37 protein-coding genes (1 of these 37 running past the window's edge) are annotated in these 51,362 nt (G+C 73.8%); 13 read left to right on the top strand and 24 right to left on the bottom strand.

Going from position 1 to position 51,362, the window contains the following annotated elements; translation table 11 throughout:
* Positions 1-135 precede the first annotated feature (135 nt).
* A complete protein-coding gene (locus tag AB0D67_RS22065) occupies positions 136-723 on the bottom strand; it encodes a snapalysin family zinc-dependent metalloprotease (RefSeq protein WP_362938624.1) in 588 nt (195 codons plus the stop codon).
* A gap of 316 nt (positions 724-1,039) precedes the next feature.
* On the bottom strand, positions 1,040-2,155 hold the full coding sequence (locus tag AB0D67_RS22060) for an alpha-lytic protease prodomain-containing protein (RefSeq protein ID WP_362938621.1): 1,116 nt from the start codon (positions 2,153-2,155) through the stop codon (positions 1,040-1,042).
* Between the two features lie 320 nt (positions 2,156-2,475).
* Between AB0D67_RS22060 and AB0D67_RS22055 the strand changes: the two genes are divergently transcribed.
* Positions 2,476-3,708, top strand: a complete 1,233-nt coding sequence (locus tag AB0D67_RS22055; RefSeq protein ID WP_362938618.1) for a PP2C family protein-serine/threonine phosphatase — start codon at positions 2,476-2,478, stop codon at positions 3,706-3,708.
* 96 nt (positions 3,709-3,804) lie between these two features.
* On the opposite strand, the gene AB0D67_RS22050 is transcribed toward AB0D67_RS22055, so the two are convergent.
* Positions 3,805-4,818: an alcohol dehydrogenase catalytic domain-containing protein gene (locus AB0D67_RS22050; RefSeq protein WP_362938615.1), complete on the bottom strand. Its 1,014-nt coding sequence runs from the start codon at positions 4,816-4,818 to the stop codon at positions 3,805-3,807.
* A 307-nt stretch (positions 4,819-5,125) separates the two neighbouring features.
* Here AB0D67_RS22050 and AB0D67_RS22045 point away from each other — a divergent pair, with 307 nt between their 5' ends.
* Positions 5,126-6,835, top strand: a complete 1,710-nt coding sequence (locus AB0D67_RS22045; RefSeq protein ID WP_362938612.1) for a S8 family serine peptidase — start codon at positions 5,126-5,128, stop codon at positions 6,833-6,835.
* Between the two features lie 69 nt (positions 6,836-6,904).
* Here the strand turns inward: AB0D67_RS22045 and AB0D67_RS22040 are convergent, their stop codons facing one another.
* The 3 genes from AB0D67_RS22040 to AB0D67_RS22030 all read right to left on the bottom strand — a co-directional run bounded on the left by AB0D67_RS22040 (position 6,905) and on the right by AB0D67_RS22030 (position 14,153).
* Positions 6,905-9,523 carry a M4 family metallopeptidase gene (locus AB0D67_RS22040; protein ID WP_362938609.1) on the bottom strand — a complete coding sequence of 873 codons (2,619 nt, stop codon included), beginning with the start codon at positions 9,521-9,523 and terminating at the stop codon, positions 6,905-6,907.
* A gap of 127 nt (positions 9,524-9,650) precedes the next feature.
* Entirely contained in the window at positions 9,651-11,474 is a 1,824-nt protein-coding gene (locus AB0D67_RS22035; RefSeq protein WP_362938606.1) for a M4 family metallopeptidase, read from the bottom strand.
* Between the two features lie 138 nt (positions 11,475-11,612).
* Positions 11,613-14,153 (bottom strand): M4 family metallopeptidase, encoded by a 2,541-nt coding sequence (locus AB0D67_RS22030; protein WP_362938603.1) that lies wholly within the window; start codon positions 14,151-14,153, stop codon positions 11,613-11,615.
* Positions 14,154-14,741: 588 nt separating this feature from the next.
* Here AB0D67_RS22030 and AB0D67_RS22025 point away from each other — a divergent pair.
* From AB0D67_RS22025 to AB0D67_RS22010, 4 genes are all read left to right on the top strand, one after another.
* A complete protein-coding gene (locus AB0D67_RS22025; protein WP_362938600.1) occupies positions 14,742-18,188 on the top strand; it encodes a phosphodiester glycosidase family protein in 3,447 nt (1,148 codons plus the stop codon).
* A 316-nt stretch (positions 18,189-18,504) separates the two neighbouring features.
* Positions 18,505-19,428: an SDR family oxidoreductase gene (locus AB0D67_RS22020; protein WP_362938597.1), complete on the top strand. Its 924-nt coding sequence runs from the start codon at positions 18,505-18,507 to the stop codon at positions 19,426-19,428.
* A gap of 180 nt (positions 19,429-19,608) precedes the next feature.
* Positions 19,609-20,088: a hypothetical protein gene (locus AB0D67_RS22015; RefSeq protein ID WP_362938589.1), complete on the top strand. Its 480-nt coding sequence runs from the start codon at positions 19,609-19,611 to the stop codon at positions 20,086-20,088.
* A complete protein-coding gene (locus AB0D67_RS22010; RefSeq protein WP_362938586.1) occupies positions 20,055-22,679 on the top strand; it encodes a M48 family metalloprotease in 2,625 nt (874 codons plus the stop codon). Before AB0D67_RS22015 ends, AB0D67_RS22010 begins: the two co-directional genes overlap by 34 nt.
* Positions 22,680-22,905: 226 nt before the next feature.
* On the opposite strand, the gene AB0D67_RS22005 is transcribed toward AB0D67_RS22010, so the two are convergent.
* The gene (locus tag AB0D67_RS22005; RefSeq protein ID WP_362938583.1) at positions 22,906-23,910 is read right to left on the bottom strand and encodes a M23 family metallopeptidase; all 1,005 of its coding nucleotides are present in this window, start codon (positions 23,908-23,910) and stop codon (positions 22,906-22,908) included.
* 209 nt (positions 23,911-24,119) lie between these two features.
* On the opposite strand from AB0D67_RS22005, the gene AB0D67_RS22000 reads away from it, so the two are divergent.
* Positions 24,120-27,143 carry a BTAD domain-containing putative transcriptional regulator gene (locus AB0D67_RS22000; RefSeq protein ID WP_362938580.1) on the top strand — a complete coding sequence of 1,008 codons (3,024 nt, stop codon included), beginning with the start codon at positions 24,120-24,122 and terminating at the stop codon, positions 27,141-27,143.
* 101 nt (positions 27,144-27,244) lie between these two features.
* Entirely contained in the window at positions 27,245-28,225 is a 981-nt protein-coding gene (locus AB0D67_RS21995; protein WP_362938577.1) for a helix-turn-helix domain-containing protein, read from the top strand.
* A gap of 62 nt (positions 28,226-28,287) precedes the next feature.
* On the opposite strand, the gene AB0D67_RS21990 is transcribed toward AB0D67_RS21995, so the two are convergent.
* The 6 genes from AB0D67_RS21990 to AB0D67_RS21965 form a co-directional block, all read right to left on the bottom strand.
* Positions 28,288-29,271, bottom strand: coding sequence for a M24 family metallopeptidase (locus AB0D67_RS21990; RefSeq protein ID WP_362938574.1), 984 nt, complete (start codon positions 29,269-29,271; stop codon positions 28,288-28,290).
* Positions 29,268-30,182 (bottom strand): ABC transporter ATP-binding protein, encoded by a 915-nt coding sequence (locus tag AB0D67_RS21985; RefSeq protein WP_362938571.1) that lies wholly within the window; start codon positions 30,180-30,182, stop codon positions 29,268-29,270. Before AB0D67_RS21985 ends, AB0D67_RS21990 begins: the two co-directional genes overlap by 4 nt.
* Complete coding sequence (locus AB0D67_RS21980) at positions 30,179-30,949, bottom strand: ABC transporter ATP-binding protein (RefSeq protein WP_362938568.1); 771 nt, start codon at positions 30,947-30,949, stop codon at positions 30,179-30,181. The genes AB0D67_RS21985 and AB0D67_RS21980 overlap by 4 nt, the downstream gene beginning before the upstream one ends.
* Entirely contained in the window at positions 30,946-31,785 is an 840-nt protein-coding gene (locus AB0D67_RS21975) for an ABC transporter permease (RefSeq protein WP_362938564.1), read from the bottom strand. The genes AB0D67_RS21980 and AB0D67_RS21975 overlap by 4 nt, the downstream gene beginning before the upstream one ends.
* Before the next feature lie 91 nt (positions 31,786-31,876).
* Entirely contained in the window at positions 31,877-32,974 is a 1,098-nt protein-coding gene (locus AB0D67_RS21970) for an ABC transporter permease (protein WP_362938561.1), read from the bottom strand.
* A 9-nt stretch (positions 32,975-32,983) separates the two neighbouring features.
* The gene (locus tag AB0D67_RS21965; protein ID WP_362938558.1) at positions 32,984-34,597 is read right to left on the bottom strand and encodes an ABC transporter substrate-binding protein; all 1,614 of its coding nucleotides are present in this window, start codon (positions 34,595-34,597) and stop codon (positions 32,984-32,986) included.
* A 119-nt stretch (positions 34,598-34,716) separates the two neighbouring features.
* Here AB0D67_RS21965 and AB0D67_RS21960 point away from each other — a divergent pair, with 119 nt between their 5' ends.
* Entirely contained in the window at positions 34,717-35,418 is a 702-nt protein-coding gene (locus AB0D67_RS21960; RefSeq protein ID WP_362938555.1) for an Lrp/AsnC family transcriptional regulator, read from the top strand.
* A 4-nt stretch (positions 35,419-35,422) separates the two neighbouring features.
* Here AB0D67_RS21960 and AB0D67_RS21955 read toward each other — a convergent pair whose 3' ends face one another.
* The 8 genes from AB0D67_RS21955 to AB0D67_RS21920 all read right to left on the bottom strand — a co-directional run bounded on the left by AB0D67_RS21955 (position 35,423) and on the right by AB0D67_RS21920 (position 43,149).
* Positions 35,423-35,776: a hypothetical protein gene (locus tag AB0D67_RS21955; protein WP_362938552.1), complete on the bottom strand. Its 354-nt coding sequence runs from the start codon at positions 35,774-35,776 to the stop codon at positions 35,423-35,425.
* 241 nt (positions 35,777-36,017) lie between these two features.
* The gene (gene egtD, locus AB0D67_RS21950) at positions 36,018-36,998 is read right to left on the bottom strand and encodes an L-histidine N(alpha)-methyltransferase (RefSeq protein WP_362938549.1); all 981 of its coding nucleotides are present in this window, start codon (positions 36,996-36,998) and stop codon (positions 36,018-36,020) included.
* Between the two features lie 153 nt (positions 36,999-37,151).
* A complete protein-coding gene (egtC, locus tag AB0D67_RS21945) occupies positions 37,152-37,928 on the bottom strand; it encodes an ergothioneine biosynthesis protein EgtC (protein ID WP_362938545.1) in 777 nt (258 codons plus the stop codon).
* Positions 37,929-38,096: 168 nt separating this feature from the next.
* The gene (egtB, locus tag AB0D67_RS21940) at positions 38,097-39,437 is read right to left on the bottom strand and encodes an ergothioneine biosynthesis protein EgtB (RefSeq protein ID WP_362938633.1); all 1,341 of its coding nucleotides are present in this window, start codon (positions 39,435-39,437) and stop codon (positions 38,097-38,099) included.
* Positions 39,438-39,547: 110 nt separating this feature from the next.
* Positions 39,548-40,918, bottom strand: coding sequence for a glutamate-cysteine ligase family protein (locus AB0D67_RS21935; RefSeq protein ID WP_362938542.1), 1,371 nt, complete (start codon positions 40,916-40,918; stop codon positions 39,548-39,550).
* Between the two features lie 170 nt (positions 40,919-41,088).
* On the bottom strand, positions 41,089-41,364 hold the full coding sequence (locus tag AB0D67_RS21930) for a zf-HC2 domain-containing protein (RefSeq protein WP_362938539.1): 276 nt from the start codon (positions 41,362-41,364) through the stop codon (positions 41,089-41,091).
* Between the two features lie 41 nt (positions 41,365-41,405).
* On the bottom strand, positions 41,406-42,056 hold the full coding sequence (locus AB0D67_RS21925; RefSeq protein ID WP_362938536.1) for a sigma-70 family RNA polymerase sigma factor: 651 nt from the start codon (positions 42,054-42,056) through the stop codon (positions 41,406-41,408).
* A 271-nt stretch (positions 42,057-42,327) separates the two neighbouring features.
* Positions 42,328-43,149: an SAM-dependent methyltransferase gene (locus AB0D67_RS21920; RefSeq protein WP_362938533.1), complete on the bottom strand. Its 822-nt coding sequence runs from the start codon at positions 43,147-43,149 to the stop codon at positions 42,328-42,330.
* A 243-nt stretch (positions 43,150-43,392) separates the two neighbouring features.
* Here AB0D67_RS21920 and AB0D67_RS21915 point away from each other — a divergent pair, with 243 nt between their 5' ends.
* Positions 43,393-43,806 carry an SRPBCC family protein gene (locus AB0D67_RS21915; RefSeq protein WP_362938530.1) on the top strand — a complete coding sequence of 138 codons (414 nt, stop codon included), beginning with the start codon at positions 43,393-43,395 and terminating at the stop codon, positions 43,804-43,806.
* Between the two features lie 91 nt (positions 43,807-43,897).
* Positions 43,898-46,207, top strand: coding sequence for a xanthine dehydrogenase family protein molybdopterin-binding subunit (locus AB0D67_RS21910; RefSeq protein ID WP_362938527.1), 2,310 nt, complete (start codon positions 43,898-43,900; stop codon positions 46,205-46,207).
* An 87-nt stretch (positions 46,208-46,294) separates the two neighbouring features.
* Here AB0D67_RS21910 and AB0D67_RS21905 read toward each other — a convergent pair whose 3' ends face one another.
* The gene (locus tag AB0D67_RS21905; RefSeq protein ID WP_362938524.1) at positions 46,295-47,356 is read right to left on the bottom strand and encodes a YihY/virulence factor BrkB family protein; all 1,062 of its coding nucleotides are present in this window, start codon (positions 47,354-47,356) and stop codon (positions 46,295-46,297) included.
* A gap of 349 nt (positions 47,357-47,705) precedes the next feature.
* On the opposite strand from AB0D67_RS21905, the gene AB0D67_RS21900 reads away from it, so the two are divergent.
* Both AB0D67_RS21900 and AB0D67_RS21895 read left to right on the top strand, forming a co-directional pair.
* Positions 47,706-48,251, top strand: a complete 546-nt coding sequence (locus AB0D67_RS21900) for a ferritin-like domain-containing protein (RefSeq protein ID WP_362938521.1) — start codon at positions 47,706-47,708, stop codon at positions 48,249-48,251.
* A 308-nt stretch (positions 48,252-48,559) separates the two neighbouring features.
* Positions 48,560-49,372: a hypothetical protein gene (locus AB0D67_RS21895; RefSeq protein WP_362938518.1), complete on the top strand. Its 813-nt coding sequence runs from the start codon at positions 48,560-48,562 to the stop codon at positions 49,370-49,372.
* A gap of 61 nt (positions 49,373-49,433) precedes the next feature.
* On the opposite strand, the gene menC is transcribed toward AB0D67_RS21895, so the two are convergent.
* The gene (gene menC / locus AB0D67_RS21890; protein WP_362938515.1) at positions 49,434-50,534 is read right to left on the bottom strand and encodes an o-succinylbenzoate synthase; all 1,101 of its coding nucleotides are present in this window, start codon (positions 50,532-50,534) and stop codon (positions 49,434-49,436) included.
* 114 nt (positions 50,535-50,648) lie between these two features.
* Positions 50,649-51,362, bottom strand: partial view of a GNAT family N-acetyltransferase gene (locus tag AB0D67_RS21885; RefSeq protein WP_362938512.1) — the 3' portion only. It continues 120 nt past the right edge of the window; the window shows 714 of its 834 coding nt (coding positions 121-834); its start codon lies off the right edge, out of view — the gene reads right to left on this strand; its stop codon occupies positions 50,649-50,651.

Genomic DNA, 51,362 nt, shown 5'->3' with positions numbered 1-51,362 from the left:
GTGGTGGGTGGGGGTGTGGGGGGTGGCGGGGGCGGGGGGGGGGCCCGCCCCCCCCCGCCCCCCGGGCGGCCGCCCCCCCCCCCCCCCCCCGCCGGGAGGGGATGCCGGGTCGCCGCCGAGAAGGGCCGAGAAGGGTTACCTCAGGGCGGCCTCAGGGCTGTCGACGTAGATCTCGCCGAAGCGGATCGCCGGGGCGAAGCCGGCGAAGTTCCGGTTGACCTGGGCCTTCTCGGTCGAGTTCGGGTAGGGGTTGGTGCAGCTCGTGCCCGCGCTCGCGCCGGACATCAGGTCCGTGCACAGACCGGTGCGCCGGTCCGGCAGGCCCAGGATGTGACCGATCTCGTGGGCGGCGATCCGCAGCGGGTTGTGGCCCTCCGCGGTGGCCTGCCTGCCCATCCAGATGGTCCCCCGGCCCAGGCTGATCGGCTGGGTGCGGGGCCATCCGTCGTCGGCCAGGACGACGAAGTCCGCAGGGGTGCCGGCCACCAGGCGCACGTTGGACACGCTGGAGTTCCAGATCTGCGCGGCCTGGTCGACCGCCGAGCGGAACTCCGCGGCCCGGCTCGCGTCGTAGCGCAGCACGCGCACGGCCACCGCCTGCCGGGCGTCCGCCCCGGCCGCCCGCGCGAACGAGGTGGATGACGCGGACGAGGCGGGTGAGATCGCCACCAGGGCGGCGAGCCCTACCAGGAGGGCGGCGAGGGTGCGGATGATCCTGGACATCTGGGAGGCCTCCTCGGCCGTTGGGGGGTGCCCGTCAGGGCGAGGAAACCTCACCCTGACGGGGGACTTACGAGGGGTGCCGTTGTCCGGACCCCCTCGGGGGTGCCGTTGTCGGGACCCGCGAGGGGGCGCCGGTGTCTGGGCCCGCGAGGGGGCGCCGGTGTCTGGACTGAGGAGCGGAGGAGCGAAGCGACGGAGCGACGAGGGAAGGCACCGGGTCAAGAGCCCCCGAGCCGCGACGCGCCAGCGTCGCCATGAGCGCTACCCCGAGCCGCGACACGCAGCGTCGCAGTGTTACTGCGTCGCAGTACTACATTCAGCCGGTCTTGAGGGTCAGGCCGTAGGCGCTGAGGGCCTCGTTGACGGGCTGGAAGTAGGTCGTGCCGCCGGAGGAGCAGTTGCCCGAGCCGCCGGAGGTCATGCCCTGGGCCTGGTTGCCCGAGATGAAGGAACCGCCGGAGTCACCGGGCTCGGCGCACACGTTGGTGCGGGTCAGGCCGTAGACCGTGCCCTGCGCGTAGTTCACGGTCGAGTTGTACTGCTGGATGGTGCCGCAGTGCCAGCCGGTGGTGGAGCCGGAGCGGCAGACCGAGGCGCCGATCGCCGCCACGGACGAGCCGCGGACGGTGACCATGGCGCCGCCGGAGCCGCGCACGTACGGCGTGGGGGTGTGGCCCGGGGTGGAGACGTAGGAGTAGTCGTTGCCGGGGAACGACGAGCCGGCGAAGGTGCCGGACGGGTTGGTGGTGGTGGCGCCGGTCCGGCCGCAGTGACCCGCGCTGACGAAGCCGGGGCTGCCCGATCGGGTGACGGCGAAGCCGATGCTGCAGCGGCTGGTGCCGTTGATGTAGTACGCGCTGCCGCCGATGAGGTTGATGAACGTCTGGGGCTGCTCGGCGCTGACCTTGACCTGGACCGCGTCCAGGCTCAGGCCGGCCGCGGCGACGAGGGCCTCGCCGGCGGCCTGGTCGGCGGCCTGGACCACGACGCTGTTGGCCGGGATGTCGACGTACCACAGGGCGGCCTTGGCCCTGGCGGCCTCGGGGGCCTGGTCGAGCTTTGCCTTGACCGCGTCGAGGTCGGCCAGTGAGCGGCCGACGACGACGGGCTGGGCGCCCTGAGCCTTGATGGTGGGAGTCTGGGCGGCGTCGCTGGTGGCGACGATGAACTGCGAGGCGTCGGCGTTGAACCACGCCCCCGCGTACTTGGCGCCGAGCGCCTTGGTCAGGTTGGCCTGCACGCCCATGGCGCGGGACTCGTTGGCGAGCCGCTGAACGGCCTGCTCGGCGGTGATGCCCAGGTCGCGCTGGAGGGCGTCCATGGCGGCCGGGGGGAGGGGTGCGGAGGCGGCCTGTGCCGCGGTGGGCGACAGGGTGGCCGCGAGGGCCAGGGCGGCGGTGGCTCCGGTCAGGAGGGTACGTCGACTGAACATCAGCACTCCTTGTGAGGGGTGCTGTCAAAGTATTGGCCGGAGCGTCCCGGCGGGATCTGCCAAAAACCCCCTATCGCCGTGTTATGGGCCCCCGGCCGGTTCCGCCGGGCCTGCCCCCGTGTGGGCCCCGTGCGTGACGTCCCCAATGAGGAGAGATGTCATGATTTAGGCTATTTTCAGATGAAGGAAAACTCGACATAGCCCGCTGGTTTCGGGGCAGCTTCGCGTCAGGCGTTCCGTCCACCCGCCCGTCGGCGGGGCCGCGACCTCCCGGAGAGGGGCCGCGAAAGCGCGGACCGCCCACGCGAGACGGGAGCCAGATGACCGACTCTCCCAGAGACACCGCCCGGATGCTGACCGGCCTGCTGACCGCCAGCCATCTCGTCGCGCTCGAACGGCTGCCCTCCCTCGTCAACGAGCACGCCGCCCGCGCCGGCCTGTTCGGCGTGCAGATCTACGTCGTCGATCTCCAGCAGCAGGTCCTGCGCCTGATGACCGGCCACAGCCTCGACACGGCGCACAACGAGGGCTCCGAGCCGGGAGAGCTGCGCGTCGACGGCACCCTCGCCGGCCGGGCCTTCCAGGAAGTTCGGGTCCTGCCGAAGATCGGCGACGAGGACGAGCTGGAGTGGTGGTGGGTGCCGGTGCTGGACGGCGCCGAACGCCTCGGCGTCATCCGCGTCAGCGCCCGGGTCCCGGACGACCAGGCCCTCTCCGACGCCAAGGCCCTCGCGTCGCTGATCGCACTGCTCATCGAGAGCAAGCGCCGCCACAGCGACTCCTACGCCCGGCTGGTGCGCACCCGCTCGATGAACGTCGCGGCCGAGATGCAGCAGAACCTCATGCCGCTGAACACGTTCGCCAACGAGGACGTGGCGGTCAGCGCCGCCCAGGAACCGGCCTACGAGGTGGGCGGTGACGCCTTCGACTACGCCGTCTTCGGCGACATGGTGCACCTGGCGATCTTCGACGCCATGGGACACGACACCGCCGCCGGGATCACCGCCAGCCTCGCGGTCTCCGCCTGCCGCCACAGCCGCCGCCGGGGAACCGACCTGATCGGGACGAGCGAGAACATCGAGCGGGTCCTGGTCGAGCAGTTCGGCCGGGCCAACCGGTTCGCCACCGCGATCCTGGCCCACCTCGACACCAAGACCGGCGAGCTGACCTGGGTCAACCGCGGGCACCACCCGCCGGTGCTGATCAGGGCCGGCCGCTGGGTCGGCACGCTGGAGTGCCGTCCCGCGCACCCCATGGGCCTCGATCTCGGCCTGCCGGTGACCCTCTGCACGGAACAGCTGGAACCCGGCGACCGGCTGCTGTTCTACACCGACGGCATCATCGAGGCCCGTGACGAGGAGGGGCGGGAGTTCGGACTGGAGCGTTTCATCGACTTCGTCATCCGCCAGAACTCCGCCGGGCTGCCGATCTCCGAGACCCTGCGCCGCCTCATCCACCAGCTGCTCGAATACCACGACCACAAGTTGCAGGACGACGCCACCGTCCTGCTCGTGGAGTGGCGGGGCTCCGCCCAGGGGGGACTGCGCCTCTGACGCGCCGCGCCTCTGACGCACTCCGGCGCTCCGCCGTACGGTCACCGTCGCCGGAGGGCGCGCCGGTCGCCGGCGCGGGAACCGGCGGCCCGCCGCTCACCTCCGCGGATCGACGTGGATCTTCGGGCCCTGGCCCGCCCCGGCCGGACGCGAGCCCGCCAGCACGCCGGCCGCCTCCTCCAGGCCGACCGTGGCGGCCACCAGCGGGCGCGGATCCACCTCCCCGGAGGCGTAGTGCTCGATCGTCTCGGCGAGCCCGCCGGAGCCGCTCAGCACCCCGGTCATCGTCACGTCCTTGAGGACCATCGCCCGGGTGTCGACCGTGCTGGGTTCCGGCGCCAGGCCGACGCAGACCACCCGTCCGCTCGGCTCCACCAGGTCCAGGGCCCGCGCCGGCAGGGCGGGGGAGGTGGAGGCGTCGATCACCGCGTCGAACGGCCCCGCGGGCAGCCGCTCGGCCGTCCAGGCCCCGTGCGCCCCGAGCGCGCGGGCGAACGCCAGCGACCGCTCCGAGACGCCCAGGACGTGCACCTCCGCCCCCTGGATCAGCGCGAACGAGGCCGCGAGCAGCCCGATCGAGCCGGGGCCGGCCACCAGCACCCGGTCGCCCGGCTCCACCTCCGCCGCCTGTACGGCCCGCAGCGCGTTGCCGCCCGGCTCCACCATGGCGCCGGCCACCGCGTCGACCTCCTCCGGCAGCGGGTGCAGCGCCGTGACCGGCACCGCCACCTGCTCGGCCAGGGCGCCCGGCCACCCGCCGCGGATGCCGATCTCGTGGCGGGCGTCGCACACGTGCGGCCGCCCCGCGCGGCAGCGGCGGCACCGGCCGCAGCCGAGCATGGTGTCGCCGGTGACGCGCCGGCCGATCCAGCGCTCGTCCACCCCCTCGCCCACGGAGGCGACGGTCCCGCACCACTCGTGCCCGACACGCACCGGGTAGCGCGCGTGGCCCTGGTGGAGGTAGGCCATCTCGCCGGTGAAGAACTCGACGTCGGTGCCGCACAGCCCGGCCCGTTCCACGTCCACGACGACCTGGCCCGCCATCGGGGCCGGCGGCTCGACGTCCAGCACCGAACACCGGCGCGGTTCGGTGATGACGAACGCTCTCACTTCTCACCTTCCGAATGCGGGGCGGCCCTCGGAAAAGGACCGTACGGCCGGCGCGCCGGCCCGCGGCCGTGCTTCCGAACCCATACGGACAATGGAATTCCATACGTTAGAGGAACATTTCCGAAAAAGGAACATGCTGGTGGTGGCGCGGCGGCGCGGTTAACGCTCCGGCACGCTTAACGTCCGGACACGGCGCGGAAAGCCTCCGGTCCTTGCTTCGCCGTACCGGGGTGCAATTCCCTGGCCTATGCATCGCCCCGCCGGTGAATTCGCACCGGCGGGAGGAGAATCCGACACGGAGGTATGCGTGAAGCGCGTCATCGTCATCGCCGCCGCTGCCGCCCTCACCACGGCCACACTGGCGGTCCCGGCGCAGGCGCGGAGGCCGGACACGGCGCCGGGGGAGGGACGCGGCGGCGGGTACGTGGTCCTGTACCGGCGGGGCGTGAGCGCCGCCGACGCCCGGCGGGCCGTCCTGGCGGCGGGTGGCACCGTCACCAGGGAGAACGCCGCCGTCGGCGTCGCCACCGTCACCGCGACCGGCCCCGCGTTCGCCGACGCGCTCCGGGCCGACCCCCGGATCGAGGGCGTCGCCCGCGACATGGTCATCGGCCGGGTCCCGCAGCGGAGCGGGCCGGTACGGGCCCCCGACGGCGCGGTCCGGACGGACGACCCCGACGCGGCGGACTCCGGTGCGTCCGCGCTCCGGCCCGAACCGCTGGCCGTCCGGCAGTGGGACATGCGGCAGATCCACGCCACCGTCACCGGCTCCTACCGGCGGTCGCGGGGCACCCACGCCGTGCTCGTCGGCATCCTCGACACCGGCGTGGACGCCACCCACCCCGACATCGAGGCCAACTACAACGCCGGGCTGAGCCGCAACTTCACCGTCGACATGCCGGTCGACGCCAACGGCAAGGAACTCGACGGCCCGTGCGACCAGGAACCGGACAGGTCCTGCACCGACCCGGCCACCGTCGACGAGAACGGCCACGGCACGCACGTGGCGTCCACGATCGCCTCCCCGATCAACGGGCTGGGCGTCGCGGGCGTCGCACCCGGCGCCTCGATCGTCAGCCTGCGGGTCGGCCAGGACAGCGGCTACTTCTTCCTCCAGCCGACCGTGGACGCGCTGACCTACGCCGCCGACAACGGCGTCGACGTGGTCAACATGAGCTACTACGTCGACCCCTGGCTGTTCAACTGCACCGATAACCCCGCCGACAGCCCCGAGGAGCGCCGGGACCAGCAGACGGTCATCACGGCCGTCCAGCGGGCCCTCGACTACGCCCACGACCGGAACGTCACCCTGATCTCCGCCGTGGGCAACGGCGCCGGCGACTACACCAAGCAGATCCTCGACACCTCGAGTCCCGACTTCGCCCGGGTGGCCGGGCAGCGGACCCGCAACCGGCTCATCCCGCCGTCCTGCCTGTCCCTGCCGAGCGAGGGCGACCACGTGCTCGCGATCTCGGCCACCGGCATCAGCGGGCGCAAGGCGTACTACTCCGACTACGGCGACGGCTACGTCTTCGCGGCCGCCCCCGGCGGTGACGTCTACGACACGCCGACCAAGACCCAGAACATCACCCGGGCGGTGCTCGCCGCCTACCCGAAGTCGGTGGCCGAGAAGCGGGGCGAGCTGAACCCCGACGGCACGCCCAGGATCGCCGACATCGTGCGCAGCTGCCGGGGCCGCGTCTGCGGCTACTACGAGTACCTCCAGGGCACCTCCATGGCCTCCCCGCACGCCGCCGGGGTGGCGGCGCTGATCGTCAGCCGGTACGGCGTGCCCGACCCGGTCCACGGCGGCAAGACGCTCGCCCCGGACGTCGTGGAGCGGCGGCTCAGGACGACCGCCACCCGGCGGTCCTGCCCCGTCCCGCCCGCCTACACGTACGTCCGGCGGCTGGCCGGCGGCGGGGAGATCACCACGACCCAGGTGTGCGAGGGCACCTCGATCCGCAACGGCTTCTTCGGCTACGGCGTCGTCGACGCGCTGCGGGCGGTCAGCTGATCCCCCACCGACCCGGACGCGGCGCGGCCCCGGTCCCCTCGGAGGGGACCGGGGCCGCGCCTCACCGGGTCAGGACCTGGTGATCCTCACGTCGTCGATCCCCGCCTCGACGAGGCTGTCGGGCAGGTCATCGGCGGCCTCCACCACGATGCGGATCGGCTGCCCGGCGAACTCCGACAGGTTCACCGTCGCGGTCCGCCACTCGCCGGGCCGGACGGTGGGGGCTCCGAACTGCTGGAGCACCACGGTGTTGGCGGTCGGGCTGACCACCCGGACCCGGAAGTAGTCCTTGCCGCTGGAGTTGGCCAGATGGGCGAAGTACCACGCGAACGTCATGGTCAGCGTGCCGGGGGGAAGCGCGATCTCCCGGGAACGGATGGTCGTCACGCCGCCGTCGACGTCGTTCGCGCCCACCCGGTCGCCCGCCAGCCGCCCGGTGACCAGGTCGTTCTTGCCCACGAAAGGCGCGAGCTGCAGCGGCGTCCTCCCGGCGAAGGTGGGCTGGGGCACGCCGCGCTCCCATCGGCCGGTGGTCGCGGTGTCGGTGCCGTTCGGGTTCGCCGTCCACCCCAGGTCGGTGCTGAAGTCGTCGAAGAAGACGGCGTTGCTGGTGGAGTCGACGGTGAGCGTGAGCGTGACCGTCCGGTCGACGTTGACGCCGTCGGCGAGGATCTGCGCGCTGTAGGAGCCGGACGGCGTGCCGACCGGGATCAGGACGCTCAGCGTCGAGGACTCGCCCGTGGTGATCTTCTGCGGGGTGAAGACGGCGGTCGCCGCCTCCGGCAGCCCGGAGATCGCGAACGCCACGGCCTGCGGCTTGCCGGCCGTGGTCCGGGTCGTGACCGTCGTGGTCGCCCGCTGCCCGGGATCCACGCCGACCGACGCGGGATCGACGGACAGGTCGAAGTCGTTGCCCGACACGCACTGGGCGGGTTCGCCCGGCGCGGCCGGGACGTTCACCGCGTCCCAGGCGTCCCTGACCGCGTTGAACTCGACGCAGGAATCCGGGAACAGCTCCAGCGCGGCCTGCAGGGTGGACTTACGGGCGAGCTGGTGGGTCCAGGTGTCGGTCTTGCGCAGCAGCGAGGCCATGAAGATCTGCCCGGCCTTCTTGATGCCGATGCCGTTGACCCGGCTTCCGTCGCAGGTGGGGCTGGGCGGCTGCCCGTCGGTGGGGTTGCTGCCCTCGGCGAGGAGGTAGAACCAGTGGTTCTGCACCCCGGCCCCGGCGTGCGGCTCCAGGTCGAGCACCGCGGGGGAGAAGCAGTCGGGGTTGCCGGCGATCAGTGACGGCTTGTACAGGTAGCGGACCGCGCCGGTGCCCAGCAGGTCGGCCTTCGCGCCGATGGCGTAGCCCGGCACGTCGTAGGGCGGCGGCTGGTCGGCGTAGAACTTCGTCAGCGTGGCGAAGATGTCACCGGCGGACTCGTTGAGCATCGCCTTCTCGTTGCTCCCGGTCGAGCCGCCGGGGGTGTTCTGGAAGACGGCGTGGCCGAACTCGTGGGCCACGATGTCCAGTGACGTGGCCTGGCGCCGGCCGTCCTCCGAACGGCCGAAGTTGGCGTAGTCGCCGGCCCAGTAGGCGTTGACCTCGTTCAGGCCGACCCGGGCCGGGTAGCCGCCGCCGGCGCCGGTGAACCCGTTGCGGCCCAGCCAGGCGCCCAGCATGTCCCATTCCTTGCCGATGGCGTACAGGGCGTCCACGCAGCCGGTCTCCAGGTTGGTGCCCGAGCCGTCGCCCCAGCTGTCGTCGGCGCCGACGAAGGCGGAGCCGTTCTGGCCGCCGCAGCTCACCCCCGCACGGACGGCGTCCGTCAGCGCGTACGTCGTGTTGAGCCGCTTGCTGCTGACGGTGACCGGGCCGTTGTAGAAGCTCGTCCCCACTCCCAACAGGAACGGCACGGGCGTGGGGAGGGTCCCGCTGATGGGCACGGGCGTCGTGCTGGGCACGGGTGCCGTGGGCGTGGGCGTCGGCATGGCTGCCGGCGTCGGGGCGGGCGTGGGAGCCGGGCCGGACCGGGGACGGGGGCCCGGCCGGACCGAGACCTCGGTCCTGACCTCGTCGGACTTCTGCAGCACCTCGCCGGTGCGGGCGTCGACGAGGACATTCAGCCGGCTGGGGACCAGGGTGCGGGCGCCGGTGAAGCCCTCCCTGTACTGCTGTCCGGTGACGACGACCTCATAGGCGAGGATCCCGGTGCCCCGGGCCAGCACCACCAGTTTCGGGACGGTGGACGACGTCACCTTGGGAAGCTGGGCGCGGGCGATCCTGGAGGCCCGGAGGCGGGTGAGCTTGGGCACGGTGGAGACGTTCAGCGTCTCGGTCTGGGCGATGGAGGTGCTCAGCACGCCGCCGCTGGCGTTGGTGACGACGACGAAGTCGCCGCCGACGACCGGCAGGCCGTTGTAGGTGCGCTGGTAGGGCACGTAGAAGGTGTTGTTCAGGCCGGCGATGACCTCCTTGTGGAAGAAGGCGTCCTTCTCCGAGGCGTGCAGCACCTCCGGCCGGGCCTCGATCAGGCGCTCGGCGGCGATCAGCGGCTGGTCGGAGGCGGGCCGGTCGGATGTGGACCGGACGGAGACGGAATCCGGGCCCGGGTCGGCGAGCGCCGGAGCCCCCGGCAGGGCCGGCGCGGTGGACAGGGCGACCAGGAGGCCGGTGAACATGGATATGAGAGGGCGTCTCATCGTGCTTCCTTTTCTTGGGTTCTCAGATGACGGCTTCTCGGGCGGCCGTTTCCCGGGACGGCGTCCCGGGCTGTGACCCGGTTCCCCGGGCCGTCGGGACCGCCGGGGTCGCGGTGGCGTCCACCGGTCAGGACCGGGTGATCAGGATGTCGTCGACGCCCGCCTCGACCAGGCTGGGCGCCGCGTTGTCGGCGGCCCGGAACCGCAGGCGGATCGTCCGCCCGGCGAACTCCGACAGATCGACCGTCGCGGTCCGCCAGACGCCGGGCCGTACGGTCGGGGAGCCGAGCACCTGGAACACCACGGGCTCCCCTTCGGGGAGGACCACGCGGGCCCGCAGGAAGTCGTCCTCGCTGGAGTTGGCCAGGTGGGCGAAGTACCAGGAGAACGTCAGCGTCAGCTTCCCGTCGGGCAGCCTGATCTCGCGTGAGCGGACGGCCGTGGCCCCGCCGTCGATGTCGTCGGCGCCCGCGCTGCCGCCCGCCAGGCGGCCGGTGACCAGGTCGTTCGCTCCCGCGACCGGGGTGCCGAGCTGCATCGGCACCCGTCCCACGCGGGTCGCCTCCGGGGCGCCGCGCTCCCACAGGCCGGAGGTGGCGGTGTCGGTGCCGTCCGCGTTCCGGGTCCAGCCGCGTTCTGCGTTGAACGTCTCGGCGTAGACGACGCCGCGCGGCGCGCCGACGGTGAGGACGAGCGTGACCGTCCGGTCGACACCGGTGCCGTGGCCGAGGACCTGCGCGCTGTAGGAGCCGGACGGGGTGCCGGGCGCGAGGCGGACCGCCAGCCGCGTGGACCCGCCGGAGACGACCAACGGGGGGTCGAAGGAGGCGGTCGCGCCGGGCGGCAGGTTGTAGGCGGAGAAGGTCACCGGCTGCGGGGGGCCGGAGAGCGTCCGGGTGCCGATCGTGACGGTCGCCCGCTCACCCGGGCCCAGGGTCACCACCGCCGGGTCGATCGCCGGCACGAAGTCGGTGCTGGGCCGGCAGGTGGCGGGCTCGTTCCGCGCGGCGGGGACGCCGACGGCGTCCCAGGCGGCCCTGACGGTGTCGAACTCGGCGCAGGAGCCGGGGAAGAGCTGGAGGGCGGCCTCCAGGGCGGCCTTGCGGGCGAGCGGATAGGTCCAGACGACGGTCCGGCGGTTCTGCATGGCAGCGAGGATCCGCCCGGCTCTGCCGGCGCCGATGCCAGTGACGCGGCTGCCGTTGCAGGTACGGTCACGCGGCTGCTCACCGGCCGGATCGCCGCCCTCGGCGAGGAGATGGAGCCAGTGGCTCTGCACCCCGGCGGTGGCGCGCGGTTCCAGGCCGGGCATCGCGGGGGAGTAGCAGCCGGGTGCCGGGTCCGGCCGGGAGACCCGTCCTCCCGGGCCCGGCGGAGCGGTCTCCACGACCTCGTCGGACTTCTCCACGACCTGGCCGGTGCGGGCGTCGACGAAGACGTGCAGCCTGACCGGCCGCCCTCCCCGCCGGCCGGTCACGACGACCTCGTAGGCGAGGATCCCGGTGCCGCGGGCCATCACGAGCAGCTTCGGGGGGCCGGCGGCGGTGGCCCCGGGCAGCTGGGCGCGGGCGATCCGGGAGGCCCGGAGGCGGGTGAGTTCGGGCACGGTGGAGACGTTCAGCGTCTCGGTCTGGGCGATGGAGGTGCTCAGCACGCCGCCGCTGGCGTTGGTGACCACGACGAAGTCGCCGCCGTACACCGGCAGGCCGTCGTAGGTGCGCTCGTAGGGGATGTAGTGGATGCCGTTCAGGCCGACGGTGGCCTCCTTGTGGAAGAAGGCGTCCTTCTCCGAGGCGTGCAGCACCTCCGGCCGGGCGTCGACCAGGCGCTCGGCGGCCACCAGGGGGACGTCACCGGTGGGAGGCGGGACGGGCTGCCCCGCCGGCCGGGCCGGGGCCGCGGGCAGCGTCACCAGCAGGACGGCCGCCGCGGATGTGGCGATGCGTTTCATCGGTTCCCTTTTCTCGGGTGACGGCCCGGACGGGAGCGGAGGACTTCTCGGGCGGCGACCGGGACGGGGATCGGAGGACGGCGGCTCCGCGTTCCGCCCCGGCCCCCGCGGAGAGGAGCCGGGACGGAACCGGTCCTCTCAGGACCTGGTGATCCGTACGTTGTCGACGGCGGCCTCGATGAGGCTCGGCGTCGCGTTGTCGGCGGCCTCGAACAGCAGCCGGACGGGCTTTCCGGCGTAGGCGGACAGGTCGACCGTCGCGGTCTGCCAGGCGCCGGGCCGTACGGCCGGCGCGCCGAGCTGCTGGAACACCAGCGTGCTGGACGTCCCGGACTGCACCCGGGCCCGGAAGAAGTCCGCGCTGGTGGCGTTGTCCAGATTGGCGAGATACCAGGAGAACGTCAGCGTCAGCTTCCCGGACGGCAGCGTGATCTGCGGTGAGCGGATGGACGTCACCCCGCCGTCCACGTCGTAGTCGCCCGCGGAGGTGCCCGCCAGGCGGCCGGTGACCAGGTCGTTCTGACCGGCGAAGGCGGTGAGCTGCAACGGGGTCTGGCCGTAGAAGGTGGGCTGCGGGATGCCGCGCTCCCACCGGCCGGTGCTCGCGGTGTCGGTGCCGCTCGGGTTCGCGGTCCAGCCCAGGGACGTCTCGAAGGCGTCGTCGAAGACGACGCCGCCCGCCGCGCCGACCGTCACCACGAGCGAGGCCGTACGGTCCACGGCGGTGCCGTCACCGGTGACGATCGCCCTGTAGCTGCCGGCGGAGGTGGTCGCGGGGACCGAGACCGTCATGGTGGAGGAACCGCCCGAGGACACCGACGCCGGGCTGAAGGACGCGGTCGCGCCCGGCGGCAGGTCCGCGACGGAGAACGTCACGGTCTGCGCGCTGCCCGAGGTCGTCTGCGTGCTCACCGTGACCGTCGTCTTCTGCCCCGGTTGCACGCTCACCGTCTGCGGGCTGAGCGTCAGTGAGAAGTCGTTGCCGCCCCCGCCGCCCGTGCAGGTGGCGGGCTCACCGGAGGCGGCCGGGACGCTGACGGCGTTCCAGGCGGCCTTGACCGCGTTGAACTCCGTGCAGGAGCCGGGGAACAGCTCCAGCGCGGCCTGCAGGGTGGCCTTGCGGACCAGCTGGTGGGTCCAGGTGTCGGTCTTGCGGTTCAGCGCGCTCATGAAGATCTGGCCGGCCTTCTGGATGCCGATGCCGGTCAGCGTGGTGTTGTTGCAGGTCGGGCTGACCGGCTGGCCGTTGGTCGGGTTGGTGCCCTCGGCGAGGAGGTAGAACCAGTGGTTCTGCACCCCGGCCCCGGCGTGCACCTCCAGATCGGGCACCGAGGAGGAGTAGCAGTCGGGGTTGCCGGAGATCAGCGACGGCTTGTGCATGTAGCGGATCGGGCCGCCTCCGACGAGGTCCACCTTCTCGCCGACGCTGTAGTCCGGCGTGTCGTAGGGGGGCTTGCCGTCGGCGTAGAACTCCGTCAGCGCGCCGTAGATGTCGCCCGCGGACTCGTTGAGGATGCCCTTCTCGTTCTCGCCGATCGAGCCGCCGGGAGTGGTCTGGAAGAGCGCGTGCCCGAACTCGTGGGCGACCACGTCGATCGACGTCGTCTGACGCTGGTTGTCCTGCGTGTGGCCGAAGTTGGCGTAGTCGCCGGTCCAGTAGGCGTTGACGTCGCTCAGGCCGACCCGGATCGGGTAGCCGCCGCCGGTGCCGTTGATGCCGTTGCGGCCCAGCCAGGACCTGAGCATGTCCCATTCCCTGTTCACCGCGTACAGGCTGTCCACGCAGGCGGTCTCCAGGCTGGTGCCCGAGCCGTTGCCCCAGGTGTCGGTGGCCTTGGTGTAGGCGGAGCCGTTCTGGCCGCCGCACTGGACGCCCGAGCGGTTGGGGTCGGTCATCGAGTACGTCGTGCCGGACTTGGAGGTGCCGATGGTGACCGGGCCGTTGTAGAAGCCGGTCCCGTCGCCGGGCGTGGCCCGGAGCGGTCTCCGGGCGGTGTTCGTGGGTCCCGCGGTCCCTGCGGCGGTGCCTGTGGTCTCAGCGGTGGGCCGTACGGTGTCGTCGGTCTTGACCTCGTCGTCCTTGAAGATGACCTCGCCGGTCTTGGCGTCGACGAAGACGTGCATCTTGCTCGGGATCTTGCTGCGCAGGGTGGGGACGAAGCCCTGGGTACGGTCCCTGCCGGTCACGACGGTCTCGTAGGCCAGACGTCCGGAGCCCTTGGCGAGCACGACCAGCCGCGGGGCGGAGACCCGGCGGGGGTCGGTGATCTGCCGCCGGGAGATCGCCGCGGCCTGGGCCGGGGTGATCTCCGGCACGGTGTCGAGGGCGAGCGGCTGTTTCTGGGCGATGGAGGTGCTCAGCAGGCCGCCCTGGTTGTTGGTGACGACGACGAAGTCGCCGCCGAAGACGGGCAGGCCGTCATGGGTGCGGGTGTAGGGGATGTAGTGCAGGCCCCCCACGCCCACGAAGTCCTCCTGCCGGTAGAACTGGTCGGCGGGGGCCGCGAGGAGGGCGGGCGGCTGCGTCTGGACGAAGCGGTCCGCCGACGTGCCCGGGTCCTCGGGGGTGGGGACGGGCGGCTGACCGGGAACGGTGTGTGCGGACACCGGTGCGACGGGCGTTATCAGGGAAATGCCCGTTATCGCGGTCAATAGTGTGAACTTGATGGAGCGTTTCACGCGCTGCTCCTTTTCCTGGACGTTACTGAATTGATCACCTCCCGGGTATCCTGGACGATGATCACGGGCTCTTCCGGAGGATATCCGCGTCCAGTCGGATTTCCAGGATATGAATCGCCTTCGGCGCGTTCATCGACGACTTTGGGACATCGTCTGAAAAACGGTGAAATTGGCCCTGTAAAAGGTCTGGGGAGTGCGATGAGTGTCGCCAGGAAAAGCGAGTTAAGCCGGTTCGAGGATGATAAATCCGGCTATCTCGGGTGCTCGGTGTGGGGTGCCGGCTACCGGATGGGCGCGGGCCGCCGGTTCCCGGCACCGGTGCCGGCTGCGGAACGCGGAGTGCCGGAGTGCCGAAGTGCCGAGATGTGGAGGGCAGGGCGCCGGAGTGAGGGCTCCGGCTCCGCGGCGTCACCCGACGGTGCCGTCCTGCTCGCTCCGCCGTCCGCCCTTCAGTCCTGCCCGCCCCGCTGTACGACCCGTATGGCCCGGTGGCGGGCCCGAGGCGGGAGCGGGTCCGGGGCGGTCGCGCCGCCGCGGAGATCGTGAAATTTTCTTTTAAGACACTTTGAAGTCTTGAAACTTGTAACCATGACACGGTTGAGTTCGATCGTGCCTCCACGTCACCACCCCCGCCTCACGGCCGTGGCCCTCATCGCCCCCCTGCTGGCGTTCGGCGTCCCCGGACCCGCCCAGGCCGACCCCCGGCCCCCGCAGCCCGCCCTCGTCGAGGACGCGCCCCCCGCCTCCTCCGCCCGGGAGACCTCCACCCTGCTCGTCGCCCCCGGCACGCAGCGGCTGGAGACCGACAGGAAGACCAGGCCCGTCGCGCCGGGCGTCACGCTGACCTCCTTCGACACCTACGACGCCGCCGGCTGGCTGCGCGCCGACGCGATCACCGCCGACCTCACCGGCGGCGCACGCGTCGGCTACGTCTCCTCCGGGGAGGTGTCGAAGACCGAGCCGCTGTCCGGGCCGGTACGGCGCACCCGCGCCGTCGCCGCCGTCAACGGCGACTTCTTCGACATCAACAACACCGGAGCGGCCCAGGGCGCCGGCGTCCGCGACGGCGAACTGGTCCAGTCGCCGATCTCCGGCCACCCCAACGCCGTCGCGGTCACCCCCGACGGCATCGGCCGCGTGCTGCAGATGAACTTCGACGGCACCGCCACCCCGGCCGGCGGCGCCCCGATCACCCTGACCCAGTTCAACCAGCTCGTCCAGACCGGCGGCGTCGGCCTGTTCACCCCGCTGTGGGGCTCCTACGACCGCGGCCGCGCGGTCGGGAGCGCCACCGCGGTCACCGAGGTCGTGCTGCGCGACGGCGCCGTCGCCGAGGTCCGCCCCGCCGCCGGGAGCGGCCCGATCCCGGCCGGAACCTCGATCCTGCTCGGCCGCGACGCCGGGGCGGCGGCGCTGGCCGCGCTGAAGCCGGGCGACCGCGTCGACGTCCGCTACCAGCCCAAGGCGTCCGACGGCAAGGCCGTGCGGACCGCCGTCGGCGGCGGCGCGATCCTCATCAGGGACGGCGTCGTCCAGCACTCCTCCGACAACACCGCCCACCCCCGCACCGCCGTCGGGTTCTCCGCCGACGGCCGGAAGATGTACCTGCTCACCGTGGACGGCCGCCAGGCCGACAGCCGGGGCGTCACCCTCGACGAGCTCGCCGCGATGATGACCGAGCTCGGCGCGCACGACGCGATCAACTTCGACGGCGGCGGCTCCTCCACGATGCTCGCCCGCGAGCCTGGCTCCGCCGACGCCCAGGTGGAGAACAGCCCCTCCGACGGCGAGGAGCGCCACGTCCCCAACGGCCTGGCCCTCTACGCCCCCGAGGGCAGCGGGAAACTCAAGGGCTTCTGGGTGGAGACCGCCGCCGACCCCGCCAGGGCCCCCGGCACCGGCCCGGTCGCGGGCGGCCACACCGAGCGCGTCTTCCCCGGCCTCACCCGCGTGCTCACCGCCGCCGGCTACGACGAGACGTACGGCCCCGCCGAGGGGGACCCGGCCTGGCGGGCCACGCCGGCCCTGCACGGCCTCGTCGGCCGCGACGGCGTCTTCCACGCCCTGGTGCCCGGACAGACGACCGTCACCGCCTCGCGCGGCGGCGCCACCGGGAAGATCGGGCTCACCGTCCTGCAGCCCCTGACGCGGCTCGGCGCCACCGCCGACCGGGTCGGCCTCGCCGGCGAGGGGGCCACGGGCTCCTTCGGCGTGGTCGGATACGACCGCAACGGCAACTCCGCGCCCATCGAGCCCGCCGACGTGCGCCTCGACCACGACACCGCCCTGTTCGACGTCACCCCCGCCGAGCACGGCCTGTTCACCGTCAAGGCGAAGAAGGAGACCGGCTCCGGCCTGGTCACCGTACGGGTCGGCAAGGTCAGCGCGGCGGTGCCGGTGACCGTCGGCTACCGGGACGTCCCGGTGGCCGCCTTCGACGACGCCGCCTCCTGGACGTTCGCCGCCGCCCGCGCCACCGGGTCGCTGTCGGCGGCTCCCGGCCACGACGGCGGCGGGCTGAAGCTGAGCTACGACTTCACCCAGTCCACCGCGACGCGCGCCGCCTACGCGAGCCCGCCCGCGCAGATCACCGTGCCGGGCCAGCCGCAGGCGTTCGGCATGTGGATCAACTCGGCCGGGAACGGGGAGTGGCCGAGCCTGGAGTTCTACGACGCCCAGGGCCAGTCGCAGATCCTGCGCGGGCCGTACCTCACCTGGACCGGCTGGAAGTACGTCGAGTTCACCGTCCCGCCCGGCGTCAACTATCCCCTGAAGCTCCGCCGCTTCTACGTCGCCGAGACCGCGGCCGACCACAGTTACAAGGGCGAGATCACCGTCGACGGGCTCGTCGCCAAGGTCACGCCGGAGGTGACCGCCCCGGCGGCCCCCAAGGTCGCCGACCCGGTCGTCCGCACCGGCGCCGAGGTGGCCGCGATGCCGTGGCGGTTCGCCGTCATGTCGGACGGGCAGTTCGTGGGACGGTCCCCCGACAGCGACATCGTGGCGAACGTCCGCCGCACCCTGCGCGAGGTGAAGGCGGCGAAGCCCGACTTCCTCGTCATCGACGGCGACCTCGTGGACGAGGCGTCGCCGGAGGACTTCGCGCTGGCCAAGCGGATCCTGGACGAGGAACTCGGCGGCGAGCTGCCGTACCGTTACGTGCCCGGCAACCACGAGGTGATGGGCGGGAAGATCGACAACTTCAGGGCCGTCTTCGGCGACACCCACGCCTCCTTCGACCACAAGGGCACCCGGTTCATCACCCTCGACACCTCGCGCCTGAACCTGCGCGGCGGCGGGTTCGACCAGATGGCGATGTTCCGCGAGCGGCTCGACGCGGCCGCGAAGGACCCCTCGATCGGCTCGGTGACCGTGCTGTTCCACGTGCCGCCGCGCGACCCGACCCCCGGCAAGGGCAGCCAGCTCGGCGACCGCAAGGAGGCCGCGCTGGTGGAGGGCTGGCTGGCCGACTTCCAGCGCGTCACCGGCAAGGGGGCCGCGTTCGTCGGCGGGCACGTCGGCACCTTCCACGCCTCGCGCGTCGACGCCGTGCCGTACTTCATCAACGGCAACTCCGGCAAGAACCCGGCCACCGCGGCCGACGACGGAGGCTTCACCGGCTGGTCGCTGTGGGGCGTCGACCCGGTGACGGAGAAGGAGGCCGAGCACGTGCGGCGCAACTGGTTCACCGACGCGCCGGAGTGGATCGGCGCGCAGGTCCGCCCGCACGTCGACGAGCTGACCCTCACCGTCCCCGCCTCGGTGCAGGTCGGCCGTCCCGCCGAGGTGTCGGCGGCCCTGACGCAGGCCGGGCGGAAGGTGCCCGTCGCCCACCCGGTCTCGGCCGACTGGTCCGGCTCGCCGAACCTGCACGTCGGCTCCCGCGCCGGCGTCAAGCCCTGGCACGTCGCGGTGCTCGACCCGGCGACCGGCACGCTCACCGCGCTGCGGTCCGGGCAGGTCGTCGTCGCGGTCACCGTCAACGGCGTCACCCGCCGGGCGACGGTCGAGCTGGCCGCCCGCTCGGCCGCCTGACCCGCGGGGCCGGTCCGGGCCCCCGTCCGGACCGGCCCCCTCCCCATGTACGCACGCTCCCGGCGGGGAAACGGATGATCAATACGACGGCTGATACGGTGACCGACCCGATACGGGCGGGCGACCCGGATGTGATATCGAAATCGTGACATTCACCGGCGCGAACGGCACGGGACCGGTGATCCCGCCGGTCCCGGGGAGGGCGGGCGCCGGCGCCCCGGCCGGCGTCGTTGACAACGGCGGCGCCCGCAGGAACCCTCCCATCGGGACGTGCCTCCCGGACCGGCCGGGACGCGGTTCCGTGAGCGGAGGACGGATGAGCGGCATCGTCGAGGGACTGGTGGTCGTCGTCACCGGGGCGGCTCGGGGCATCGGGCGCGGGCACGCGCTCGCGTTCGCCCGCGAGGGCGCCAGGGTGGTCGTCAACGACCTCGGCGCCGGGGTGGACGGCACCGGCGCGTCGGCCGGACCGGCCCACGAGGTCGCCGAGGAGATCCGCGCCCTGGGCGGCGAGGCGATCGTCAACGGCGAGGACGTCTCCGACTTCGACGGGGCGGGCAGGCTCGTCCGGGCCGCCGTCGAGCACTTCGGCGACCTGAACGTCCTGGTCAACAACGCCGGCATCCTGCGCGACCGGATGCTGGTCAACATGACCGCCGACGAGTGGGACGCCGTGGTCCGGGTCCACCTGCGCGGCACGTTCGCCCCGCTGCGGCACGCCGCCGCCCACTGGCGCGGACTCGCCAAGTCCGGCTCCCCGGTCCACGGCCGCGTCATCAACACCACGTCCTCGTCGGGCATCTACGGCAACCCCGGGCAGGCCAACTACGGCGCCGCCAAGGCCGGCATCGCGGCGCTGACCGTCATCGCCGCCCAGGAGCTGGCCCGGTACGGCGTGACCGTCAACGCCCTCGCCCCCACGGCGCTGACCCGGATGACCGAGAACCTCGCGCCCGGCCGGGGCGGCGGCGCCACCCAGAGCTTCGGCGACCTGGACCCGGAGGACATCGCGCCGCTGGCCGTGTGGCTGGCCTGCGCGGAGGCGTCGGGTGTCACCGGCCGGGTCTTCAACGTGCGCGGCGGCTCGATCAGCGTGGCCGAGGGCTGGCACGCCGGGCCCGAGGCGGACAAGGGGTCGCGCTGGGAGCCGGCCGAGCTGGGCGCGGTGATCCCGGACCTGGTGGCCAGGGCGGCGCCCAACGCCCTGCAGAACGGCCGGATCCCGGATCGGGACGCCTGACCACCCCGAATATCCATATATCCGGAAATATCTGAAATGGCGGCTGATTGTCGCGGGGAGATTTCAGGGATTTCCCGAAAACCAGGCTCCGATCCGGACTCACCCCTGGGTGAGCGGGGTCTCACGGCGTATCATCGGGACGCCTCGGGGGACGAATTCCGTTCCTGTCCGGAGGTGCCGGTGACGTTCCCCGCGGACGGCGATCGGCGCGCGTTGGTGCGTGCCCTGGTCGCCGAGTTCGCTCCCGAAGAGCTGCCCGACTTCGACCTCATGACGGAGGCGTACTTCGCCTCGCCCGGCGCGGCCCGCCGGGCGCGCAGACCCCGTGACCAGCCGGGCGGCGCGCTCCCCGACCCGGGCGATCCGACGTTCACCAACCTCATGTGGGGGGTGGTCGCCGGGCTCACCACCGAGCTGGTCGTCCTGTCGGTCCGTCAGGGATGGTTCCGCCTACGGCGGCGACGCCGGAAGCCGGTGGCCGGTCCCGGCGATCCCCTGCCGGAGCTGCCGCCCGGCGACGAGGCGGCCGCCCGGGAGCGGATCGCCCACGACCTCCGCGAACTCCGCGGGCCGGGCCCGGCGGGGTCCCCGCCGGCCGAGGCCGTCGCGGAACGGTTCGTCGACAGGTGGGGACGGCGCGACTGGACCCCGCCGGGATGACCGCCGGACGGGTCGGCCCCTTCCTCCTGCCCGCCGCGACGACCTCCCGGTTCGTCCTGCTGATCGCGGTCACCCTCTCCGCCACCGGGTTCACCTGGGATCTGGTGGCGGGCGGCTCCTCCGGATGGCGGGAGGCGTACCTGGGCTGCGACCGGGCAGCCGCCGCGGCTGCCCGGCGGCTGCCCGCCGGCCCCCTGGCCGCCGACTACCTGCGCTGCGTGGACGACGTCGGCGGGGATCGGATGCTCGGCGGCGTCGTGGCCATGGCCGCCGTGGGCTGCCTGATCGTCGCGCTGCACGCCGTACGGCCCCGGCTGACCATCGGACGCCAGGGGCTGGTGCCGGCCGACCCCGTCCGCCACGCCGAACTCCACGAGACCGTACGGCGGCTCGCCGGAGCCGAGGGGTTGCGGCGCGTCCCGCGGATCCTGATCGACGCCAACCGCAAGCTGCCCGACGGATGGGCCTTCGGCTGCTACCCCCGCTACCACCTGCGGCTCAACATCGGGGTCCTCCAGGCGGGCCGTGAGGAGGCCCGCGCACGGGAGGTCGCGGCCCCGGGGGAGGAGCATGAGGGCGGCGGGAGAGGCGCGGTCGAGTCGGTCGTCCTGCACGAGCTGGCCCACCTGAGGAACCGCGACGTCGACCTGACCGGGCTCACCCTGGCCGCCGTGTGGGTCTTCCCCGTCGTCGTGGCCGCGCCCTCGCTGCTGTTCACCCTCGTGCACGCCCCGGGACGGCTCCTGGACACCGGCCTGCGGGTGCTCGCCGCCACGGCGCTGGTCGCGGCGCTGGCGGCCGCCGTGCTCAGGTCACGCGAACACTACGCCGACGTGCGGGCCGCGGCCGCGGGCGGAGGGCCCGTCACCCGGGACCGCGGCCGTACCGGGCCGCTCCAGAGACTGCTGCCGATGCACCCGGACGACTCCCGGCGGGCGGAGGTCGTCCGGAACCCCGGCATCCTGCTGCGGTGGGCGGCGGGGGAGGCGTTGGGCGCGGGAATCGTGACCGGCCTCGGGCTCTCCCACCTTCAGATGATCATCGGGCCGGGGCTGGGCGGCGACTCGCGATACGCCCTGCCCCTCGCCGCGCTGCCCTACGGGCTGCTGACCACGGCCGTCGTCGGGGCCGGCGCCTACCGGGCGACGCTCCTCACCCTCCTCACCGGGGACCGCGGCCCCCGTGGAACGCTCCAGGGAACGGCGCTGGCGGCGGGAATCCTCCTCGGCCGGCTGATCTCCCCGTCCCCCATGCGCGTCCCCTGGGTCACGGCCGTGGTGCGGGAACCGCTCGCCGCCGCGGGGACGGGGGCCGTCCTGCTGCTGATGTGCGTGGCGTTCACCCGATGGCTCCCGGTGGCCGCGGCGGCGTGGCTGCCCGTCGCCCGGGGGAGGACGCTGCTGCCCGTCCTCGCCGGAGGCGTCGTCCCGGCCGCGTCGGCCTTCGGGCCATGGCTCGGCGCCTGGGTCATCGCGTCGTCCGTCGCCCTGGAGACCGGTGACCTCCCCGCCGGGCTCTACATGCTGGGCGCCCACCTCTTCGACGCGGCGCTGCTCACCGTCCTCTGGGTGGCCCTGCTCCACCCGCTGGGGGCGTGGCTGCGGCACAGGAGACCCGGACGGGACATCCGTCCGGGGGCCGGTGAGGCGATGGCGTTGCCGCCCGCGCGGATCCGGCCTCTGCTCGCCCTGGCGCCCGCCGCGGCGGTGTTCGCCCTCGGCGCGGTGAACGGTCTCCTCCATCTCGACCGGTTCCTCGCCGGCGGCCTCCTCCGGGTGGGCGGAACCGTGCGCGGAGACGCCTTCGACGTCCTCCTGGCGCAGGTCGCGGCGCTGCTGGTCCTCTTCTGGGCGGCCCAGTTCCTGGCGGCGCTCGTGGTGGCGGCCCTGGCCGGCGGCGGTGGAACGGGCATCGGCCTCGCCCACGGCATGCTCGCCGCGCTGGCGACCGGGATCGCCGGCACGGTCCTCGTCGCCGTCCTGGCCTTCGGCGCCACCGGGCGGCCGGCCCCGCCGTGCGTGCCGGGGTCACCGGACTGCGACCCCCTGGTCATGCTCCGCGGCGCCGGCACCGTGCTGCTGGCGGTGACCGCGGGCGGCACTGCCGCCGGAGCCGTCGCGTCCCTGATGGCCGTCGGGGTGCGCGCCCTGGTCCGGCGGCGGGCGGCGCGGCCCGGCCGTCCGGCGGCCGCCTGGGCCCGGCGGTCCGCCTCGCTGCTCGCCGCCGTGTGCGCCGTGGCCTGGGCGGCGGTGATGGTCCAGGTGTGGCTGGCCGAGACCGGGCGTGCTCCCGGGCTGGAGAACCGCCCTCTCACGAGTTCCGCCTCGGCCGTGCCGCCTCCCGGGCCGCCGGGGACCCGTGCCGCGGGCTCGGCGTGCGCGCGGGTCGCGGCCGCCGAGGCGGTCCTCTTCCTGGGCGACGACTACTACGCGGCCTGGGCCGGGGCGTTCGCCCGCCTCGCCGAGACGGACGACCCCTTCCTCGCGAAGCTGGGGGCCGCGGGTCATCCGGCGGCCCGGGACGCCTCGGCTCGCATGTCCCCGCTGCAACGGCCGGTCCACGAGTACTGCCTGCGGGTCCCGCCCGGCTGAGCCGGTCGCGACGGCGGGCCCGGGACGTGTCCCCGGCGACGTGAAAGGACCGCCCCCGGCCACGGGTGGCGGGGGCGGTCCGTCCGGCGGGCCTCCCACGGCGTCCCGGTGGTGTTCCGGGTGGAGGCCCGCCGGAGTTCAGACGGCGCCGCCGGTTCCCCGGCGGCGTCCGGGCTTCCCGGTCCTGGGCCGTTCCCGGCTCGGACCGGCCCTCAGAGGAGGATCGTCAGCCGCAGTGTTCGAAGGGGCTGTCGTAGGTGGAGGAGCCTGCCTTGCCGCCCCATTTGACGCACTTGCCGGCGGCGGCCGCCCGTACGGGGCCGGCGTAGTAGCCGTAGCTGCCGGAGTCGGTGACGCGGGTCTTGCCCTGGACCTCCAGGTAGGCGGTGACGGCGGTGTCGGTGCCCAGGGAGGTCTTCTTGAGGGTGGCCACGCAGTTGTAGCCGTTGGAGGTGTTGTAGAGCAGGTAGACCGTGCCGGCGGTGCCGAGGGCGGCGCTGTCGATCACGCTGTAGCCGCTGCCGCAGACCTCCTGCGCGGTGTACGGGTTCGTCGCCCCGCCGCAGCCGTTCTTGGACGTCAGCGTCTGGACCGGGTAGCCGAACGTGGTGCCGTTGAAGACGGCCTTCTGGATGTTGGACGGGTAGCTGGTGCCGAGGCGCACCTCGTAGTGCAGGTGGGGTGAGATGTTGTTGCCCGGCTTGCTGGTGTTGCCGACCGTGCCGATCTTCTGACCCCGGCTGACCTGGGCGCCCGCGCTGACCGACCGGGTGTCCAGGTGCGCGTAGTAGCTGGTCCAGCCGCCGCCGTGGTCGATCTTGACCAGGTTGCCGTAGCCGTTGGTCGATCCCTGGTGGGCTGAGATCACCACGGTGCCCGCGGCGGCGGCGACGACGGTGTCGCCCTTGTCGGCGTCGGCCGTGCCACCCCGGTTGAAGTCGATCTCCCACGACTGGTGGGCGCTGCTCGCGCTGGAGTTGCCGGTCCAGCTCTGCCCGCAGGGGAAGGGCATCTGGAAGCTCGGCGTCGCCAGCGTCGTCGGCGGCAGCTCGACGGACGGGTCGTTCGGCGGGTCGGCTCCTTCGAGCTCCGGATCGTTGTCCGTGACGGCCGCGGTGGCCGTCACGGCCGTGAGTCCCGTCGCGGCGACGGCGCCCGGCGCGGCCGCGGTCGCGCCCGCGAACCCGATCAGCAGGGCGAATCCCGTGCTGAGCACTCCTGTGAGTCGCATATCGATCCTTTCCGCGAGATGCGGGGGTGAAGAGCCTTGACCGGCGGCGTGCACTGTCTGTTGGATCTTCCGGAAGGCTCCCGCTGCGGACCTAGCGTCGGCACGAGGCGCATATAAAACATCCAAAATGCCTATAAAGACCCGTCGAGCTCGGGATGATACGGCCGACGAATGGTTGCGACGCCTCCCCACGAGAGGTAGGTGCGGTCATGACGGTTTATCGGCCAGCGTTCAGGGTGCTCGGCCCCCTGGAGGTCGGCCCCCCGGGACGACTCCTGCGCATCGCGGGCACGAAGTCCCGGATCCTGCTCGCGTCGCTGCTGCTCGACGCCAACCGGGCGGTCGCCGCGGACCACCTGGCCGAGATCCTGTGGCCGTCGAGCCGGCCGAGGTCGGCCCTGGCCAACCTCCGCACCTACGTCAGCTCCCTGCGGATGGTCCTCGGCGAGACGGGCGGCGCCCGCATCCTGGCCCGGCCGTCCGGTTACCTGTTCGAGGTGCCCGCCGGGCAGCTCGACGTCCTCCTCTTCGAGGACCTCGTGGCCGGGGCGCGGGCGGCGGCGCGGACGGGGGAGCACGCGGAGGCCCGCGGGGACGCGGCGCCGGCGGCGGAGGACGGGCCGGAGACGGCGGGCCGGACGGAGGACGCGGCCGGCCTGCTGGACCGGGCGCTCGCGCTGTGGCGCGGCGCGCCGCTGGCCGACCTGCCCGGCAGTCCCCTGTGGGACGCCCGGCTGGAGTCGCTGGCCGGCCTCCGGCTCTCCGCCGCCGAGGGGCTGGCCGCCCTGCGGATGGAACGCGGGCAGCACGCCGAGGCGGTCGCCGGGCTGCGCGGCCTGCTGAGGGAACACCCCTTCCGGGAGGATCTCTGGGGGCGGCTGATGCTCGCCCTGGACGCCGGCGGACGGCAGGCCGAGGCCCTGGACGCCTACGCCGCCGCCCGGCGGCAGCTGGTCACCGAGCTGGGCGTCGAACCCGGTGCGGAGCTGCGCCGGGTGCACGCGGAGATCCTGGCCGGGCGGCCCGCGGCGGAGGCGGCTCCGCCCCCCTCCCAGGCGCCGGTCCCCGTCCCCCGCCAGCTCCCCCCGGACGTCCCGGACTTCACCGGCCGGGACGGAGCCGTCTCGACCCTGACGCGGGCGCTGACCCGAGGGGGCAGGCCGCCGGACGGACCGCCGGAGGGGCTGCCGGACGGGCCGCCGGTCGTCGCGGTGGTGGCCGGTCCGCCCGGATCCGGCAAGACGGCGCTGGCCGTCCACTGCGCCCACGCCGTACGCCGCGCCTACCCCGAGGGCCAGATCTACCTCGACCTCGGCGGCACCGCGTCCGGCCCCGCCGACCCCGGCGAGCTGCTGGCCGAGGCGCTGCGCGCGCTGGGGACCGGCGAGGCCGGCCTGCCGCCCACCACCCGTGAGCGTTCAGCGCTGTACCGGTCGCTGCTGGCCGGGCGGCAGGCGCTCGTCCTGCTCGACGACGCCGCCGACGCCGCGCAGGTACGGCCCCTGCTGCCCGGCAGCGGCTGCGCGGTCGTCGTGACGAGCCGCCGGCGCATCACCGAGCTGCCCGGGGCGCTCCAGGTCGACCTCGACGTCCTCACCCCCGCGGAGGCCGAGGAACTGCTGGGCAGGATCGCGGGCGCCGATCGGGTGCGCGGGGAGCGGGAGGCCGCCGCGGAGATCCTGCGGTCCTGCGACCACCTGCCGCTCGCCGTCAGGATCGCCGGGGCCCGGCTGGCCGCGCGGCCCGGCTGGCCGCTGGCCGTGCTGCGGCGCCGGCTCGCGGACGAGACGAACCGCCTGGGCGAGCTGCGGGCCGGGGACCTGGAGGTGCGCGGCAGCTTCCACCGCAGCTACCGGTCGCTGCCCGGTGACGCCGCCCGCGCCTTCGGGGCGCTCGGCCTCCTCGGGACGAGGCCGCTGCCCGGCTGGGTGGTCGGGGCCGTGCTCGGCCGGGAGCGGGCCGACGACGTCACCGACGCCCTCGTCGACGCCAACCTGCTGCGGCTCGCCGGGACCGACGCGCTCGGCCGGCCCCGCTACCTGCTGCCCGGCCTCGCCCGGTGCAGCGCCCGGGAGCTGGCCGGCGGCCCGGACGGCTGGGACGGCCCGGACGGCACGGACGCCCTCGCCCGGGTGCTCGACGGGTGGACGACCCTGGCAGGGAGCGCCATGGAGCGGCTGCCGACCACCCTGTTCAGCCTGGCACCCGCGGGCGAGCCCCGCTGGCGGCCGGACGGTGAGACCACCGCGAGCCTGCCGGCCGACCCGCTGCCGTGGTTCGACGCCGAGCGGGAGTCCCTGGTGGAGGCCGTACGGCTGGCCGCCGACGCCGGGCTCGCCGGGGCCGCCTGGGGCCTCGCCGCCGCCCTGGTGCCCTACTTCGACCTGCGGTGCCACTTCGACGAGTGGCGGAGCACGCACCGGGCCGCGCTGGAGGCGGCCCACCGGGCCGGTGACCGCGGCGGGGAGGCCGCCATGCTCCGCGGCCTGGCCCAGGTCGGCCTCTACCAGGACCGCTACGCCGAGGCGGGGGAGATGTTCACCCGGTCCCGGGCGATCTTCCACGAGCTGGGCGACGCGCGCGGGGAGGCGGCCTCCATCTGCGGGCTGGGGGCGGTGAACCACTTCCGCGGCCGTCACGTCGAGGCGCTCGGCCACTTCCGGCGGGCGCTCGCGGTCTTCACCGCCCTGGAGGACCGCGGCGGCGAGGCCTACGTCCGGCAGGCGGTCGGCCGGGTCTGCCTGGTCCTGCGCGACCTGGGCCGGGCCTCGGACTGGCTGGGCGGGGCGCTGCGGCTGGCCAGGGAGATCGGCGACCCGCACCGGGAGGCGTGCGTGTCGATGCAGTTCGGGCGGTTGCACGACCTGGCGGCCGACGCCGAGGAGGCGATGCGCTTCCAGGGGTACGCCCTGGACATCTTCGAGGGGCTCGGCGACCGTCACTGCGGCGCCTACGCCCTGCAGAGCCTGGGCGGCCTGCAGGTGGCGCGCGGCGACCGCTCGCACGCCTCGGAGCGGCTCCAGCGGTCCCTGGAGATCTTCCAGCAGCTCGGCGACCGCAGCGGGGAGGCCGCCGCGGTCCAGCGGCTCGGGGAGCTGCACCGATCGGCGGGCCGTACCGGGCTGGCCCGTGACTACCTGTACCACGCCCGCGCCCTCCGGCGGGAGCTGCGGGGCGGCGCGGGCGGCGCGGCCCGCCCCGCGGCCTGCGCCCCGCCGGTCACGAGCCCTTAGGTCCTGAAAGGTGCGCTTAGGGGGTCATTGTCGGAATGGCTGAATATGTAAAGAAGGTGATGTAAAGATGGTGTGAAGGTGCGCGTCTGAGAATGCGGAACATGATCCGTTTGTGCTTCGACGACGCCGATCTCCAGAAGATCTCCATCGCCCCGGCTCCGAACGGGCTGCTGGAGACCGCGATGAGCGTGCACCGGCTCCACGCCGCACACGCCGGCAGGATCGATACGCCGCCCGCGCTGAGCGGGTGGTGCCGGGAGACGGCCGGCGGGCTGGCGGACCGCGCCGGAGTGCTCCTCACCCTCGTTCCGCGAGACGAGGGCCCGGTCCCCGACCTCCTTCTCCATCCCGACGTCGCCGACTTCGACGCGGCGGTCGACCTGGTCGGACGGACGCCGACGTCACGGCCGGCTCCCGGCCCGGCGGCGCCGCCCCCCGCCCACAGGGCGGGAAACCGGTGCCGGGAGCCCGAAGCCGGCGCCGCGGAGACGCGACGGCTCCTGGTCCGGGACCTGCGCGGTTACTTCGACTCCTCCCTCACATCGCTGTGGCCGCGGATACGGACCACCGTCGCCGCCGAGCGCGCGCTCCGTGTGGAGGCGATGTCACGCGGCGGGGTGTCCGCCCTGTTCAGGTCCTTCGGCGCAGGCTGGTCCTGGCGGCCGCCCACGCTGTGCGTCCCGGCGGTCACCCACGCCGACGTCTCGCTGGGGGGACACGGGCTGATCCTGCTCCCGTCGTACTTCGCACCCGGGGCCACCCTGGTGCGGCGGCCCGGCGGGCCCGCCGTGCTGATCTACCCGGTCCCCTCCGCGGACCGCCCGGAGACGGCCGACCCCCTCGGCCCGCTGCTCGGCCGCACGAGGGCGGCGGTCCTCGACTGCGTGCGCGTCCCCGTCACGACCACCGTCCTGGCGCGGCGGGTCGGCGTCTCCCTCGGCTCCGCGAGCCAGCACACGAAGGTCCTGCGGGACGCCGGACTCCTCTCGACCATCCGCGTGGGCAGCGCGGTCCTGCACACCATCACCGATCTCGGGGCCGCCCTGCTGCAAGACGTCCCCGAGACACCGGAGAGACCGTGAGACCGTGCTCATGGGAACGCCACCGGCTCCCGTCACGGGCCGCACCGCCTTCCCCGTGCTCCTCAGTGCTCGAGGACGCACAGCTCCCAGGGGAGCGAGCCGAGCCGCCGGCCGCCCTCCGGGGCGCAGACGACGACGTCGGCCACCCGTGCGCCGAACAGCTCCGGCAGGTAGATCGCCGGTTCCAGGCAGACCGTCGTGCCGGGTTCGAGCACCGTCCCGTCGCCGGGGACCAGCCACGGGCCCTCCTCGTGGCTGCGGCCCACACCACGCCCCGGCCGCCGCCCGGCGTACTCGCCGTAGCCGCTGCCGTCGATCACCTCCCGGGCGGCCCGGCCGACCTCCGCGGCCGTCACGCCGGGCCGTACCGCGTCCAGGGCGGCCCGCTGCGCGGACAGGACGACCGAGTACATCGCCTCGAAGTCCTCCGGCGGCTCGGCCACCGCGAACACGCGGGCCACCTCCGCGCAGTGGCCGTCCCATCTGCCGCACACCGACACCAGCAGCGCGTCACCGGGATTGATCACACGGTCGCACGCCGCGTGCCGGGGGAGCGCGGTGTGCTCGCCCGCGGCGACGAGCACCGACAGCGTCTCCTCACATCCGGCCTCGGCCAGCGCGGCCCGCAGCCGCCGCGCCATCGCGCGTTCGGTGGCGCCGAACCACGCCAGCCCGCGGGCCGCGAGCAGCACCGCGTCCGCCGCCGCGGCGGCCCGCCCGGTCGCCGCGACCTCCGCCGGCCCCCGGCGGAGCCGTAAGGGGGCGAGTACGGACGACGCCAGCACCAGCTCGGCGTCCACCCGCAACGAGAACAGCTCCCGGGCCCGCATCTCGGGGTCCACCCCGATGCGGCGGGCGGCGGCCGGGACGAGCGCCGCCGCCTCCCGCGGGCCGGCCGCGGCGGCGGGCGGGCCCTCGCCGGTCAGGACGAGGTACCCGTCGTGGCCGTCGTCCCGGCCGCCCAGATAGCGGAAGTCGGGGGAGGAGCGCAGCACCAGGGCGTCGATCCCCTCCTCGGCCATCCGGCGGCGCACCTCATCGATCATCGGGGTTCGTGCAGCCAGCAGGCGACCGGGCCGAACGCCGGTTCGCGTTCCCGGCAGACGTCCATCGCGACCGGGCAGCGCGGATGGAACCGGCAGCCGGACGGCGGGTCGGCCGGGTCCGGCACGTCCCCGGGCAGCTCCGCGGGCAGCACCCCCGCGCCGTCGGGCGCCGGGACCGCGCCCAGCAGCGCCCGGGTGTAGGGGTGGCGGGGGTCGCGCCAGACCTCCGCGGTCCGGCCCACCTCCACGATCTTCCCCAGGTACATCACCGCGATCCGGTCGGCGATCAGCCGCACCACCGACAGGTCGTGGCTGATGAACAGCAGCCCCGCGCCCGCGGAGACCGCGAGGTCCCGCATGAGCGTGGCCACCTGCGCCTGGGCGGAGGCGTCGAGCGCCGAGATGGGCTCGTCGCCGATCAGCAGCGACGGCCGGGCGGCGAGCGCCCGGGCGATCGCGATCCGCTGCCGCTGCCCGCCGGAGAACTCGTGCGGGTGACGGCCGGCGACGTCGCCGGGCAGCCCCACCCGCTCCAGCATGTCGGTGGGCGTGGTCGCGGTGTCGCCCGCCGCCCGCAGTCCGTCGGCGATCTGCGCGCCCACCCGCCGCCGCGGGTTCAGCGAGGAGTAGGGGTCCTGGAAGACCATCTGGATCCCGGTCAGCGACCGGTCCCTGCGGCGCAGGCCCAGCGGGGTCACCGTACGGCCGTCGAAGGAGATCGTCCCCTCGGTCACCGGGGCCAGCCCGCACACCGCGCGGGCCAGCGTCGACTTGCCGCATCCCGACTCCCCGACGAGGCCGACGACCTCGCCCGCCTCGACGGTCAGGCCGGCCCCGGCCACGGCGCGCACCACGGGGCGGCCGGGGGTGCGGTGCTCGACGACGAGGTCGTTCACGCTCAGCAGCGTCATGAGGTCTCCCCGGGTAGCGAGTCCAGCAGGGCGCGGGTGTAGGGGTGGGCCGGGTCGCGCAGCACCTGCGCGCGCGGGCCGGTCTCCACGACCACGCCGTCCCGCATCACGCTCACCTCGTCGGCGACCGCGGACATCACGCCGAGGTCGTGGGTGACGAGCAGCACGGCCAGGTCCAGGTCGTCGCACAGGCCGCGCAGCAGCCGCAGGATCCCGGCCTGGACGGTCACGTCGAGCGCGGTCGTCGGCTCGTCGGCGATGAGCACCTTCGGCGAGCAGGCCAGCGCGACCGCGATCGCGATGCGCTGGCGCATGCCCCCGGAGAACTGGTGCGGGTAACGGCCGAGGGCCTCCTCCACGCCCGGGATGCGCACCTGGCGCAGCAGTTCGGCGGCCCTGGCCCGCGCCTGCCGCCGATCCAGGCGCAGGTGGTGGCGCATGTGCTCGGTGAGCTGGCGGCCGATCGTGAGCATCGGGTGCAGGCTGGTCGCCGGGTCCTGGAAGACCATGGCGACCTCGCCGCCGCGCACCGCGTTGAGCTGCCGGGGGGTCATGGCGAGCAGGTCGCGCCCGCCCAGGGCGATCCGGCCGCTCACCCGGGCCCCGTGCGGGAGCAGGCCGAGGACGGCCAGTCCCGTCATCGTCTTGCCCGAGCCGCTCTCGCCGGCCAGCCCGTGCACCCGGCCGGCGCGCAGTTCGAGGTCGACGCCGCGCAGGATCTCCCTGCCGCCGAGGGTCACCTTCAGGTCGGAGATCGCGAGGGTCACAGCGCACGCTCCTTGATGGCCCGGGCGGTCCGCGGGTCGAGGGCGTCGCGCAGCGTGTCGCCCAGGAAGTTGAAGGCGAGCACCACGGTCAGGATGGCCAGGCCGGGGAAGGCCGCCACCCACCAGCTGTCGAAGACCTCCACGCCGGAGGCGACCATGGCGCCCCACTCGGGGGACGGCGGCTTCGCTCCGAGCCCGAGGAAGGACAGGCCGGACAGCAGGAGCAGCGCGGTGCCGATGTCCAGGGTCGCCAGCACCAGGATCGGCCCGGTGACGTTCGGCAGCACGTCCACGCGCAGGGAGCGCCAGGCGGAGAATCCCAGCAGCCGCCCGCTCAGCACGAACTCGCGTTGCCGTACGCCCAGCACCAGGCCGCGGGTGACGCGGGCGTAGGCGGGCCAGGCGACGACGAGGACGGCCAGCACGGCGTTGGTGAGGCTCGCGCCGAGTGCGGCGGCGACGACCATGGCCAGGATGACGGTGGGGAAGGCGAAGACGAGGTCGGCGAGCCGCATGATCGTCTCATCCACCCATTTGCCGAAATATCCGGAAATGGCGCCTAGGAGGCCGCCCACCAGCACCGACATCACGACCAGCAGCAGCGTCAGGGGGATCGACAGCCGCGCGCCGTACATGACCCTGCTGAGGATGTCGCGGCCGAGCTGGTCGGTGCCGAACCAGTGGCCGGGGCCCGGCGGCGCCAGCCGTGGCAGCTCCTGGGCGAGCGGGTCGTGCGGGGCCAGCAGCGGAGCGGACAGCGCGATCACGAACCAGGCGAGCGCGACGATCCCGCCGGTGATCGCCAGCGGCTGCCGCCACGCGCGGGGGAGCTTCACCGCGGCCTCCGCGGGGCGCCCCGGCCGTCGAGGGCGACGCCGGGGACGGCGGTGGGGACGGCGCTGGGGACGGCGTCGGGGAGGGAAGGGGTCACGACAGTCTCACTCGGGGGTCGATGACGCCGTACAGGACGTCGACGATCAGGTTGATGACGAGGTAGACCCCGCCCACGACCAGGCCGACGCCCATCACGGCGGGCAGGTCCAGGGTGGTCGCGCTCTTGTAGGCGTACTGCCCCACGCCCGGCCAGGCGAAGATCGCCTCGACCAGGACGGTGCCTGACAGCAGGCTGCCGAAGGCGAGGCCCGCGACCGTGATGACCGGCACCAGCGCCGGGCGCAGCACGTAGCGGAACAGGATCACCCGCGGCGGCAGGCCCTTGGCCCGCCCGGCGCGCACGTGGTCCTGGCCCAGCACCTCCAGCACGGCCGACCGGGTGAACCGGGTCAGCAGGCCGATCGTGTACAGGGCGAGCACCAGCGCCGGGGTGGCGAGGTGACCGACGGCCGAGGAGAACACGTCCCACTGGCCCGCGAGAGCGGCGTCGAGGGTGTAGAGGCCGGTGACGTGCGGCGGCGGGGTCAGGCCCGGGTCGAGGCGGCCGCTGCCCGGTGCGATCCGCAGCCGGTAGAAGAAGACGTAGAACGCCGTCAGCGCCAGCCAGAACGTGGGCACCGAGATGCCGAACAGGCTGAGGACGCGCAGCAGGTGGTCGGAGAACCGGTCGCGGCGCAGCGCCGCGACGACGCCGAACGCCACGCCCACGACGATGGAGACCAGGATCGCGGCGCCGGCCAGCTCCAGCGTGGCCGGCACCGACTCGGCCAGGTCGTCCATGACCGGACGGTGGCTCTGCTGGCTCGTCCCGAGATCGCCCTGGACGACCCCCTGGAGATGCAGCAGATACTGCTCGGGGAGAGGCTTGTCCAGCCCGTGCTCGGCCCGCCACTGGGCGACGATCGCCGGGTCGCCCAGGGCGCGCTGACCGAGGTTGGCCGCGACGGGGTCGCCGGGGACCAGGTTGGTCAGCACGAAGGTGACCAGAGTGATGCCCACCGCCAGCAGCAGCGCGGTGAGCACCCTGCGGACCAGGAAACGGACCAGTGGGCTACGGGCGCCGCGGCGGCCCGGCTCCCGCCGGGCCGCCCTCGGACGGTCGCCCGCCGCCGGTGGACGCTTGATCGGCACTGACGGTCCCTACTTGACGCCGAGACCGGCGACGTCGACGGTCCACACCGGGTTGAACTTCAGGCCGGTGACGGAGGCGGCCGTCACGATGTTCTGGCCCGGCTGGATGAGCGGGATGAACGGGCCGGAGGCGTTCAGCTTCGTCTGGACGTCGGAGTACGCCTGCTTGCGCGCGTCGTCGCCGGTCGCGGCGGCGGCCTTCTCGCCCGCCGCCTCCAGCTCCTTGTCGGCGCCCGCCTTCCATCCGGCCCGCAGGCCCACCAGCTTGCCGGGCAGGAACGACAGGTAGTCGCTGGGGTCGGGGTAGTCGGGGCCCCAGTACCACAGGCCCAGCTCCTCCTTGCCGTTGCGGTAGTTGTCCAGGGCGGTGGTGACCGGCGCGGGGGCCAGGTCCACCGTGATGCCGACCTCCTTGAGGTTGGCCTGGATCCGCTCCGCGAAGGGCTGGAAGGACAGGCCGTTGACGGTCAGCTCGCTGGGGTACTCCAGCTTGACCGTCGGGTTCACCAGGCCGCTCTCCTTCAGGGCGGCCTTGGCGCCCTCGACGTCGCGGCCGGCGGCGGCCTCCGGCGGGAGCGCGCCGAGCAGCATCGACGGGATGACGCCGGGCGCCTGCACCGAGCCCTCGCCGGCCAGCTCCAGCAGGCCCGCGTAGTCGACGCCCTTGCGGACGGCCTCGGCGAACTTGGGGTCGGAGGTGACCTTGCTGACCGCGGGGTCCCGGTTGGCCAGCAGGAAGATGACGTTGGCCGACGCCGTCCTCGTGACCTGCAGGTCGCCGGTGATTCCGGCGACCTGGTCGCCGGAGAGGTTCAGCGCCACCTGGCTGTCGCCGCGGGAGATGTTGAGCTTCTGGGTCGCCGCCTCGACGTTGCGGATCACGACCTTGTCGTAGACCGGCTTGGCCTGGCCCCAGTACTTCGCGTTGGCCCGCAGCACCACCTGGCTGCTGACGTTGAACGACTCGATGGTGTACGGCCCGGAGCCCGCCGACGCGGAGTTGAGGTACTGCTCGGCCTTGTCGCCCGGGTCGGCGGTGGCGCCGTGCTCCTTGGCGACCTTGGAGTTGAGGATGCCCAGCGCGGGGTTGGGCAGGATGTACGGCAGTGCCGGGTTGGCCTTCTCCGAGGTCAGGGTGATCGTCGTGTCGTCGGTCTTGGCGACCTCGACGCCGTCGAGCAGGAAGGACGGGGTGCCCTTCATGTCGCGCACCCGGTTCAGGGAGAAGACGACGTCGTCGGCGGTCACCGGGGACCCGTCGGCGAACGTGGCGTCCTTGCGGAGCTTCAGGGTGAGCGTCTTGCCGTCGTCGGACAGTTCGAACGACTCCGCGAGGGCCGGCACCGGCTTGGTGACGTCGGAGCCCTCGAAGGTGAGCAGGGTCTCGTAGGCCGCCTTGCCGACGATCAGGCCGGTGGGCTCGTAGGTGCGCCCGGGGTCGGCCGTCTTCAGGTCGAAGGAGGTGTCGATCACCAGCGTCCTGGAACCGGCGCCTCCGCCGCCTCCCGACGCGGGGGCCGGAGACGAGCCGCCGCCTGAGCAGGCGGCGAGGGCGAGGGCGCCGGTGAGCAGCACCGGCAGCAGGGCCGCCTTCGCCCCCGGGCGCCGAGAACGGGTCGCCATTTTATGTCCTCCGAAATTGGTCCATATGGACGTTTAGTCGCCGATCGTCCAGTATTGTCCGGCAGAAAGTCCAGCACGAGGCGGAAAGCCGAGACGAATCTCGGTCGAGAGGTATGGGCATGACCGAAACATCAAGCAATCCGGCTCGCGGAGGCGCCCAGCCTGGACGGATCGGCATCGGCCTGGAACTCGACGCCACGCACCTGAAGATCCTCGAGGTGCTGCGGGAGAACGGCAGGATCTCCGTCGCGGCCCTCGCCGAGCGCGTCGGCATCTCGCGGGCGAACGCCTACACCCGGTTCGAGGCGCTGCGCGCCGACGGCGCGATCAGGCGGTTCACCGCCGAGATCGACCACGTCCGCACGGGGCTGGGCATCACCGCGCTGATCTTCGTGACCGTCCGGCAGCAGATGTGGCGCCAGTTCCGCGCCGAGCTCGCGGCGATGCCCGAGGTGGAGTACTGCGCGATCACCACCGGCCAGCACGACGCCATGATCCAGGTGCGGATGGCCGACGTCGCCGCCGTGCACGCCATGGTGACCGAACGGCTGGCGGGCATCCCGGCGGTCAAGGCGACCGAGACGGTCTTCATCCTGGACGAGGTGATCAGGCGGCCCTATGTGCTGCCGGGGGACCGGGCGGGTGGGCGGGCCGCCCCCCGCCGCGCGGCCCCGGAGCCGGCCGGGCCCGCGGGCGCCGCGGGCTCCGGGGTCTCCGCGGGCTCAGGGAGCGCCGCGGGCCCGGGAAGCGAGGTTCCGCTGGGCAAGATGCGCTTCGTGGGCGCGGCCGAGGGCCGCGGCCGGCTCCAGCAGGACGGCTGACCGGTCAGACGACCTCGTCGCACACGCTCACGTGCACCGTGTCCTCCCCGGCGAACGTGAACTCCTCCACCAGTCGCAGGCGGCCGCCCTCGCGGGGCTCGATGCGGCTGCCGCTGCGCCCGCCGGCGCGTTCCCCGCTCTTGAGCAGGTGGGCGTAGGAGATTTCGATCCGGTCGCCGTCCCGGGTGCCGACGAACCGCCCGTGGACCACCGTGTCACCGGTGTAGTCGCCCCAGATGACCCCACCGGACTCCCGGTAGGAGAACTCGGTGGGCCCGGCCGGGTCCACCTCGCTCGCCGTCGAGCTGACCATGACGAACCTGCGGCCGTCGAGATTGAGGAGATCGCTGTCGTTCACGTCTCAGCATCGTGCCGCTCCGCCGGGCTCACGCAACCCACCCTGGACGTTTCGCCCGGCGGGGGACGCCGGGGCGGTGATGTGTCCAGCCGCCTCCCCGCTCCGGGGGGACGGCCGAGACCCGCCCCGGCCGGTACGGCCGCGCGGCCTCGGGCCGGTACGGCCGTGAGGCTCGGGCCGGTACGGTCGTGAGGTTCAGGCCGGTACGGCCGCGCGGCCTGGGACGGTACGGCCGTGAGGCTCAGACCCCGGCCAGCACCAGGGCGAAGTCCCCGTCCGGGTCGGTCAGGAAGCGGGTCACCGTGAACCCGGCCCGGGACAGCTCCCGGCGCAGGCCGTCCGGGCGGAACTTGGCGCTGATCTCGGTGCGGGTCTCCTCACCCGCGGTGAAGGGGACCGACAGGCCGAGGTCGCCGACCCGCACCAGCATGTCCCGGGTCGCGCGCAGCCGCATCTCGATCCAGTCGTTGCGCTCGTCGTAGAGGGCGACGTGGGCGAACGCCTCCGGGTCGAAGTCCGCCCCCAGCTCCCGGTTGAGCACGTGCAGCACGTTGCGGTTGAAGGCGGCCGTCACCCCGGCCGCGTCGTCGTAGGCGCGCACCAGCCTTCCGGTGTCCTTGACCAGGTCCGCCCCGAGCAGCAGGGTGTCGCCCGGCGCCAGCGTGGCGCGCAGCCCGGTGAGGAACGCCTCACGCGCCACCGGGTCGAGGTTGCCGATCGTGCCGCCGAGGAAGGCCGTCATCCGCCGCCCGGCCCTGGGCAGCAGTGCCAGGTGCCGCTCGAAGTCGGCGCGCACCGGCCGCACCGTCACCCCCGGGTAGCGGGTGGCGAGCCGGCTCGCGGCGTCGCCCAGCGTGACGGCGTCCACGTCCACCGGCGTGTAGGCGCGCAGCGCGCCCGCCCGCTCCATGGCGTCCAGCAGCAGGACCGTCTTCTCGCTGGTGCCCGAGCCCAGCTCGACCAGCGTGTCGGCCTCGCTCAGCCGGGCGATCTCGTCGGCGTGCCCACGCAGGATGGCCAGCTCCCGGCGCGTGGGGTAGTACTCCGGCAGCCGGGTGATGCGCGAGAACAGCTCGCTGCCCGCCGCGTCGTAGAACCACTTGGGCGGCAGCCACTTGGCCGAGGCCGTCAGGCCGGTGCGGACGTCGTGCTCGAGGGACTGGCGCAGGTAGCCGCGGTCGAGATGGTCGATCAGCTCCACGGCGTGCCGGGTGACTGTCACGGGAACCTCCCTGGTTCGGTGGACGGGGTGGCGGTCGTCGGGCTCCGGGTTCCGGGCTCCGGGTTCCGGGTTCCGGGCTTCGGGTTCCGGGCTTCGGGTTTCCGGGACGCGGCTACGGCGGCCGACCGGTGTGCCGGCCGTACCGGACGCCGGTCACAGCGGCTGGAGTTCCACGCCGCCGGCGGAGACGAGGAGAAGGTGCCGGTCCGGTACGGCCCGCCAGCCGGGGCGGTCGTCCAGCGGCTCGCTCGCCACGAGCACGCCCCCTCCGGCGTGCGGGGAGCCCGGGGGAGAGGGGGCCCGCGGCGAGTCCGGGGCGGGGAGGTCCGGGGCGGGCGGATCCGTGCGCAGGAAGAGCGTGTCCCCCCAGGTGGTCGCGGCGAGTACGGCGCCGTCGCAGGCCAGCAGGTTCAGGCGGGCCCCGGGGTCCTTGGCCCCGGCGTGGACGACGACCTCCGCGAGGGACTCGCCGAGCGGCCGGCCCTCCCGCCCCCGGGTGAACACCGCCGCGGCCACCCAGGCGGAGTCGCAGGAGCTCGGCGCGTCGTCGGCCAGGTCCCGCAGGGCGTCCCGGGCGACGCGGCCGTTGTGGCTGAGCAGCCACCGGCCGTCGGTGAAGGGCGCGGTCGCGGTCTCCTCGATCGGCATGCCCACGGTGGCCGTGCGCACCGCGGCCAGCAGGCACCCCGAACGGGCGGCCCGGGCCAGAGCGGGCAGGTTGGCGTCGGTCCACATCGGGACGGCGCGGCGGTAGCGGACCGGTTCGGGAAGGGACGCGTCGTACCAGCCCATGCCGAAGCCGTCGGCGTTGACCCGGCCGTGGCGCTGCATGCGGGGCGCGTAGGACTGCCGGAGCAGCCCGTGCTCCGGCTCGTGGATCAGCGAGGCCAGAGACCGGGGGGCGCCCAGCCAGGCCGCGTGCCGGCACATCAGGCGTCCTCCAGGGCCGCGGGCCGGCGGGTCGGGCCCTCTCTGCGAACGTATGCCGAAATATCCGATATATCGGGACTCCTTCGCGGTAGGAACCCTCCGGGAACTCGCGCAGGCATGCCGGAACGTCTCCGCGGTGAGGTCCCTCCGGGGACTCGCGCAGGCATGTCAGGACTCCTCGGGGGACGCCGACCGGGCGCAGCGGAACCCGGAGAAGATCTGCCGCCGGATCGGCAGGTCCCAGTTGCGGAACGTGGTGCGGACCGCCGCCGGGTCGGCCGCCCAGGAGCCGCCGCGCAGCACCCGGTGGCCGGGACCGAAGAAGACCTCGCTGTACTCCCGGTAGGGGAAGCTGCGGAAACCCGGGTAGGGCAGGAAGTGCGAGGCGGTCCACTCCCACACGTCCCCGACCATCTGCTCGGCGCCGTACGCGCTCGCACCCGCGGGGTAGGCCCCCAGCGGCGCCGGCCGCGCCGCCCGGTGCCCCAGGTTCGCCCGGCCGGGTCCCGGATCGTCGTCGCCCCACGGGTAGGTCCGCGCCCGCCCGGCCGCCGGATCCCACCCGCACGCCTTCTCCCACTCGGCCTCGGTGGGCAGCCTCCTGCCGGCCCACCGGGCGTACGCCTCGGCCTCGTACCAGCACACGTGCTGCACCGGCTCGTCCATGGGGACCGGCTCGGTCCGGCCGAAGCGGGTACGCCACCAGGCGTCGCCGTCCCGGACCCAGAACAGCGGCGCGCGGGCCCGGCTCTCCCGCAGCCAGCGCACGCCCTCCTCGCTCCACCACCGCGGGTCGTCGTAGCCGCCGTCCTCGACGAACGCGGCGTAGGCGGCGTTGCCGACGGGGAACCGGTCGATCCAGTAGGCGGGCAGGTCCACCGGGTGGGCGGGCCGCTCGTTGTCGTAGGCCCACGGCAGCGTGGAGGTGCCCATCAGGAAGGGGCCCGCGGGCACGAACACCTCCTCCGGCCCGCCCGGGCGGCCGGGCGGCAGCTCGGCGTCGCGCACCAGGCCCGGCTCGCCGGAGAGCTGGAGGGTGGCGAGCATCGTCTCGTCGTGCTGGTGCTCGTGCTGGATGACCAGGCCGAAGACGAAGCCGTCGCGGCGCAGCGGATCGGGGTCGTGCGGGTCGAAGCCGTCCAGGACGTCCAGCACCCGGCCGCGCACGCCCTCGATGTAGCGGCGCGCCTCGGCCGGCCCCAGGATCGGCAGGGACGGCCGGTCCCGGCGCGGATGCCTGAACGCGTCGTACAGGTCGTCGATCTCCGGCCGCAGCGGGGTGATCCCGCCGGCCTCGCGCAGCACCCACAGCTCCTCGTAGTTGCCGACGTGCGCCAGGTCCCACACCAGCGGCGACATCAGCGGCGAGTGCTGCCGCACCAGGAGGTCGTCCTCGGCGTCGGTGTAGGCCAGCGACCGGCCCCGTACCGCGATCAGCTCGGCGGCGATCCGCTCCTTGAGGCGGTCCGCGTCGGTCCCGTCGACGATCATCTCGCTCAACCCGCTCATTCCCTTCGTCACTCCGCGTCCTCCTCGCCGCCCGTGCCGCGTGGCCGCCCGTACGGCGGCCCGCGCCGCCCGTGCGTGCTCGTGGCTCCGGCCGTCATGCCTGCGCGCGCCTACCCCTCCTCGCCGGCCAGCCAGGCCGCCAGGCGCCGCTCCGGCTCCACCGCCCGGCCCGCCGTACCGGCCGCCCCGAACAGGTCGAGCAGGTCGGCGGCCGGGGACCTGCCGGGCGTCACGTACCGGTCGGCGAACGCCTCCGTCCTGCGGACCAGCGCGGGCGGCGCGCCCAGCCGGGGCAGCGCGCCGAGGGCGGCCCGGAAGCAGGCGTCGGCCGCCGCGCGCAGCCCCGGGTCCGCCAGGCCGTGCCGCGCCGCCCGCGCCCAGCTCGCCGCGTACGGCTCCACCGCGGCCAGCGCCGCGCCGGCCGCCCGGTCGTCCGTCACGAGCGCGTGGGTCACCGCCGCGCACACCGGCCACCACGCCGGATGCTGCGCGTCGAGGTAGCGGATCTCCAGCCAGCCACGCGGCCTGACCGGGGGGAAGACCGTGGTGGCGTGGTAGGCCAGGTCCGCCAGGGTGGGCGGGCGCGCGGGCAGGTCACGCGCCGGGCCCGGCGACCCGGGCGCGGGACGGGGCTGGGCGACCAGTGGCGGGCGGGCGTGGACGGCGGGGGCCGCGGCCAGCCAGTCGCGCAGGGACGACCCGTCGTGGACCGGGCGGCACCGTCCGCCGTCCCCGTCCCCGTCCCCGCGTTCCCGGCCTTCCCCGGCTTCCTCGCGGACGAGCATGACCCGGGCGTCGAGGAGGTAGTCCCGCCACGCCGCCACCGGATCCCCCCGCCAGGGGACGGGCGCCGTCCGCGTCGGGTCGAGGCGCTCCCACACCACCTGGCGGCCCGACATCCACCCGCACGGCCCGCCCTCCAGCAGCGGCGAGTTGGCGAAGGACGCCGTCAGGACCGGCCCCAGCAGGTGTGCCCGCTCCCAGCGCTCCCCGGGCCGCTCGCCCAGGTCCACGTTCACCTGGACCGACGCCGTCGAGCACATCATCAGCGGCCCGTACGGCGAGCCGAAGAACGCGGCCATCGCGTCGTAGCGGGGCAGGCGGAGCTGCCGCCGGGCGGGCCGTACCGGGTCGAGACCCGCCCCGGCCAGCGCCAGGCCGGCCTCCCGCAGCGCCCCGCGCGCCGCGTCGACGTCCGCGGCCACCCGGGCGACGGCCTCCGGCAGCGGACCAGCCGGTCCGGAGAGCTCCAGCTGCCCGCCCGGCTCGAACGTCACCCTGCTCCCGCCGGGCATCGGCGGCAACGCGGCGGCGACCCTGTCCAGGGGGACCTGGCGTACGGGGTCCCGGAGGTCGAAGACCAGGAACTCCAGCTCTATCCCCAGCCGGTCGCCGGGGCCGGCGCCGAAGCAGCGGCGCGCGAAGTCCTCCACCTCCGCGGCGTCCCGGATCGGGGTCTCCCCGGTCACCACACCGTTCATCGGCCGCCCCTCCCGCCTGACGGGTACGGGACTACAGACCCGGCAGGGGCGCGGACGTTACACCGGGAACGCGGAAAATCTCAGAGACGCCGTCGCCCGCGGAGGATCCACCGGTGTTCGCGGAGTCAGGAGCGCCGTCGCTCGCGGAGGATCCGCCGGTGTCCGGGGAGTCAGGGGCGCCGGTGCTCGCGGAAGGCCGCCAGCAGCCGCTCGCGTGTGCTCTCCGGAAGCCCGTCGGACGGCGCGCGGGGCGGCTCGGAGCCGGGACCGGAGGCGCCGAGGGAGCCCAGGGCGCCCACGGTGGCGCGGATCTGGCCGAGGTAGCGCGTGCAGCCCTCGCACCCGGACAGGTGCTCGGAGAACAGGCTCCGAGTGGTCTCGTCGAGCTCGCCCTCCAGGTAGGCGGTGACGAGTTCCACCACCTCGTCGCAGCTGAACCGCTTCACAGCGCCGACCGCCTCACCGTCTCGAACCTGAACCGTTTTCACTACGCCGACCGTCCCGCCGTCTCGAAATACTCCTCCAGCCGCCCGCGCACGGCCGCCCGGGCGCGGTGCAACAGGACCCGCTGGTTGGCGGGGGAGATCCCCAGGATCTCGCACACCTCCTCGGAGGTGCACCCCTCGACGTCGCGAAGGGTGATCACGACCCGCTGCCGGGGAGGCAGCTCCGCCAGGGCCTTGCCGATCAGGCCGCGCACCTCGGCGGCCAGGGCCTCGCCCTCGGGGGTGGGCCAGGCGGCCGGGGCCTCCTTCCAGAAGCCGGGGAAGGGGTCGTCGGCGCCCTGGAAGCGCGCGTGCTCGACGGTCGGGCTCTCGTGCTCGAACGCGCTGCTCCACGGGACCACGCGGTTCTCCCGGACGCCGCGCTTCCTGGCCGTGTTGACCAGGATCCGGTAGACCCACGTCTTGACCGACGAGCGGCCCTCGAAGGCGTCGATGCCCCGGATGACCGCCAGCCAGGTGTCCTGGACGACCTCCTGCGCCGAGTCGTTGGTGGACACGTGCGAGCGGGCCAGCCACAGCATCCCGCGTGACCAGGTGTCCAGCAGCGCCGCGAACATCGCCTCGTCCCCGGCCCGCAGCGCCGCCACCATCACGTCGTCGGGAGGCAGCCCGCCGTCCGCGAAGGACTCCACGACCCTCTCCTCCCGCTCCGGCGTCCGAGGCGTTCTTCCGAAGAGAGCGAACGACCCGGACAGGAGGATTCCCGTCCCCGGCGGAGCCGACACCTGCCGGGCGCGGCCGGAGGACGGCGCCCGCCGGTGCCGCGGGGGCCGGTACGGAGCCGGCGAGGCCCCGCCGGCTCCGCCCGTACCGCCCGCACCTGTACCGTTCCGCGACCGCGCCGTCCGTTACACGTCCCGCGCCCCCGCTTTCGGAAAGCGTCCAGGAGGTGCTCCGGACGCGTCAGGGCTTGCGGCCGATGCCCACGTACGCCAGGCCCGCCATGTCGGCGTAGGCCGACGGCGGCGACTCCGGATCGGCGAACGGCCACACGCCCTCCGAGTTGACGCCGTCGGCCAGGCCGGGCGGGACCAGTTCGAAGTCACCGAAGAACCGGGCGACCTCCTCGCGCGACCGGGGGACGAACGCCGCGTTCGACCGCCGGTACAGCTCGGCGACCTGGGCGGTGCGTTCAGGGGCGGTGTCCCCGGCGACGTGCGAGATCGCCAGGTGGCCGCCGGACGGCAGCGCGTCGCGGTAGGCCGCGACGAACCCCTGGGGGCCGGCCTCCTCGGGGACCAGGTGCAGGAAGAACATCATCAGGACCGCGACCGGCCGGTCGAAGTCGATGAGCTTCCGTATCCGCGGGTCGGCGAGGACGCTCCGCGGGTCGGTCGCGTCCGCCCGCGCCATGATCACATTGTCGTGTTTGGCCAGCAGGGCGTTGCCGTGCGCGCAGACCACCGGGTCGCTGTCGACGTAGGCGACCCGGGCGTCCGGGGCGAACCGCAGGGCCACCTCGTGCACGTTCTGCTGGGCCGGCAACCCCGAGCCGAGGTCGAGGAACTGGGTGATCCCCCGCTTGGCGAGGTACTCCACGACCCGGCCGATCAGCAGCCGGTTCTCCCTGGTGCCCTGCCTGGTCTCGGGCAGCACCGAGAGGACAAGCTCGGCGAGTTCCCGGTCGGCCTGGAAGTTGTCCTTCCCTCCGAGGAAGTAGTCGTACATCCGGGCCGCGTTCGGGATCTGCGGATTCACTCCGGGGGGTGCCTGCTCCGCCGTCATCGTCAACCTCGCCGTCTGCGCCGTCAGAAAGGCCCATGATCGCGGTATCCGCTCCCGATCGCCACCCCGGGGATCCGGCGTCCACGCGCGCCGTGCCCCGGACGGGCGGCGCGGCCCGGAGATCCCGGGGACGGAGACCGCGGGGGAGGGGCGGTACGGGTGGACGGGCGGTCCGGAGGGATGGACGGGGCGCCGGCGGGTAAGGGCCGTTCGATGTTTCCGTGACAGGGAGTGACGATTGCGATGAGTGAGTACGAGCGTTCCCGCACCATGCCCGCGACCTCGGAGATCGTGTTCGACCAGGTGAGCGACCTGGACCGTCTCGACGACTGGCTGCCGCGCGAGCTGCACGTGCGTGCTGAGGAGCCGCCGGCCGTGACGGTCCACGAGGACGACACCGGGCAGGACTCCCGGGGCCTGTTCCGGGCCGTCCCGGAGCAGCTCCGGCTGGAGTGGGGCACCCGCGACGACGCCAGCTACAGCGGCTGGCTCCAGGTCGCCGACAGCGGTGCCGGGGGGAGCGAGGTGACCATCCACCTGTCGTTCTTCGACGAGGAGCACGCCCCGCCCGCCGGGGAGATCGACCGCGCCCTCGACGAGAGCCTGGAGAAGCTGGCCACGCAGGTGGGCCGCCAGACCGACAGTCCCGCCGGCTGACCGCCGGACGTCCCGCCGCCGAAGGGTGAACGCGCCGCCGTACGGCAGGACGGGCTTGGCGAGGGGGCGGGCGGCGCGCAGAATCGGGTCCATGACCGATCGTCATCCCTACGTCGGAGCGCGGGCCCCCCGCCGCGAGGACGGGCGGCTGCTCATCGGGCGCGGAAGGTACGTCGGCGGCGTCGGTCCGCCGGACGCCGCCCACGCGGTGATCGTGCGCAGCCCCGTCGCGCACGGGCGGCTCACCGGGTGCGACACCGGAGCCGCCCGCTCCGCCGCGGAGGTGCTCGACGTCATCGTCCCCGCCGACGCGGCGGGCGCGCGACTGCCGTGCGTGACGGTCGCTCCGGGGCAGCGCGAGTCCTCCTACCCGGTACTGGACGAGGAGATCCGCTACGCCGGGCAGCCGCTCGCCGCCGTCGTGGCGCGGACCCCGGAGGCGGCCAGGGACGCCGCCGACCTGATCCGCCTCACCTTCGAGGAACTGCCCGCCGTGGTCGGCGTGGAGAACGCCGCCCGTGACGGCGCCCCGCTGCTGTACCCCGGCTGGGGCACCAACGTGGTGACCGATTTCGAGGTCGGCGACCCCGACTGCGAGGAGGCGATCGCCGCCGCCGACCACGTCGTGGAGATGACGTTCCGCCTGGGCCGGGCGGCGCCGAGCCCGGTCGAGCCGCGCGGGATCGTGGCCGGCTTCTCCGACGGCACGCTCACGGTCTGGGCCGCGACGCAGGCCCCGCACCACGTGCGCGACCACGCGGCCGAGGCCCTGGGACTGCCCCTCAACGCCGTGCGGGTGATCGGCTGCGACGTCGGGGGAGGGTTCGGCGGCAAGGAGCACCTCTACCCCGACGAGGCGCTCGTCTGCCTGGCCGCCCTGCGGCTCGGCCGCCCGGTGCGGTGGTCGGAGACGCGTGCCGAGCACCTGTCCGCCACCCTGCCGGCCCGCGACGCCGTCCACCTGGGACGCCTCGCGTTCACCGCGGACGGCCGGTTCGTCGCCCTGCACTGCGACATCCTCGGCGACCTGGGAGCCCACCCGTCGAACGTCGGGATCAGCCCGCTCGCCGTGACCGCCATCATGCTGCCCGGCCCCTACCGGTTCGAGCGGGCCGGCGCGAGGGTGCGGGCCGCCGTCACCACCACCACGCCGACCGGCTCCTACCGGGGCTTCGGCCAGCCCGAGGCGACCTGGACCAGGGAGCGGCTGGTGGACGAGGCGGCCCGGCTGCTGGGCGAGGACCCCGTCGAGCTGCGGCTGCGCAACATGATCGGCCCCGGCGATCTGCCCGCCGCCACCCGCACCTGGCAGACCTACGACAGCGGCGACTACCCCGCCGCCCTGCGCCGGGTGCGGGAGCTGGCGCGCGTCGGGCCGCCGCGCGACGGGCGCAGGCGCGGCGTCGGGTTCTCCTGCCACGTGGAGGCCACCGGCATGGGGCCGTCCATGGGGCTCAAGGCGGCGGGCCAGGCCGCGGGCGGGTTCGAGACCGCGATCGTGCGGATGGAGCCCGACGCCTCCCTCGTCGTGCACGCCGGGGTGGCAGGGATGGGGCAGGGCATCGAGACGACGCTCGCCCAGCTCGCCGCGGACGGCGTGGGCGTGCCGCTGGACCGGGTCCAGGTGGTCCTCGGCGACACCGCGGCCACGCCGTACTCCTCGATCGGCTCCATCGCCAGCCGCTCCCTGGTGGTCGGCGGCGGCGCCCTGAACCGCGCCGCCCGGCTGCTGCGCGACCGGATCGTCGCCATCGCCGCCCACCGGCTGGAGGTCTCCGGCGAGGATCTGGAGATCGCCGACGGGGCCGTCCGGGTGAAGGGCGACCCGGCCTCGCGCCTGACCCTGCGGGAGATCGCCCTGTCGGCGTGGCGCGGCTGGGACCTGCCCGAGGGCGTGCCGCCGGGGCTGGAGGAGCGCGTCACCCACGACCCGGCCGACTACACCTACGCCTACGGGGCGCACGCGGCGGCGGTGGCCGTCGACGTGGAGACCGGCGAGATCGAGGTCGAGGGGTACTGGGCGGTCGGCGACTCCGGGACACTGGTCAACCCGGCGATCGTCGAGGGCCAGCTGCGCGGCGCGATCGCCCAGGGGATCGGCATGGCGCTGACCGAGGAGGTCGTGTACTCCGCCGACGGGCAGCCGGCCGCCGACTACTTCCCGCCGACGACGCGGGAGGTGCCGGACATCGAGGTCGTCCTGACCCAGACGCCCTCGCCGATCACGCCGGGCGGCATGAAGGGCGCGGGGGAGGCCGGCACGATCGGCCCGCCCGCGGCGATCGGCAACGCGGTGGCGGCGGCCGTGCCCGGCATCGCCGCCGGGGTCGCCACCACCCCGCTCACCCCTCAGACGGTGTGGTCGCTCCTGCGCGGGGACGACGCGGCGGAACCCGGCTGAGCCGTGGACCCATCCCCGGGAGGCGCGGTCCGGGTCCCGTTCTCCGGCGTCTCCGGGGCATGTGCGGCCCGAGGTCGTCCGGGGGTCTCATCCCCGGGACGCGCGCCGCCCGGACTTCTTCGGGGCCCCGCTCTCCACGATCTCCCGCAGCAGCCCGGTGGCCCGCCGTACGGTGTCCGCCACGGCGGTCCCGGCGGCGCCCACCAGCGGTTCGCGTTCCTCCTCGGCCGTGGGCCCGGGGTCCGGCCCGGTCGGCCGGGCGTTCCCGGCCCGGCACGCCTCCATCTGCGCGGCGAAGGCCAGCCCGAGGAAGAGCGCCATCGAGCTGAGGAACGACCACAGCATCAGCGCCATGACGGCGGTGAGCGGGCCGTAGGTGGAGCCGAAGGTGCCGCTGCCCTCGACGTAGAACGCCAGCAGCAGTGTCAGGGCGGTCCACAGGACGATCGAGACCAGCGCGCCGAACGCGAGCCAGGTGTGGCCCGGCTGCCTGCGCCGCGGCGCGGCGCGGAACAGCACCGAGGCCGACATGACCGCCAGCAGGAACCCCACCGGCCAGCGCACCAGCGTGAACGCCCCCAGCCCGGCCTCGCTCCAGTCGTAGACCTGGGCGAGCGCCCGGCCGATCGCGCCGCCGCCCACCATCACCACGAAGCCCGCGGTCATGAAGGCGCCCGCGGTCAGCGCCATCACCAGGGCCCTGCCGTACTTGCGGAAGAACGGGCGGTCGCGCTCCACGCCGTAGATGCGGTTGGCGCCCCGTTCCACCTGGGCCATGGCGCTGGTCAGCGAGACCAGCGCGGTGCCCAGTCCGAGCCACAGCGCCAGGGTGCCCCCGGCCTGGCCGGCCTTCCGGTGGCTGTCGGCGAGCACGTCCCGGACCGCGTCCGCCCCGGCCCCGGGTGCGATCCGGCTCAGGGTGAGCTCCAGCACCTGGCCGAGGTGCTCCTGGTTGACCACCGAGCTCAGGCCCACCAGCGCGATGGCGCCGGGGATGATCGACAGGCAGACCTGGAAGGCCAGCGCCCGCGAGTTCGTCATGCCCTCGCCGTACCTGAACCTGGCGAAGGAGTCGCGCACGAGGTGCCAGCGGCCGTACCTGCGCAGGGTGACCCAGGCGTGGTCGGCCGACAGCTCCTCACCGCTCATGCTTCGTGTCTGCGGCACTTCCGTCGCTGTTCCCATGGTCGGGTTCGACTACCCGGGGAGCCGTACGGTGAACCGGCCCGCCGGTAACGGTCCCGACACCGTCCTGGGGAGGATGTCGGCTCGCGGGGAAGGCCGGCGGCCACCGCTCCGGACGCCCGGGCCACCGCTCCGGACGCCCGGGCGGCGGGCGGAGGCGGCAGGGTCGCCGACCATGGGCGGCCGGGCTCCCGGGCTCCCGGGTGGAGACGGCCGGGTCGCCGGGCGGCGGCCTGGCCTCCGTTCCCGGTCAGGCGCCACCCGGAAATGGTAAAAAACGGAATGAAAGGGGTGCGGTGGGTACAGGAAACGCATGGCTGAATTTCTCACCGATATCAAGGAGATCCGCGCCCGGGCCCGCCAGGAGATCGACAAGGGGCCGATCACGTCCGCCTACGGCGCCGACCTTCCGCGGGTCATCCAGGTGTGCAACGAGGCGCTGGCCACGGAACTGGTCTGCGTGCTCCGGTACAAGCGGCACTACTACACCGCCACCGGGATCCACGCCGAGCCCGTGGCCGCGGAGTTCCTGGAGCACGCGGCGGAGGAGCAGGAGCACGCCGACCGCCTCGCCCAGCGCATCACGCAGCTCGGCGGCGAACCGGACTTCAACCCCGAGACGCTGACCCTGCGCTCGCACGCCGAGTACGACGACAGCCTCGACCTCGTCGAGATGATCAAGGAGGACCTGGTGGCCGAGCGGGTCGCCATCGCCTCCTACACCGAGATCGTCCAGTGGCTCGGCGACCGCGACGTGACGACCCGGCGCGTCTTCGAGGACCTCCTCGCCCAGGAGGAGGAGCACGCCAACGACCTGAAGGGCCTGCTGGAGCGGCTTCCCGCCGCGCTGAAGGGCTGAAGCACGCCGCCTTCGAGGAGCGGCCGAAGGACGGGCCGTCTCCGTGGTGCCGTGCGGCCTTGGGCGGGCCGCTTCCGGCGCGTTGCGCGGCCTTGGGCGTCGGAGGGCGACGGCCACAGCGCGGTATCGCCGTTGATTCCACCGGTAAATTTCCGGCTCCATCCATAAATCAAATGCCACGATTAACTATTTCTCGTTATCGCAGAAAGTGACCGGGTATCTGGTGACCGGCGGTTTAGAAGATGTGTGGCGCATTAATAGGATGAAATGTCCGGAAAGGGCTAATTATGAGTTCTTCGGTGGGCACAATGGCGAAGCTTTCGCTCGCCGCCCTGGGCACCGCCCTCCTCGCCGTGCCGGGGGGCGTCTGCCAGGCGGACACCTCCGGGTCCGCCTTCGGGTTCGCCTCCGGCTCCACTGCCGGGGATCCGGTCACCGGCGTCCGGGCACCCGGCGTCCACGGCCCCGGCGTCCGGCGGTCGAGCGCCCGCGGCCCCGGCACGCGCGGCTCCGGCGTACGGCGGGACTCCGGTGTACGGCGGGACGACGCCGGGTTCCGGCAGGACAGGGCGGTTCCCGGACGGCAGGGTGAGACGCTGTCCGAGCGGCGGGGCGGGGCCTCGGCCGAGCGGCGGGACGCGGCGCGGCGGCACGCCGTACCGGGGCGGCAGGCCGCCGCGCCGGCGCAGGGCGAGGACGCGTCCTCCTCTGAAGAGGCGGCGGGCAAGGGGCGGGGACGGTTCGCCGGGCGGGAGGCCACGAACCGCAGCCGGCTGGGACGGCCGGCGTCGAGGCGCTCGGAGCGAGGCGGGCAGGCTCCGTCGAGGCAGGGGCAGACGCAGGCGGCCCCCTCCTCCGGGCAGGCGGAGAACGCGGCCGCGCCGGACCGGGCCGGCGAGGTCCGGGCCGACACCCGCGCTGGGGTCCCCTTCACCGACAGGTTCGGCACGCGCAGCAAATACGGCCCGGACAGCGCGTTCGGCCCCATCTCCAGGGTCAACCGGCAGCTCAAGTACGGGCCGTTCCTCAGCTGGCCGGTCCTCTGCGGCACGGCGGACGACCCCATGGGGTGCATGACCCAGTTCGTCCCGGACATGGGCGTCGGCACACCGAAGCACTGAGGCTCCACAGGGCTCCGGAAGGGGCCTCTGCCGAGCCCCGTGCCGCGGCGCGCGGCCCGGGTCAGAGCGGGATCCACTCCGTGGAGACGGTGACCTCGTCCAGGACGCCGGGGAGCGGGTCGACGCCGATGCCCGGGCCGGTGGGGACGTCGAGGTGGCCGTCGCGCAGCTCGAACGGGGCGGTGACGTCGGTCGCGAAGTAACGGCGCGAGGCGGAGGTGTCGCCCGGCAGGGTGAAGCCGGGCAGCGCGGCCAGGGCGAGGTTGGCGGCGCGGCCGACGCCGGTCTCCAGCATCCCGCCGCACCACAGCGTCACCCCGTGGGCACGGGCCAGGTCGTGGATGCGGCGCGCCTCGAGGTAGCCGCCCACCCGGCCGGGCTTGACGTTGATGATCGAGCACGCGCCCAGGGAGATGGCGGCGGCGGCGTGCCGGGCCGACTCGATCGACTCGTCCAGGCAGATCGGGGTGGCGATCCGCCGGGCGAGCCGGGCGTGCTGCACCATGTCGTCGTCGGCCAGCGGCTGCTCGACGAGCAGCAGACCGAAGGCGTCGAGCGCGGCCAGCCGGGGGGCGTCGCCGAGGGTGTAGGCGGCGTTGGCGTCGACCTGCAGGAGCAGGTCCGGGCCGAACCGCTCGCGTACGGCCCGCACCGGCTCCACGTCCCAGCCCGGCTGGATCTTCAGCTTGACCCGGACGTACCCCTCGTCCAGGTAGCCCTCCACGGCGTCGAGCAGCTCGGGGACCGAGTCCATGATGCCGACCGACACGCCGCAGGGCACCCGGTCGCGGGAGGCGCCGAGGAACGAGCCGAGGGACCGCCCCGAGGTGCGGAGCGACGCGTCCAGCACGGCGGTCTCCAGGGCGGCCTTGGCCATGCGGTGGCCCTTGAACGGCTCCATCGCCCTGTTCACGGCCTCGGCGTCGGCGTGCGCGGGCAGGGCGGGGATCAGGAAGCGGCGCAGCGCGTCGGCGGCGCCGTCCACGTACTCGGAGGAGTACAGCGGCTCCGACATGGCCACGCACTCGCCCCAGCCCTCGGCGTCGGGGGTGACGACCCGCACGAGCAGCACGTCGCGCTCGGTCTCGGTGCCGAACGAGGTGCGGAACGGCGCCACCAGCGGCATCGCGATCCGCCGCAGCTCGATTCCGGTGATCTTCATGGTGTGCGGCCCGCGCCGCCTCTCCCTTCACTCATGCCACTCATGCGCCCGGGTCGTTCGTGCGCTCACGCCGTTCGCGGCCGGGGCCGTTCCACGACGTGACCCGCCCGTTTCTCATGGGCCGGGTCGTTCCACGACGTAGCCGGCCCGGCGGTCGAAGCCGGTGACCCGGGCGCCCTCCGCCAGCAGTCCGCCCAGCACCTCCCGTACGGCGCGCCGCCACGCCCGCGCCGCCTCCGGGTCGGCCCGGCGCAGCGCCTCGATGTCCCCGGGCACGGCCACCAGCACCGTCCGGGCCCCACCCCAGGTCTCCACCGGGCCCGGCGCCGGCAGACCGCCCAGGGAGGCCAGGCCGGTCACCGCGTCCGCGGGCACCTCCGGGACGTACGGCTCGCCCCGCGCGGCCGCCAGCACGCGCGGCTCCGGCAGGTGCCACACGGCGAGCAGCCGGTCCGACTCGTCCCCGGCGTTGATGGCGTCGTCCATGGCCCCGTAGAACGACGGCAGGTACTCCTCGGCGCGGGCGGCGAGCTTGACGAGGTTGAAGTGGGCGTTGCGGCGGACCAGCGGGTCGTAGGTCCAGGTGACGCGGTCCAGGCCCCGCTCCAGCGCCCAGGCGCGCTGGTGCAGCTTCAGGGCGAGCCCGGCGCCGCGGCCGGGAAGGGCGCCGGTGACGTGGGAGTGCAGCGCCCGGCCGATCGGAGCGGCCAGGAACGCCACCGACGCCCCCGCCAGGCGCCCGCCCTCGTAGGCGCCGGCGACGTAGTTGCCCGCGTGCGACAGCGCCCGCATCAGCTCTACCGTGATCGGCCGGTTGCCCGGGTCGGG

Source organism: Streptosporangium sp. NPDC048047 (genome assembly GCF_040653115.1).
Classification (GTDB): domain Bacteria; phylum Actinomycetota; class Actinomycetes; order Streptosporangiales; family Streptosporangiaceae; genus Streptosporangium.
The sequence above is the reverse complement of the archived record's forward strand: the minus strand, read 5'-3'. Positions and strand labels throughout refer to the sequence as shown.

What these genes read in the sequence shown, in the direction of transcription:
- AB0D67_RS22055 (WP_362938618.1), top strand. Translation starts at nt 2,476, where the DNA reads ATGACCGACTCTCCCAGAGACACCGCCCGGATGCTGACCGGCCTGCTG.
- AB0D67_RS21960 (WP_362938555.1), top strand. Translation starts at nt 34,717, where the DNA reads ATGACCGAAACATCAAGCAATCCGGCTCGCGGAGGCGCCCAGCCTGGA.
- AB0D67_RS22005 (WP_362938583.1), bottom strand. Translation starts at nt 23,910, where the DNA reads ATGCGACTCACAGGAGTGCTCAGCACGGGATTCGCCCTGCTGATCGGG.
- AB0D67_RS22040 (WP_362938609.1), bottom strand. Translation starts at nt 9,523, where the DNA reads ATGAGACGCCCTCTCATATCCATGTTCACCGGCCTCCTGGTCGCCCTG.
- egtC (WP_362938545.1), bottom strand. Translation starts at nt 37,928, where the DNA reads ATGTGCCGGCACGCGGCCTGGCTGGGCGCCCCCCGGTCTCTGGCCTCG.
- AB0D67_RS22035 (WP_362938606.1), bottom strand. Translation starts at nt 11,474, where the DNA reads ATGAAACGCATCGCCACATCCGCGGCGGCCGTCCTGCTGGTGACGCTG.
- AB0D67_RS21985 (WP_362938571.1), bottom strand. Translation starts at nt 30,182, where the DNA reads ATGACGCTGCTGAGCGTGAACGACCTCGTCGTCGAGCACCGCACCCCC.
- AB0D67_RS21965 (WP_362938558.1), bottom strand. Translation starts at nt 34,597, where the DNA reads ATGGCGACCCGTTCTCGGCGCCCGGGGGCGAAGGCGGCCCTGCTGCCG.
- AB0D67_RS22060 (WP_362938621.1), bottom strand. Translation starts at nt 2,155, where the DNA reads ATGTTCAGTCGACGTACCCTCCTGACCGGAGCCACCGCCGCCCTGGCC.
- AB0D67_RS21935 (WP_362938542.1), bottom strand. Translation starts at nt 40,918, where the DNA reads ATGAACGGTGTGGTGACCGGGGAGACCCCGATCCGGGACGCCGCGGAG.
- egtB (WP_362938633.1), bottom strand. Translation starts at nt 39,437, where the DNA reads ATGAGCGGGTTGAGCGAGATGATCGTCGACGGGACCGACGCGGACCGC.
- AB0D67_RS21910 (WP_362938527.1), top strand. Translation starts at nt 43,898, where the DNA reads ATGACCGATCGTCATCCCTACGTCGGAGCGCGGGCCCCCCGCCGCGAG.
- AB0D67_RS21900 (WP_362938521.1), top strand. Translation starts at nt 47,706, where the DNA reads ATGGCTGAATTTCTCACCGATATCAAGGAGATCCGCGCCCGGGCCCGC.
- AB0D67_RS21905 (WP_362938524.1), bottom strand. Translation starts at nt 47,356, where the DNA reads ATGAGCGGTGAGGAGCTGTCGGCCGACCACGCCTGGGTCACCCTGCGC.
- AB0D67_RS22020 (WP_362938597.1), top strand. Translation starts at nt 18,505, where the DNA reads ATGAGCGGCATCGTCGAGGGACTGGTGGTCGTCGTCACCGGGGCGGCT.
- AB0D67_RS21920 (WP_362938533.1), bottom strand. Translation starts at nt 43,149, where the DNA reads ATGACGGCGGAGCAGGCACCCCCCGGAGTGAATCCGCAGATCCCGAAC.
- AB0D67_RS21915 (WP_362938530.1), top strand. Translation starts at nt 43,393, where the DNA reads ATGAGTGAGTACGAGCGTTCCCGCACCATGCCCGCGACCTCGGAGATC.
- AB0D67_RS22065 (WP_362938624.1), bottom strand. Translation starts at nt 723, where the DNA reads ATGTCCAGGATCATCCGCACCCTCGCCGCCCTCCTGGTAGGGCTCGCC.
- AB0D67_RS21895 (WP_362938518.1), top strand. Translation starts at nt 48,560, where the DNA reads ATGGCGAAGCTTTCGCTCGCCGCCCTGGGCACCGCCCTCCTCGCCGTG.
- AB0D67_RS21995 (WP_362938577.1), top strand. Translation starts at nt 27,245, where the DNA reads ATGATCCGTTTGTGCTTCGACGACGCCGATCTCCAGAAGATCTCCATC.
- menC (WP_362938515.1), bottom strand. Translation starts at nt 50,534, where the DNA reads ATGAAGATCACCGGAATCGAGCTGCGGCGGATCGCGATGCCGCTGGTG.
- AB0D67_RS21990 (WP_362938574.1), bottom strand. Translation starts at nt 29,271, where the DNA reads ATGATCGATGAGGTGCGCCGCCGGATGGCCGAGGAGGGGATCGACGCC.
- AB0D67_RS22000 (WP_362938580.1), top strand. Translation starts at nt 24,120, where the DNA reads ATGACGGTTTATCGGCCAGCGTTCAGGGTGCTCGGCCCCCTGGAGGTC.
- AB0D67_RS22025 (WP_362938600.1), top strand. Translation starts at nt 14,742, where the DNA reads ATGACACGGTTGAGTTCGATCGTGCCTCCACGTCACCACCCCCGCCTC.